Here is a 57,671-nt window from a genome sequence, read left to right as displayed (position 1 = left end):
CACGGGCTGCATTCCCACGCGGAGCGTGGGAACGATCAGGAGAGCAAAAAAATCCCCCGGTACTTTGCAGTCCGGGGGATTTTTATTGCCTGTCAGATTGCTATCGCTGGCGAGCCAGCTCCCACAGGGTTTTATGGTGTTCACCAGAATTGCGTCACACCGCAAATCCTGTGGGAGCTGGCTTGCCAGCGATTGGGGTCGACGCGGTCTGACTTAGAGCTTGGCCGCCGGCCGCCCCGGCTTCTTGGTCTGCAACAGATGTGAGAACACTGCATGCAGATCGTCCGAAGCGCTTTCCTCGTCGAGGTTGAGCTTGCTGTCGATGTGATCCATGTGATGCATCATCAAGTCCACTGCCAGCTCGCCGTTGCGCGCTTCGATGGCGTCGATCAACTGAGTGTGCTCATCGTAGGAACAGTGCGAACGGTTGCCGCTTTCATATTGGGCAATGATCAGCGAGGTCTGCGAAACCAGGCTGCGCTGGAAACTGATCAACGGCGCGTTCTTCGCCGCTTCGGCCAGTTTCAGGTGGAATTCACCCGAGAGACGGATGCCGGCACCGCGATCGCCACGGGAGAAGCTGTCGCGCTCGTCGTTGACCATCTGGCGCAGTTCGGCGATCTGCTCGGCCGTGGCGTGCTGCACCGCCAGTTCAGTGATCGCGCGTTCCACCAGACGCCGGGCGAGGAACACCTGACGCGCTTCTTCGACGCTCGGGCTGGCGACGACCGCGCCACGGTTCGGCCGCAACAGCACCACGCCTTCATGGGCCAGACGCGAGAGCGCGCGGCGAATGATGGTGCGGCTGACCCCGAAAATTTCCCCCAGCGCTTCTTCGCTCAACTTGGTGCCGGGCGCCAGGCGTTGTTCGAGGATGGCCTCGAAGATATGCGCATAGACAATATCGTCCTGGGTTCCGCTGCGGCCGGCTTTGCCTGCTCGCGGTTGTTTCTTGAGGGGTTGCAACTGTTCGTTCATGGGCACTCGAGTCGGGAAGAACGCGGCGAATTGACCGTGACTGTAATACGGCACAGTAGGTCGCTGGCAAGTATCGCGTAAAAAACAGCGCGATTGTACACAATGGAAGGTGGCAACACGACTGTACGGCTGTTTGTGGCTACGGCTGTATTGCAACGCTCCGTTACGTTTGAGTTTAGGCTTGATCGCAGAATCCGCGATCCCTGTGGGAGCGAGCTTGCTCGCGATAGCGGTTGGACATTCAACTCCAATGTCGACTGTTCCGCCGTCATCGCGAGCAAGCCCGCTCCCACAAGGGTTTCGCGTAGCAGCAAATATCTTCATTGGTACAAGGAATACCCCTGTCATGAACGAAATCACCCACACCCGACTGCGCCCGCTGGCGGACACATCGCCCTCCGCCATTGTTGCCGGGTTCATCGCGATGATGACCGGCTACACCAGTTCGCTGGTGCTGATGTTCCAGGCCGGACAGGCGGCCGGCCTGACCACCGGGCAGATTTCGTCGTGGATCTGGGCGATCTCCATCGGCATGGCGGTGTGTTCGATCGGCCTGTCGCTGCGCTATCGCACGCCAATCACGATTGCCTGGTCGACACCCGGCGCGGCGCTGCTGATCACCAGCCTCGGCGGCGTTACCTACGGCGAAGCCATCGGCGCCTACATCACCTGCGCGGTGCTGGTGACCATTTGCGGCCTGACCGGCAGCTTCGAACGGCTGGTGAAAAAGATCCCGGCCTCCCTCGCCGCCGCGCTGCTGGCGGGGATTCTGTTCAAGATCGGCAGCGAAATCTTCGTCGCCGCACAACACCGTACCGGCCTGGTGTTGGGGATGTTCTTCACTTATCTCATCGTCAAACGCCTGTCGCCACGCTATGCGGTGCTCGCCGCGCTGCTGATCGGCACCGCGCTGTCGGGCTTCATGGGGCTGCTGGACTTCAGCGGCTTTCATCTGGAAGTGGCGACACCGGTCTGGACCACGCCGCACTTTTCTCTGGCTGCGACCATCAGCATCGGCATCCCGCTGTTTGTTGTAGCCATGACCTCGCAAAACATGCCCGGCATCGCCGTGTTGCGCGCCGATGGCTACAACGTCCCGGCCTCGCCGCTGATCACCTCCACCGGCATCGCTTCTCTGTTGCTGGCGCCGTTCGGTTCCCACGGCATCAACCTGGCGGCCATCAGCGCGGCGATCTGCACCGGGCCCCATGCCCATGAGGATCGCAACAAACGCTACACCGCTGCGGTGTGGTGCGGGATTTTCTACGGGATTGCCGGGGTGTTCGGCGCCACGCTGGCGGCACTGTTCGCCGCGCTGCCCAAGGAACTGGTGCTGTCGATTGCAGCACTGGCGCTTTTCGGCTCGATCATCAACGGCTTGAGCATCGCCATGACCGAGGTGAAGGAACGGGAAGCGGCGCTGATCACCTTCATGGTCACGGCGTCGGGGCTGACGCTGTTTTCCATCGGTTCGGCGTTCTGGGGGATTGTCGCGGGGGTGCTGACCTTGCTGATCCTCAACTGGCGCAAGGCCTGAGGCCTGGTTAAAAAGCAGGCATAAAAAAACGGCGACCCTCGGGTCGCCGTTTTTTTTCAGTATCACTTGGCCGCGTTGATCGGCTTTTCCGGATACCAGACGTCCAGCAGCGGGCTGATTTCAGTGCTGGTCAGCTCGGAGCGGGTTTTCAGCCAGGCTTCCACAGCAGCGCGCTGCTCTTCGGTGACCGAGCCACGCTTCTGCAGGCAAACCAGACCGAAGTCGTCGCCGCCGACATAGCCCAGACCGTTGGCTTCCATGGCTTCTTTGATGAATGCTTCGAGGAAAGCGTCAATGGCTTCTTCGGACAGGTCTTCTTTGAAGCCCAGGTTCAGTTCGAAACCCAGCTCTTGAAATTCATCGACGCACAGTTTTTTGCGCAGACGCTGGGAACGGTTAGTCGCCATTGGAACAATCCTCTTAAGTAATTACGGCCGGCACTTTACCAGTTTAAGCCGGCGATTGCCCGCCTATCCGGGACGTGCGTGCGACCGCCTGTAAAAAAATAACGAATTGGCGCCCTTGCGAAAGGCCCAAGCTGTTGCACCTTGGGGCATAATGCCGACACTTTCATGACCACTGAGGGCCTTTTTATCCATGTCCTCGTCTTTTTTCCCCTCGGCTGTAGGGTTTTATTTCATATGATCAAATCGTTGCGTCCTCTGCTCCTGGCCGGTCTTCTTCTGCCGCTGGCCTTGCCCGTCTCCGCTGCCACCATCAACACCGCCCTGACCCCCAACGTCGAAAAAGCCCTCAAGGCCAGCAAGCTGCAGCCCACTGCCCTGTCGCTGGTGATGGTGCCGCTGGACGGCCCGGGCACGCCGACCGTGTACAACGCCGACGTGTCGGTCAACCCGGCCTCGACCATGAAACTGGTCACCACCTACGCAGCGCTGGAAATGCTCGGCCCCAATCATCAGTGGAAAACCGAGTTCTACACCGACGGCGACCTGAACGGCGGGATCCTCAACGGCAACCTCTACCTCAAGGGCGGCGGCGATCCGAAGCTGAACATGGAAAAACTCTGGCTGCTGATGCGCGACCTGCGTGCCAACGGCGTGACCCAGGTCACCGGTGATCTGGTGCTCGACCGCAGCTTCTTCGTGCAGCCGCAACTGCCGGAATTCAACGATGACGGCAACGACGAGAACAAGCCGTTCCTGGTCAAGCCGGATTCGCTGCTGGTCAACCTCAAGGCCCTGCGTTTCGTGGCCCGCAACGACAATGGCCGGGTGCTGATCTCGGTCGAACCGCCGATTGCCAGCATCAACATCGAAAACACTGTCAAAGCGCTCAACTCCAAACAATGCACCGGCGGCGTGCGCTACAACCCTGTGCCGCAGGCCGATGGCAGCGTGACCGTGACCGTGGCCGGCCAGTTGGGCGAAGGCTGCAGCTCGCAGACTTACCTGTCGCTGCTCGACCATGCGACCTACACCGCCGGCGCCGTGCGGGCGATCTGGAAAGAGTTGGGCGGCAGCATCCAGGGCAAGGATCGTCTGGCCCCGACCCCGAGCAGCGCGAAAGTGCTGGCCCGTGCGTTCTCGCCGGATCTGGCGGAAATCATCCGCGACATCAACAAATACAGTAACAACACCATGGCTCAGCAGCTGTTCCTGAGCCTGGGCCAGAAATTCCGCAACGACGCCGACGGCGATGACGCCAAAGCCGCGCAACGCGTGGTGCGTCAGTGGCTGGCGAAGAAAGGCATCACCGCGCCGCATCTGGTGATGGAGAACGGTTCCGGTCTGTCGCGTTCCGAGCGGGTCAGCGCCCGGGAAATGGCCAACATGCTGCAAGCGGCCTGGCACAGCCCATATGCTGCCGAGTACATCAGCTCGCTGCCGATCGCGGGCACTGACGGCACCATGCGCAAACGCCTGAAGACCACCGCGATGCGCGGCGAAGCTCACGTCAAGACCGGCACCCTGAACACGGTACGGGCAATCGCCGGCTTCAGCCGCGACGTCAACGGCAACACCTGGGCGGTGGTGGCGATCCTCAACGACAAGGCCCCGTTCGGCGCGTCGTCGGTGCTGGATCAGGTACTGCTGGATCTCTATAAACAGCCGCGGACGCCGCAGACTGCTTCGGTTCTGTAACCCATTAAATGATTGTTCCCACGTCGAGGCGTCGAACCGTCCGCGTGGGAATACAGCCCGTGACGCTCTGCGTCACTGGACGCGGAGCGTCCCCGGAGGCATTCCCACGCAGAGCGTGGGAACGATCAGGTGGCAGAGGGGCTCAGTTCATCTGCCGCTCGACCCGATCCCGTCCGCCCTGCTTCGCCGCATACACCCCGGAATCCGCCCGCAGCAACAGCGCGTCCGCGCCCTCACCCGGTCGCCAGCTGGCAATCCCGAAACTGGCCGTCACCACCCCCACCACGTCGATCGGTGCACTGCGCAGGCTGTGCCATAACTCCTCGGCCAGCATGTGGGCGTGATCGCCGTCGATGTCCGGGCACAACACCATGAACTCTTCGCCACCCAAGCGGCAGAACACGTCGGTACGCCGCAGCCGGTGACCGATGCGCTCGCAGACCGCCTGCAACACGCGGTCGCCCACCGCATGACCGTACTGATCGTTGATCCGCTTGAAGTGGTCGATGTCGAGCATGATCACCGACAACTCGCCTCCGCCGCGCTCGACCCGGGCCATTTCGGTGGTCAGGCGCTCCTGGAAATAGCGCCGGTTGTGAATGCCGGTCAGGGAATCGGTCACCGACAGCGCGCGCAGCTCTTCTTCCACCCGTTTCAGGTCGGAAATATCCGAAATATAGCCATGCCACAGCACCCCGCCGCCCGGCAGTTCCTCCGGCGTCGCCTCGCCGCGAACCCAGCGCAGGCCACGCTCGGGCAATTGCACACGATACTCCTCACGCCATGGGCTGAGATTGTCCGCCGAAGCACGGATCGACTTGCGCACGCGGCTGACATCCTGCGGGTGGATGCGGGTGAAGATCGCTTCGGCGTTGAGCAGCAGCACGTCCGGCTCCAGCTCATAGATCTCGCGGATACCGTCGCTGGCGTAGATCACGCTGAAGCGTCCGTCGAACTCCATTTTGAATTGATAGATCCCGCCGGGAACGTGGGCACTGAGCTTCTTCAACAGCACGTCCCGCGCGGCCAGGGCTTCATGCACGCGCTTGCGCTCGGTGATGTCGATGCAGATCGCCAGATGGCCGACCCACAGCCCTTGTTCGTCCAGCACCGGGGTGGCCAACATGTTCACCGGCAGGTGGCTGCCATCCTTGCGCACCAGCGTCCATTCCCGCGCTTCGTGCCCGCCGACTTCGCCGCCCTCCACCAGCATCGCCTGACAGGTCGGAATGGCCTTGCCATAACGGGCGCTGAGTTCCGCCGCGCGGGCCACCAGTTCCCGGGGAAAGTGCAGGTTTTCCAGGGTCATGTGGCCGACCACTTCGTTGCTGTGATAACCGAGCATCTGCTCGGCACCGGGGTTGAAAGTGTTGATCACTCCGCGCAGGTCGGTGGCGATGATTGCAACCTGGGTCGCCGCGTTGAGCACCCCGCGCAACTGACCGTGGGTGCCGCGCAGTTCCTGCTCGCGCTCATGCAGTTCCTGAGTGCGCAACTCGACCATGCGCAACGCACGCTGGCGCTGGCTGACCAGCACATAAAGCAGCGCGCTCAGCAGCAGACTGAGCAACCCGCCCAGCACCACTACGCTGCCCACCGACGAATGGTTGGCCTGCATGAACGCTTCGCTGGGCAGGATATCTACCTGATAGTCGTGATCGGCCATGCGCACCAGCCGGGTCGCCGACAGATCACTCTGCGCCGGTTCATTGGTCGATTCGAACAGCACTTCATGCTGATCAGTGGTGGACAGATCGAGGATGCGCACCGACAGATAGTCATGAAATGCATCCGGCAAGCCGTCTGCCAGCAGCTGACGCATGCTGATGACAGCCATCACGTAGCCGTATGATCTGGGCTCGCCTTCGCGTAACACAGGTGCCACCAGCAATACGCCGCGTGCGTATGCCGGCTCGATACCGACCAGATGCATCGGCTGCGACACTGCCAGACTGCGAAGCTGGTCGGCGCGCTCCAGGGTCGAGCGGCGCAACGGCTGAGCCAGCAAGTCGTAACCCAGCGGAGAACCGAGCCGGCTCTGGGTCTGGCTGTACACCACGACGACGTACTCATCGCGGGCCGAGGCCAGTTGCAGTTCGCCGCGCGCATTGAGTTCGCGCACGCTGAAGGTGCTCAGGCCCTCATCTCGCACGCGCTGCTCGAAGGCGGCACGTTCGGCACCGCTCACCCTCAAGGCAAACGAATAAGCCTGGGTGCGCAGCAATAGAGGATGGGTGTAACCGTCGAATTCGGCGCGGGACACCGATTCGGAGTTGGCGAAGAACCGGCGCAGGCCATCGAGACGCTGCTCCTGATCCTGAAAACGTTCTTCGATGCGGCTATAGCGTTCGTTGGCCAGCAGCTGAAAGCGTTGGCGCAACTGGCTGTGAAACTGATTGAGGGTGCCCCAGGCGAGCAGCCCCGTAAGAATTCCGCCGGCGAGCAATACCAGCACCCCGACCAGCCAGGCCGAGACGTCTTCGCTGATAAAACCCAATATCTTCGGGCGCACGGGGTGCAACGACATAAAAGCCACTCACTACGTCAGCATCTGCGGGAAAAACCCCATCGGCCGTGTGTGAGTTATAGCTATTAGCCACTAATTTGGCTAGCTCTGAACGGATCCAAGAGCCTTTAAAAATCAAGGCTCTGTGGATCCAATTTTGCAAAGTGTCAACGAGCCGTGATTTTCCAGGCGCGGTGGATCTTGCCGTTACGGGCGAAATCCGGGTCGATGGTGCTGGCGGTGATTTCCTCGACCGCGTAGCGCTCGGCCAGGTTGTCTTCAAGCTGGAACTTGCGGAAGTTGTTGGAGAAATACAACACCCCACCGCTCGCCAGTCGGGCCATGGCCAGGTCGATCAACTGCACCTGATCTCGCTGCACGTCGAAGATGCCTTCCATGCGCTTGGAGTTGGAGAAGGTCGGCGGATCGATGAAGATCAGGTCGTACTCTTCGCGGCAGTTTTCCAGCCACGCCATCACGTCGCCCTGCTCCAGACGGTTCTTGTCGGAGAAACCGTTGAGCGACAGGTTGCGGCGCGCCCAGTCGAGGTAGGTTTTCGACAGGTCGACACTGGTGGTGCTGCGCGCGCCGCCCTTGGCTGCGTGCACGCTGGCGGTCGCGGTGTAGCAGAACAGGTTGAGGAAGCGCTTGCCGGCGGCCTCTTTCTGGATCCGCATACGCATCGGCCGGTGATCGAGGAACAGCCCGGTGTCGAGATAGTCGGTGAGGTTGACCAGCAACTTCACGCCGCCCTCGGTCACTTCATTGAACTTGCCCTGGGCGGCCTGACGCTCGTACTGTTTGGTGCCGCTCTGACGCTCCCGGCGCTTGACCACCACGCGGCTCTTGTCGATGTTCAGCGCCTGCGGAATGGCCGCCAGGGCGTCGAACATGCGGATCGAGGCCTTTTCCGGGTCGATCGACTTCGGCGCGGCGTATTCCTGAACGTGCACCCAGTCGTGGTACAGATCGATGGCCATGGCGTATTCCGGCATGTCCGCATCGTAGACGCGGTAGCAATCGATGCCTTCACGCTTGACCCACTTGCTCATGGCCTTGAGGTTCTTTTGCAGGCGGTTGGCAAACATCTGCCCGCCTTCGCTCAGGCGCGGTTGCTCGATCACTGGCGCCGGGGCCGGCGTCGGTTTGATCGGGTTGCCGTTCTTGTTGAACTTGCGCTCCTGCGGCTCGTTCGGCGTCTGGTCGTAAGCGGCTTGCTCGCGCTCGGCCTGACGTTGTTCCGGGGTGCGGCGCTCGCCGGTGACGAACTGATCCGGCAGGACTTTGATCAACAGCAGCTTGCACGGCAACGCACCGTTCCAGAACGAATACTGCTTGTGGCTGCGGATGCCCATGCGCTTGCCCAGGTCCGGCGCGCCGGTGAACACCGCCGCTTCCCAGTTCAGGCAGGCCTGACGCAGACGCTCGCCAAGGTTCTGGTAGAGGTACAACAGGCTGGCTTCATCACCCAGACGCTCGCCGTACGGCGGGTTGCAGATGACCAAGCCTTTCTGGTTCTGGTCCGGACGCGGCTCGAAGGTCGCCACTTCGCCCTGATAGATCTTGATCCACTCGCTCAGGCCGGCGCGTTCGACGTTGTTGCGGCCCGGCTGGATCAGCCGTGGGTCGGCTTCATAACCACGAATCCACAGCGGCGGCTTGGCCAGACCGGCAGCAGCACGCTCGACGGCTTCTTCATGGAGCTTTTTCCACAGCGCCGGTACGTGACCGAGCCAGGCGGTGAAGCCCCACTGTTCGCGACGCAGGTTCGGCGCCATGTCGGCGGCGATCATGCCGGCTTCGACCAGGAACGTACCGACACCGCACATCGGGTCAGCCAGCGCGCCACCTTCGGCGGCAATGCGCGGCCAGCCGGAACGGATCAGGATCGCGGCTGCAAGGTTCTCCTTCAGCGGCGCAGCGCCCTGCTGCAAGCGGTAACCGCGCTGGTGCAGGCTGTGGCCGGAGAGGTCGAGGGACAGAATCGCTTCGCCGCGATCCAGGCGCAGGTGAATGCGCAGGTCCGGATTGAGCTTGTCGATGCTCGGGCGGTCGCCCTGCGGGGTGCGCAGTTTGTCGACGATGGCGTCCTTGACCTTCAGGGCGCCGAAGTGAGTGTTGTCGATGCCCGAACCATGACCGCTGAACTCCACGGCCAGGGTGCCGTCGGCCAGCATGTGATCCTGCCAGTCGACGTCGAGTACGCCGTGGTACAGGTCTTCAGCGTTTTTCATCGGGAAGCGCTTGAGCACCAACAGCACCCGGTTGGCCAGACGCGACCAGAGGCACAGGCGATAAGCGGTTTCCATGGTCGCCATGCCACGCACGGCGGAAGTGTGTTCGCGGGCCTCTTCAAGGCCAAGCCCGACGGCTTCCTCGATGAGCAGGCCTTCAAGGCCTTTGGGGCAAGTGAGGAAGAGTTCGAAACGGTCGGACATGGTTTTTCCAGAGCCTTTGGCTGATGAACCGGCAACGCATTGCCGATCCGGTTTTCAATCAGGCGCTTTTCTACAAGAGCGCCCGCGTGGCACGAAGGTGTGCCGTTCCATCCCCGCTGCTCGGGTTAAAAGAGCTTAGATGCCGGGACAGATAAAAAAGTTGAAGCAACAAAATGACTCAAAGCAACCCTTCGTCGAATAGTACCCCAGCGTAAACGTGGGTCATTCTCACTAAAGGATTAACCTCATCATCCAGCGCGGGGCCGATCATACCGGGGTTTGGCCAACAGACGCTGGATAAATACGCGGTTACTTATGGCCATAGCATCTTTTTCGTTACGTCCTTATGACAAAACGGTCATTCCATCGATGTGACTCATTGGTTAGAACTGGACACAGGTTGACGTCGCAACGGCGTCAACACCTTGGCTCGCCACGCCGGCAGCGAGCCGCCAACGGCAGAGTTTTTCTGCCAGACCTCAGTTGAGGTCGACGCGACAAAAACAGTCAACAAGTGAGGGAAACACCCTATGAGAAGACTTAAGCGTGATCCGTTGGAAAGAGCATTTTTGCGCGGATATCAATATGGCGTTGGTGGCAAATCCCGTGAGCTTTGCCCATTTACTCTACCGTCGGTACGTCAAGCCTGGATCAACGGCTGGCGAGAAGGACGCGGCGACAACTGGGACGGTATGACCGGCACTGCGGGAATCCACAGACTCAACGAACTTCACGCCGTCGGCTGACACAGGGCACTTATTGCGACACGACAATCTGATTTCGTAACGACCTGATCACCATGCACGTCCTTCCCGGACGGCGGGCTACGGCCCAGGGGCTCCTTCGAGGAGCCCTTTTTTATGCCTGCCTTTTAAATCCGCAAATCAGCGCTTGGCGGCGATCGCGTCCACGGACTCGCGGATCAGCGCCGGGCCCTTGTAGATGAAGCCGGAGTAGATCTGCACCAGGCTCGCGCCGGCAGCGATCTTCTCGGCCGCATGCTTGCCTTCGGTGATACCGCCCGCCGCGATGATCGGCAGCTTGCCGCCCAGCTCGGATGCCAGCACTTTCACGGTATGGGTACTCTTTTCACGCACTGGCGCGCCGGACAGACCGCCCGCCTCGTCACCATGTTCCATGCCTTCGACGCCCACGCGGCTGAGGGTGGTGTTGGTGGCGATTACCGCGTCCATCCCGGTTTCGATCAGCGCCTGGGCGACTTGCGCGGTTTCTTCGTCGGTCATGTCCGGCGCGATCTTGATCGCCAGCGGTACATGCTTGCCGTGGCGCAGGGCCAGTTCGGCGCGGCGCGTGGCCAGGTCCGCCAGCAATTGCTTGAGCGAGTCACCAAATTGCAGGCTGCGCAGGCCCGGAGTGTTCGGCGAGCTGACGTTGACCGTGACGTAACTGGCGTGGGCGTAGACCTTGTCCAGGCAGATCAGGTAGTCGTCTACAGCGCGCTCGACCGGGGTGTCGAAGTTCTTGCCGATGTTGATCCCCAGCACGCCCTTGTATTTGGCCGCCGCCACCCGCGCCAGCAGGTTATCCACACCGAGGTTGTTGAACCCCATGCGGTTGATGATCGCCTCGGCTTCCGGCAGACGGAAAATCCGTGGTTTCGGGTTGCCCGGCTGCGGGCGCGGAGTCACGGTGCCGATTTCGACAAAACCGAAACCCAGTTGCGCGAAGCCGTCGATGGCCGCGCCGTTCTTGTCCAGACCGGCCGCCAGCCCCACAGGATTTGGGAATTGCAAGCCCATGACATTCACCGGCAGCGACGCCGGGGCCTTGCACAGCAAACCGTTGAGGCCCAAACGCCCGCCCGCGCCGATCAGATCCAGCGACAGATCGTGGGAGGTTTCCGGGGAAAGTTTGAACAACAGCTGACGGGCCAGGGTGTACATGGGCGGCTATGACTCGGGCGGCGAAAAGAGGCGGCGATTATAGCCGGGCATCGCCCCACCGCGCGAGGCGCACGGGTAAATCGGTGCGCATGGCATATGCCTTGCACCTTCCTCGGCATCAGCCTGCAGGCCAATGGTGGCGTGCAAGCAAGGACAATGGCGTCGTCTCTCGGTTTTGCGCGGGCAAAGCCTGGGACGGCGTTTTTTTTGAGGGTGGCTTTCATGACTCAAACCTCCGCCGGGCCGCTGGCCTGGGTCAACGGCAGCGATGCCCCGGAAAAAAGTGCGATCAACCTGGGCTTCATGGCCCTGAGCGACTGCGCCTCGCTGGTGGTCGCCGCCACCCAGGGCTTTGCTCAGCCTTACGGGTTGACCCTGAATCTCAAACGCCAGAGTTCCTGGGCCAACCTGCGGGACAATCTGGTCAGCGGTGAACTCGATGCCGCCCACAGCCTTTACGGCCTGATCTACGCAGTGCATCTGGGCATCGGCGGCATCGCGTCGACCGACATGGCGGTGTTGATGGGTCTGAACCAGAACGGCCAGAGCCTCAACCTGTCCCACGGCTTGCAGGGCCTGGGCGTGACCGGTCCTGAAGCGCTGCACCACCATGTGCACCAAACCCGCGCAAAACTGACCTTCGCCCAGACTTTCCCGACCGGCACCCATGCCATGTGGCTGTATTACTGGCTGGCGAGCCAGGGCATTCATCCGTTGCAGGATGTCGACAGCGTGGTGGTGCCGCCGCCGCAAATGGTCGCGCACTTGCAGGCCGGACGCATTGATGGCCTCTGCGTGGGCGAACCGTGGGCGGCCAGCGCCGTGCAGCAGGATCTCGGTTTCACGCTGGCGACCAGCCAGACCATCTGGCCCGATCATCCGGAGAAAGTTCTCGGCTGCACCCGCGCCTTCGTCGAGCAATACCCCAACACCGCCCGCGCGCTGGTGATGGCGATCCTCGAAGCCAGCCGTTTCATCGAAGAAAGCCCGGAAAACCGCCGCAGCACTGCGCAGTTGCTGAGCGCCCCGGAATACCTCGACGCTCCGGTGTCCTGCATCGAACCACGCTTTCTCGGCGACTACGACGATGGCCTGGGCAATCGCTGGCAGGACCCGCACGCCCTGCGCTTTCACGGCGATGGCGCGGTGAATCTGCCGTACCTCTCGGATGGCATGTGGTTCATGACCCAGTTCCGCCGTTGGGGTTTGCTGCGCGATGACCCGGATTACCTCGCCGTCGCCCGGCAGGTGCAACAACTGGAGATCTATCGCGACGCGGCGATTGCTGTGGGCGTCGCAGCCTGGGGCAAGGACATGCGCAGCAGCCAGTTGATCGACGGCAAAATCTGGGACGGCAGCGATCCTGCCGCCTACGCCCGAAGCTTCAAGCTCCATGCGCTGAGCGACAGCGCCCCCCTTCTCGCCCAGCGCTGACAGGAGACCGCGAACATGCTGCGCATTCTGCTGATCAACGACACCGCGAAAAAAGTCGGGCGCCTGAAAGCCGCGCTGACCGAGGCCGGTTTCGAGGTGATCGACGAGTCGGGCCTGACCATCGACTTGCCGGCGCGCGTCGAAACGGTGCGTCCGGACGTGATCCTGATCGATACCGAGTCACCGAGCCGCGATGTGATGGAGCAAGTGGTGCTGGTCAGCCGCGACCAGCCCCGGCCGATCGTGATGTTCACCGACGAACATGACCCCGGCGTGATGCGTCAGGCGATCAAGTCCGGGGTCAGTGCCTACATCGTCGAGGGCATTCACGCACAACGCTTGCAGCCGATTCTCGATGTGGCCATGGCCCGCTTCGAAAGCGACCAGGCCTTGCGCGCCCAGCTTCAGGCCCGCGACCAGCAACTGGCCGAGCGCAAGCGCATCGAACTGGCCAAAGGACTGCTGATGAAAATGAAGGACTGCACCGAAGAAGAGGCCTACACCCTGATGCGCCGCCAGGCCATGAGCCGCCAGCAGAAACTGATTCAGGTGGCGGAGCAGATCATCGCGATGAGCGAGTTGCTCGGCTGAAGTTTCGTGGAGCCTCTGAAGGCCCCATCGCTGGCAAGCCAGCTCCCACAGGTTTCCTTGTCGTACACAGTGTCTGTGATTAATGCAGAACCTGTGGGAGCGGGCTTGCCCGCGATTGGCCGCAACGCGGTTTCAGACTATTGGCACAAATCTCGCTAAGTAATCCCTACAGGTAACCAACGGCGGTTGCCCCACCTACGACAAAGACGTCGCTCACCTTCTTCGCCCCTTTCGGCGATCCGGGTAGCGGCGTTTTTGCGTTTTGGCCCCATCGAACGGGGCCGGTGGTGCGGCCGTGGCGGCGCCCCACTGTGCTGGTTCTGACTCCTTCTCGAGATTCTCTACCGCTGAGGTGCGCGATGAATAAAAGCTTCTGGAAATCCGGCCACACCCCGACCCTGTTCGCGGCCTTCCTGTATTTCGACCTGAGCTTCATGGTCTGGTACCTGCTCGGCCCGCTGGCGGTGCAGATTGCTGGCGATCTGCACCTGACTACCCAGCAGCGCGGTCTTGTGGTCGCCACGCCGATTCTGGCCGGCGCGGTACTGCGTTTTGCGATGGGCATGCTCGCCGATCGCCTGTCGCCGAAAACCGCCGGGCTGATTGGCCAGGTGATCGTGATCTGTGCGCTGTTCGGTGCCTGGAAACTGGGCATCCACAGTTATGAACAGGCCCTGCTGCTCGGTTTGTTCCTCGGTATGGCCGGCGCCTCGTTCGCCGTGGCCCTGCCGCTGGCCTCGCAGTGGTATCCGCCGGAGCATCAGGGCAAGGCGATGGGCATCGCCGGTGCCGGCAACTCTGGCACCGTATTCGCGGCACTGATCGCCCCGGTGCTGGCGGCGGCGTTTGGCTGGAGCAATGTATTCGGGTTCGCCCTGATCCCGTTGATCCTGACCCTGGTGCTGTTCGCCTGGCTGGCGAAAAACGCGCCGGAGCGACCAAAAGCCAAAGCCATGGCCGACTACTTCAAGGCTTTGGGTGATCGCGACAGCTGGTGGTTCATGTTTTTCTACAGCGTCACCTTCGGCGGCTTCATCGGCCTGGCCAGCGCCCTGCCCGGCTACTTCAACGATCAATACGGCCTGAGCCCGGTGACCGCCGGTTACTACACCGCCGCCTGCGTCTTCGGCGGCAGCCTGATGCGTCCCCTCGGTGGCGCACTGGCTGACCGATTCGGTGGTATTCGCACGCTTTTGGCGATGTACACGGTCGCCGCAGTTTGTATCGCGGCGGTCGGTTTCAACCTGCCAAGTTCCTACGCGGCGCTGGCACTTTTCGTCTGCACCATGCTCGGTCTCGGCGCAGGTAATGGCGCGGTGTTCCAACTGGTGCCGCAACGTTTCCGGCGCGAAATCGGCGTGATGACCGGGCTGATCGGCATGGCCGGCGGCATCGGCGGTTTTGCCCTGGCGGCAGGCATGGGCGCGATCAAACAGAGCACCGGCAGCTATCAACTGGCGCTGTGGTTGTTCGCCAGCCTTGGCGTGCTGGCGTGGTTCGGCCTGCACGGGGTCAAACGTCGCTGGAGAACCACCTGGGGTTCGGCGGCCGTGACCGCTGCTCGGGTCTGAGGCCCGAATGGCTCTGCAACTGAGCTTCGCCGAAGCCAGCGCCACCGGCCCCCGCGCGGAAAATCAGGACGCCTTGCGCCTGGTCACGCCGGCCCCGGCGCTGGCTGCCAGCAAAGGCTTTCTGTTCGCCATTGCCGACGGCGTGAGCCAGTGCGCCGATGGCGGGCTGGCCGCACGTTCGACCTTGCAGGCGCTGGCACTGGACTATTACGCCACTCCGGAAACCTGGAGCGTGGCCCAGGCCCTCGATCGTCTGCTGCTCGCGCAAAACCGTTGGTTGCAGGCCAACGGTGGCGGTCAGCCGCTGCTCACCACGGTCAGTGTGCTGGTACTGCGCGGCCGGCGATTTACCTTGGCCCACGTAGGCGATTGCCGAGTCTATCGCTGGCACGCCGAGACCTTGCAACGGATCAGCGAGGATCACGTCTGGGATCAACCGGGCATGCAGCACGTGCTCAAGCGGGCATTGGGACTGGATCAGCATCTGGTGCTGGACTTTCTCGATGGCGAACTGCGTGACGGCGAATGTTTCGTGCTGCTCAGCGATGGCGTGTGGGCGGTGCTCGGCGATACCACCATCGCCGGAATTCTGCGCGATCAGCCGGATCTGCACAGTGCCGCGCAAACGCTGGTCAACGCTGCGCACTTGGCCGGCAGTCAGGACAATGCCAGTGCGCTGTTGGTGCGGGTTGATGCTGTTGGCGAGGCCAGTCTTGGCGATGCGCTGATTCATTTGCAGCAATGGCCGCTGCCCACGTCGTTGAAACCGGGTCAGGCATTCGAAGGCTGGCAGGTGCAAGGGATTGTCGGTCAGAGCCAGCAATCACTGCTGTATCGCGTGCTCGATGGTCAGGGCCAGGCGTGGCTTTTGAAGACGTTGCCTGCACAACTGGCAGACGATGCCCAGGCCAGTCAGGCCTTGCTGGCAGAGGAATGGTTTCTCAAACGCGTCGCCGGGCGGCACTTCCCTGAAGTCCATAGCGCCGGTCAGCGTCAGCATTTGTACTACGTGATGCGTGAATATTCAGGGACGACCCTGGCGCAGTTGTTCGCACAAAGCGGCCCGCTGCCACTGGCTCAGTGGCAGGATCTGGCCGAACGTCTGCTGCGGGCAGTCGGCCTGTTACACCGACGGCAGATTCTGCACCGCGACATCAAACCGGAAAACCTGCACCTGGGGGACGACGGCGAGTTGCGCCTGCTGGATTTCGGTCTGGCGTATTGCCCCGGTCTGTCGCAGGACGCACCATCGACCTTGCCCGGAACCCCGAGCTTCATCGCGCCAGAAGCCTTTCAAGGCGCGGCGCCCAGCACACACCAGGATCTGTATGCGGTGGGCGTGACCTTGTATTTCCTGCTCACCGGACATTTTCCCTACGGCGAGATCGAAGCCTTCCAGCGCCCGCGTTTCGGGGTGCCGGTGAGTGCCGGTCGCTATCGCCCGGATCTGCCGGAATGGCTGGCGCAGTGCCTGGAGCGCGGTGTGGCGGCCGATCCTTTGCAACGCTATGAAACCGCCGAGGAATGGCTGCTGATTCTGGAGCAAGGTGAGCGCCGCAGCCTGAATGTGCGCCCTCGCCCCTTGCTGGAGCGTGAGCCGCTGAAGGTCTGGCGGACACTGGCATTACTGGCGCTGCTGGGCAATCTGGTGCTGCTGTTCCTGCTGTTTCATGGCTGATGCGGCGCTCCATTAACGGGCGTGCCGCTTCCATTCAGTGCAAAAACCACAACGAACATCTGGCCAGTTCCAGCACTACCCCAGTAAATTCGCGGCCCGCCGCGACTTGGCACAACCACTGCATTAACGTTTTCAACTGACATAAAGCCCGACCTTCAACGACGAAGGCCAGGCTTCCCGAGAGAACGGGACAAGGACAAAGGCGTCCTCGCTAGGTAACTGGCGGGACGCCTTTTTTGTTTGCGCCATTTTTGTCGAGCAAGGCCTGACTGCCCACAAGAGGCAAGCCCGATGCTCCCGGAGAACCTGATGAAAAAACTCAAACTGGTGATGATCGGCAATGGCATGGCCGGGGTTCGTACCCTGGAAGAACTGCTCAAGCTGAGCAACGAGCTGTACGACATCACGGTCTTCGGGGCCGAACCGCACACCAACTACAACCGCATCCTGTTGTCGCCGGTATTGGCCGGCGAACAGACCTTCGAAGAAATCGTGCTCAACGACCTCGACTGGTATCTGGAAAACGGCATCAAACTGCTGCTCAACCGCAAAGTGGTGGAGATCGACCGGGTCAAACGCCGAGTGATCGCCGAGGACGGCACCGAGGCCGAATACGATCGCCTGCTGATCGCCACAGGTTCGACCCCGTTCATCCTGCCGATCCCCGGCAACACCTTGCAGGGCGTGATCGGCTACCGCGACATCGCCGACACCCAGGCGATGATCGACACTGCCAAGACCCACAAGCACGCCGTGGTGATCGGCGGCGGCCTGCTCGGTCTCGAAGCGGCCAACGGCCTGATGCTGCGCGGCATGCACGTCACCGTGGTGCACCTCGGTGAATGGCTGCTGGAGCGGCAACTGGACAAGACAAGCGGCCAACTCCTGCAAACCGCCCTCGAATCCCGCGGCCTGCACTTTCGCCTGTGCGAACAGACCCAGGCCCTGCACGACGCCGGCAATGGTCGGGTCGGCTCGGTGCAGTTCAAGAACGGCGACATCATCCCCGCCGATCTGGTGGTCATGGCCGCCGGCATCCGCCCCAACACTGAACTGGCAGAAAAGGCCGGTATCCCGTGCAACCGCGGGATTCTGGTCAACGACACCCTGCAAACCTACGACCCACGCATCTATGCGATCGGCGAATGCGCCAGCCACCGTGGCATCGCCTACGGCCTGGTGGCGCCGCTGTTTGAACAGGCCAAGGTCTGCGCCAACCACCTGGCGCAACTGGGTTTCGCCCGTTATCAGGGCTCGGTGACGTCGACCAAACTGAAGGTTACCGGCATCGATCTGTTTTCCGCTGGCGACTTCATGGGCGGCGAAGGCACCGAAACCATCACCCTCTCCGACCCGATCGGCGGGGTGTACAAAAAACTGGTGATCAAGGATGACGTGCTGGTCGGCGCCTGTCTGTACGGCGATACGGCAGATGGTGGTTGGTATTTCCGGCAGATTCGTGAGAATCACGCCATCGGCGAGATCCGCGATCACCTCATGTTCGGAGAAAACGCACTTGGCGACGTAGGACATCAGGGCCAGGACAAAGCCATGAGCATGGCCGACAACGCCGAAGTCTGCGGCTGCAACGGCGTGTGCAAGGGCACCATCGTCAAGGCGATTCAGGAACATGGCCTGTTCAGCGTCGACGAAGTGAAGAAACACACCAAGGCTGCCAGCTCCTGCGGCTCCTGCGCCGGGCTGGTCGAACAGATCCTGATCAACACCGTCGGCGGCGCGGCGGACGTCAAACCGAAAAGCGAAAAAGCCATCTGCGGTTGCAGCGATCTCAACCATGGCCAGATTCGCCAGGCCATTCGCGAGCAGCACCTGCTGACCATTGCCGGCACCATGAGCTACCTCAACTGGCGCACTCCGAACGGCTGCGCTACCTGCCGCCCGGCCCTCAACTACTACTTGATTTCCACCTGGCCCGGCGAAGCCAAGGACGATCCGCAGTCGCGCCTGATCAACGAGCGGGCCCACGCCAACATCCAGAAGGACGGTACCTATTCGGTGGTGCCACGGATGTGGGGCGGCGTGACCAACCCGTCGGAACTGCGGCGGATCGCCGACGTGGCGGACAAGTATCAGGTGCCAATGGTCAAGGTCACCGGCGGCCAGCGCATCGACTTGCTGGGGATCAAGAAACAGGATCTGCCCGGTGTGTGGAAAGACCTCGACATGCCATCCGGCCACGCCTACGGCAAATCGATCCGCACCGTGAAAACCTGCGTCGGCAGCGAGTTCTGCCGCTTCGGCACGCAGAACTCGACCCAGTTGGGCATCGACCTCGAACATGACCTGTTCAACATGTGGTCGCCGCACAAAGTGAAGTTGGCGGTCTCCGGATGCCCACGCAACTGCTCGGAAGCAGGAATCAAGGACGTAGGAATCATCGGCGTCGATTCCGGCTGGGAGATGTATATCGGTGGCAACGGCGGGATCAAGACCGAAGTCGCCGAGTTCTTCGTCAAGCTCAAGACTGCCGAGGAAGTGCGCGAATACAACGGCGCGTTCCTGCAGTTGTACCGCGAAGAAGCCTTCTACCTCGAACGCACCGTGCATTACCTGCAACGGGTCGGCATGGAGCACATCAAGAAAGCCGTACTGGAAGACCCCGAGCGCCGCAAGGCTCTGAACGAGCGCCTGCAATTCTCCCTGTCGTTCGAACAGGACCCGTGGAAAGAGCGCCTCGCGCAGCCGCAACTGAAGAAAGAATTCGACGTGATCCCCGTGAAAAACCTGGAGGTGCCGGCATGAACTGGCTCGATATCTGTGCCCTGGAAGAGATCAATGCCCTCGGTTCGCGGATCATCGCCGGGCCCAAAGGCGACATCGCGATCTTTCGCACAAGCGACGACGAAGTTTTCGCACTCGATGACCGCTGCCCGCACAAGGGCGGCCCGCTGTCCCAAGGCCTGATCTACGGCAAACGTGTCGCCTGCCCGCTGCACAACTGGCAGATCGACCTGCAATCCGGCGAAGCCCAGGTGCCGGACGTCGGCTGCGCGCACCATCACCCGGCCCGAGTGGAAAACGGCCGCGTGCAACTGGCCCTGCGGGACGCCGTCTGATGAACCGCCAGACGACCGCCTCGACCTGTTGCTATTGCGGGGTCGGCTGCGGCGTGCTGATCGAACATGACGGCGAGCGCATCCTCGGCGTCAGCGGCGATCCGGCGCATCCGGCCAACTTCGGCAAACTATGCAGTAAAGGCTCGACCCTGCACCTGACCGGCGACCTGGCGGCCCGAGCGCTGTACCCGGAATTGCGCCTGGGCAAAGGCCTGGCGCGCAGTCGCTGCGACTGGGACACCGCGCTGGATCACGCCACCAACGTATTCGCCGCAACCATCGCCGAACATGGCCCGGACAGCGTGGCGTTCTACATCTCCGGGCAATTGCTGACCGAGGATTACTACGCCTTCAACAAACTGGCGCGAGCGCTGGTCGGCACCAATAACATCGACAGTAATTCGCGGCTGTGCATGTCGTCGGCAGTGGTCGGCTACAAACGCAGCCTCGGCGCCGACGCACCGCCATGCAGCTATGAAGACCTGGAGTTGAGCGATTGCGTGGTGATCGTCGGCAGTAACATGGCCTACGCGCATCCAGTGCTTTTTCGCCGCCTCGAAGAAGCAAAATCCCGCCGCCCGCAGATGAAAGTCGTCGTCATTGATCCACGGCGCACCGACACTTGTGATTTGGCCGACCTGCATCTGGCGATTCTGCCGGGCACCGATGTCGCGTTGTTCCATGGAATTTTGCATCTGTTGTTGTGGGAAGACTGGATCGACCGCGACTTCATCAAGGCCCACACCGAAGGCCTCGCCGAGCTGAAAAGCCTGGTGCGCGATTACACCCCGGCGATGGTTTCGCAGCTGTGCGGGATCAGCGTCGAGCAGTTGCAGCAATGCGCCGAGTGGATCGGCACCGCGCCGAGTTTCCTGTCGCTGTGGTGCATGGGCCTGAACCAGTCCACCGCCGGCAGTGCGAAGAACAGCGCGCTGATCAATCTGCATCTGGCCACCGGGCAAATCGGCCGGCCGGGTGCAGGACCTTTCTCCCTGACCGGTCAGCCCAATGCCATGGGCGGGCGCGAAACCGGCAGCCTTTCCAATCTGTTACCAGGCCATCGTGAAGTCGCCAATCCAGAGCATCGCGCAGAAGTCGCGGCGTATTGGGGTGTGGATAAGCTGCCGGAAAACACCGGGCTCAGCGCCATCGAACTGTTTGAACAAGTGCGCAGCGGCAAGATCAAGGCGTTGTGGATTGCCTGCACAAATCCCGCGCAATCGATGCCGGACCAGACCGCTGTGCGCGCCGCGCTGGAGGCTTGTCCGTTCGTGGTTTTGCAGGAGGCATTCCGTACCACCGAAACCGCAGCGTTTGCCGATCTGCTGTTGCCGGCGGCCAGTTGGGGCGAGAAGGAAGGTTCGGTGACCAACTCCGAACGGCGGATTTCCCACGTCCGCCAGGCCATTGCCGCACCGGGTGAAGCACGACCGGACTGGGCGATCACCGTAGATTTCGCACAACGCCTGGAGAAGCGTCTGCGCCCGCAGCAGCCGGGGCTGTTTGCGTTCGAACAACCGGCGCAGCTGTTTGACGAGTACAAACAACTGACCCGGGGACGCGATCTGGATTTGTCCGGGATCAGCCATGGGTTGATTGATGAACTGGGGCCACAGCAATGGCCCTTCCCCGTCGGTGCTCGCCAAGGTACAGCCCGGCTGTATGGCGACGGTATCTTTCCTACAGCGAACGGGCGCGCGCAGTTCGTTGCCGATCCCTATCGCGCCGCCAAGGAACAGCGCGACGCGCGCTTTCCCCTGACCCTGATCACCGGTCGCCTGCGAGATCAATGGCACGGTATGAGCCGCACGGGTACGGCTGCGCAGTTGTTCGGCCATGTCAGCGAAGCAGTGTTGAGCCTGCATCCTGACGAATTGCGCCGTCACCGCTTGCAATCGGGGGATCTGGTGAATCTGAAAAGTCGTCGGGGCGCAGTGATTGTGGCGGTCGCCAGCGATGACAGCGTGCGTCCGGGCCAGGCGTTCCTGCCGATGCACTGGGGTGATCGTTTCCTCAAGGGCGGCGTGAACAGCCTGACCCTGCCCGCCTTCGATCCTTTGTCGAAACAGCCGGAACTCAAGCACAGCGGTGTAAGGCTGGAACCGGTGAGTTTGCCATGGCAACTGTTCGCACTGATCGAGGGCGATGTTCAACGGCATTTCGAGGCGCTTCGACCGCTCTGTGAGGCGTTTTCCTACGCAAGTCTCAGCCTTGTCGGACGTGAACGGCCTGCGCTGCTGATACGCGCAGCCAGCGCCGTGGCGCCGGAGCCGCAATTGCTGCGTGAAATCGACCAGTGCCTGGCCCTGATCGACGGGCCGGTGCTGGCTTATGACGATCCTCGTCGCGCCATCGGTAAACGGGTGCGCATCGAAAACGGGCGCATCACTGCGATCCGCCTCGCTGGCGAAACCCTCGCTCAGCACTGGTTGCAAGGCCTGTGGCTGGAAGGTCGTGCCGACGAACAACTGCGGCGCTGGCTGCTGGCGCCGATGAGTGCACCGCCGGGCAATGCCGGGGCGCAGGTTGTGGCGGACAAAACCCTGTGCAACTGCAAGAACGTCAGCCACAGCGCGGTCTGCGCCGGTATTCGTGAAGGGCTGGATCTGCAGGGTTTGAAAAATACATTGGGATGCGGCACGCAATGCGGCTCCTGCGTCCTGGAAATCAAGCGTTTGCTGACCGCCGAAGTGCGTCCGGTCGCCGTTATCTGAAGAGGAAAACACCATGAACGCGAAAGTCTGGCTGGTGGGCGCGGGCCCCGGTGATCCTGAACTGCTGACATTAAAAGCCGTACGTGCCTTGCGCGAGGCCGAGGTGGTACTGATCGACGATCTGGTCAATGAGGCGGTACTTGAGCACTGCCCTGCTGCACGGATCATCGCGGTCGGCAAACGCGGTGGCTGTCGTTCGACGCCCCAGGCGTTCATCCATCGGCTGATGCTGCGTTATGCCCGTCAGGGCAAATGCGTGGTGCGGCTCAAGGGCGGCGATCCGTGCATTTTCGGGCGTGGGGGTGAGGAAGCGCAGTGGTTGCGTGAGCGCGGGGTCGAGGTGGAGCTGGTCAATGGCATCACCGCCGGACTGGCTGGCGCGACCCAGTGTGATATTCCGCTGACGCTACGCGGCGTGGCCCGGGGCGTGACGCTGGTCACGGCCCACACCCAGGACGACAGCCAGTTGAATTGGCGGGCGCTGGCGCAAGGCGGGACGACGCTGGTGATTTACATGGGAGTGGCGAAGCTCGGCGAGATTCGCGAACAACTGCTGGCAGGCGGTATGGCGGCGAATACGCCAGTGGCGATGATCGAGAATGCCTCGTTGCCAGGGCAGCGCGAATGCCGCAGTGATCTGACAGCGATGGAAGACGATGCCCTTGGTTTCCAGCTCAAGAGCCCTGCGATTCTGGTCATAGGCGCCGTTGCAGCGGCTGCGACCCAGGTCGATTCGATTGGCTGGGCAGCCGATCGACTGGCCTGACAATTCCGGCTTCACCAAATCGCAGGCAAAGAAAAGCCCGGCATAAGCCGGGCTTTTCTCGGAGCGGCAGCTAATTACTTAGCTTGAGCTTCAACCTGCGCTTCTACGCGACGGTTAACCGCACGGCCAGCTTCAGTTTTGTTGTCAGCAACTGGGCGGGATTCGCCGTAGCCGATCGACTGAACGCGGGACGATTCAACACCGTACTGGTTGGTCAGAACTTGCTTAACGGCGTTTGCACGACGCTCGGACAGTTTCTGGTTGTAAGCGTCAGGACCGACGGAGTCAGTGTGACCTTCAACAGTAGTGGTGGTGGATGGGTACTGCTTCATGAAGTCAGCCAGGTTTTTGATGTCGCCGTAGCTGTTTGGCTTCACAACCGACTTGTCGAAGTCGAACTTGACGTCCAGCTCAACACGAACAACTTCAGCAACTGCAGGGCAGCCATCAGCGTCAACAGTTACGTTGGCTGGGGTGTCCGGGCACTTGTCAACGTTGTCGCACACGCCGTCGTTGTCGCTGTCGGAGCAGACTTCAGCTGGTGCTGGAACTGGAGCAGCAGCTGGCTTGGAGCCGCCACCGAAGTTCACACCGATACCGACGCTAGGAGCCCACTCGGTGTCGCCCTGGTCGATGTTGTACTGAGCTTCAACGCCAGCACGGGCGTAGAAGTTGTCGGTGAAGTACAGCTTGGCACCGGCGCCCAGGTTGGCGAAGGTGGAACGGTTGCGACCGTTCGAACCGTTCTGGTCGATGCTCTGGTCAGAGAAACCGGCCGAAACGTATGGACGCAGCATGTCGCCTGGGTTGTTGAAGTGGTACAGAGCGTCCAGAGCGGTGTTGGCGCCCTTGACGTTCTTGCCATCGTCGGCACGCACGTTGTGCACTTCGTCGTAGCCCAGACGCAGTTCAACGTCGTCGGTCAGGAAGTAACCGATCGAACCGCCGAACAGGTTGCCGTTGTTCTTGAAGTTACGAGCGCTGTCGAATTGTTCTTTCTTTGCGAAGCCTTCGATTTCAACTGCGCCTTGGCCTTGTGCCAGAGCGCCGAAAGAAGTGGCGGCAATCAAAGAACCAATGGCCAAGCCCAAGGTGTTTTTCAGTTTCATCCGTTAAATCCCCATCTGGTGATTGTGAAGCAGTCCCGCAAACCGGGGGACAACTCGGCGGCAAGTCTATCAGAACTTGCCTACACGTAAGAGATATTTGCGCCGAACTAAGTTTCAGCAATGCCTGCAAATTTCTCACGCAATTTATCAAGAGCGCGTTTGTAACGCATTTTTGTCGCACTCAAACCCATGTGCATGATGTCTGCGATCTCCTGGAACTCCAGCTCTGCGACAAATCGTAGCACCAGAATTTCCCGGTCAATCGGGTTCACATACACCAGCCAGCGATCCAGTCCGCCCTTCTCCTCGGGTTTCGGCGCCTTTTCTTCGGACGCTTCCTCAAGGGGGTCAAGACTCAGTGCGTCCATCAAGCGACGCTTTCGCCGTTCCTTCCGATACTGTGTGATGCATTCGTTGTAGGTGATGCTGTACAGCCATGTCTTGAACTTCGATTTCCCCTCGAAGTTCTTCAGCCCGTACAGCACCTTCAACATCACTTCCTGACAGACATCGTCTGCATCGCGATCGTTCCCAAGATATCGTGCGCACACGTTAAATAATGTCCGCTGGTAACGCCGCATCAGTTCTTCATACGCACGCGTCACGTGAAAAAGCTCGGTATGCGAGCGCGCGACCAACTCCTCATCAGAGAGCTCGCGGGGGTCGTAGCGCGTGGATAGCGTTTGGGCTTTATTCAAAACAAGTCGTGCCGACAGTCAGGTCAATGTCCACCGCAGCCAGCGACAGCTGGCATTTTGCGGCGGCATACATTAGCAGGGTTTGCCGGGTTAGCGGCTACTCACATGCTGCTCCAGCAGGATCCGATTGGAGAGAGAGACTAGCTCACCCTCATCGGTCAGCAATGTGGTCTTAACCGTGCCGATCTCTTCAATCTGGCCTTCGACCTCGCCAATACGCACTTGTTGCCCAACCTCATACAACTCACGCACATAGATTCCCGCAAGAATCTGACCGGCAATTTCCCGGCTTCCCAACCCCATGGCCAGCGCAACCGCCAGACCAACGGTAATCAATACGATCACGATCACATGGTTCAGCAGATCGGTCTTGACCTCCAGCTGACTGATCGCGACCGAAATGCTGATGATGATCACCAGGCCCTGGGCAATTCGCCCAAGGCCAGAAGCGTAGTCCAGGCCTACGCCTTCTGCCGCCCCGCGAACCAGGCCATTGGCCAGTTGCGCGAGCAGGACACCGACCAGTAACACAAGCGCCGCACCGAATACCTTCGGCAGATACAGCGCGAGCATATCAAGCGTAGCTGAAACTCGCTCAAGTCCAAGGGATTCTGCTGCCGAAACCAGAAAAATCAGCAGAACGAACCAATAGACGATTTTACCGATCAACGTGGAGATCGGCACTTGCAGCCCCGCGCGGGACATCAATTTGGTCAGGCCGGTGCCGCCCATCAGGCGATCAAGCCCCAGTTTGGCCAGCAATTTGGACAGCAAGGTGTCCAGCAGCTTGGCCACGACAAAACCCAACAGCAGCACAACCAGTGCGCCGAACAGGTTCGGAATGAAATTAGCGACTTTGGTCCACAACGCAGTCATTGCAGTGACGAGGCTCTGAGTCCAGAGATCAAGTTCCATATTCAATCAGCCTTATCAGCAGTGCGAGCGGTAGGTTTACGGAGACGGGAGACCGGCGCGACATGGGCCGAGCCGTTATTCAGGGCGATCATCAGCGCGGGCAGCCAGCGGCCCAGCAGGCTGAACAGATCGCCGGCGCCAACCTGGCGGTTGGCGGTTTTGAGTACGCGGCCCAGACAGGCATCGTCGTCGCGGCTGGACGGCGAGGCGTTGAGCATGTCGCGCAAAGACTGTTCAAACGGATCGTGCATACGCACCTCTCGTGATGTCTGTGAAAGACGCGGGCAAATTTGGTCGGGTCACATGGCGCATCGTCAGACCCAGCGCAATCGGCGGAACAACCACCATTGTCCGAACGCCAGGGCGAGCACCGTCAGGCAAGCGATCAGGAAACCATAAGGGCTGCTCGAGAACGGAATGCCGCCGACATTGATGCCCAGCAGACCGGTAATAAAACTCATCGGCAAGAAGATGCAGGTGATGATGCCGAAACGATACATCGTGCGATTCATGTGCACGCTCAAGCGCCGGTCCTCGGCCTCCAGCACAAGGCCCACGCGCTCTCGAGTCAATTCGAGCTCTTCGAGATAACGGGTCAGGCTGTTGTTCAATTCGTTCCAGTAGTCGGCATCGTCATCAACGAACCACGGCAGTTTTATCCGCGTCAGCTGTCCGAAAATATCCCGCTGCGGTGCCAGAAAACGCTTCAGTCCGGCGGCCCGGCGACGGATGTGCAAAATGGCGCCGTGCTCGGGGGTATACCGTTCGTCGGCATCCAGTTTTTCTTCCTCTTCATCGACCACTTCGGAGAGGCAAGTCACCAGATCCTGCACCTTGTTGGTGAGGAATTGCGCCAGATACAGCATCAATTCGGACGAGGTTTTCGGCCCCTTGCCCTCGCCCAGCATCACCAGCAACTCGTCAGTGGCGCGCAAGGGACGCAAGCGCAAGGAAATCACCCGCTGGGCGGAGGCAAAAATCCGCACCGACACCATGTCTTCCGGCTCGGCACCGGGGTTGAGATTGACCCCGCGCAAAAACAGCAGCAGCTCGGAATCCGGCAGCGGCAACAGGCGTGGGCGGGTGTTTTCTTCCAACAGCAGATCACAGGTGAACTCGTTAAGCCCACTGGATTTGCGCAGCCAGGTCTGGGTCTGCGGGTGACTGCGATCCCAGTGCAGCCACAGGCTTTCATGAGCCTGCAGCTGCAGATCGTCGAGATCAGTCCGGGCTATCGAACGCGCACCGCCTTTACCGTCCAGCACCAGGGCATGCACCAGCCCCCATTGCGCGTTTTCTTCCTCGAACATCCTCACCCCTGTGATTACCGCGATTTATTCAGGCATTTTCAGCGGACTTGGCGAGATGATCACGCCATTGTTGTCCGCATAGATGTACTGACCGGGATGGAAGGTCACACCCGCGAAGGTCACCGGCACATTGAGGTCGCCGAGACCGCGTTTTTCAGTCTTTTTCGGATGGCTGGCCAGGGCCTGCACGCCAAGATCGGTCTGGGCGATGACGTCCACATCACGGATGCAGCCGTAGATGACCAGCCCTTCCCAACCGTTTTTCGAGGCTTTCTCGGCGATCATGTCGCCCAGCAGTGCGCAGCGCAGCGAGCCACCGCCATCGACCACCAGCACCTTGCCGTTGCCCTTGAGCTCGGCTTGTTCCTTGACCAGCGAGTTGTCTTCGAAGCATTTGATGGTCACGATTTCGCCACCGAACGAATCACGGCCGCCGAAATTGCTGAACATCGGTTCCAGCACCTGAACCAGCTCCGGATAGGCGTCGCACAGGTCAGGCGTAAGGTAATGGTTCATCGAAAAACTCCTGTAACAAGGAAGACGATCAAGGATGTCGCACTCTTTTGAAACGAGTTCCGGCGGTCGCTGTTTACCTTAGCCCATGTCATGGTCGCTGAACGAACCTGAACACAGGCTGAAACGTAATAGCGAAACAGTCACTAAATATGACCAGAACCGTCTAATGCGTCATATCTTAGCCGCAAGCCGACGCGAACGAAATGCCCTTTTCAGGGCGCCGCGTTCAGACCGCTGCCGCCAGATCCGGCTTCTCGCCAAGCAATGGCGTGTGCTGATCTGCCAGCCAGCGCGCCACCAGCGGCCAGACCTCAGCCTGCGCCGCCTTGCTGACCAGCATCTCGACATGACCGAACTGATCGTTGAAGCCCTGCTCTCGGCCCAGATTGATGAACTGCTTGTGCTCGGAGCCAATCTGTTCGAACAGCTTCCGGCAGGCCCAGGCCGGATCCTGATGATCCCCCGCCGCGCTCACTGCCAGCACCGGCACCTGCACATCGGCAAGACCTGCCCACCAATCCTTGTCCTTGTCGCCGAAACGGCCGAACAGCCCGTACCAGCGCATGCTTTCCAGCGCCAGACCGATTGGCTCGTCCTCGGGGCCGCGCTTGAGCCGCGAGCCGGACAACTGGGCAAAACGCTTGAGAATGAAGCGCCCGCTCCATTCCACCGGCGGAATCTTCAGCGGCCAGTACGTACGGCTGACCTGGGTGCCGAAAAATGCCGCCGACGCCACCGCCGGCTCGCCGAGGTATTCGCCGCCCAGCGCGGCCGCCAGCGTGATGCCACCCAGCGAGTGGCCGATCCAGTGCGGAATCTGCCCGCTCTGCTCACGGACGAACGCGGCGATGGCCGGCAGATCGTAACGGGCATAGTCGGCGACGCGGTTGCGACGGTAGTCCTCGTTGCGCTGGGACAAGCCGTGACCGCGCATTTCCGGGATCCACACATCGAAGCCCAGTCGCGTCAGATAGGCGCCCAGGCCCAGGCCTTTTGGCGAAAACCAGAAGCGCCGGTTGGAAAAACTGCCGTGCAGCAAGATCACCGGCACGCCGCGCGACGCCGGCTCATCGGCCATGCCGAGACGGGTCACCGCGATTTCCACGGACCAGTCAGGGCTGTTGCCCGGTTTCAAACGGTAAACGTCTTCGCTCAGATCACCGCGTCGCTCGGCGCTGATCAGGGCGACAGGAAATAGGTTGCTGCTGCTTTGCATAATGCTCTTGCACAAAAAAGGGCGGCATCCGGAGAGCTCGCCCTACTTCAATCTTAAAGCCCCGACCCGGTTCAACGGGCCGGGGCTTCATTCACGGCTTATTCCGCCGCCTGGCCTTCGGCAAGGAAGAACCAGGTTTCCAGCACGGTGTCCGGGTTCAGCGACACGCTTTCGATGCCCTGCTCCATCAGCCACTTGGCCAGGTCCGGGTGGTCCGAAGGACCCTGACCGCAGATGCCGATGTACTTGCCGGCCTTGTTGCACGCGGCAATCGCGTTGGCCAGCAGCTTCTTGACCGCCGGATTACGCTCGTCGAACAGGTGCGCGATGATCCCGGAGTCACGGTCCAGACCCAGTGTCAGCTGAGTCAGGTCGTTGGAGCCGATCGAGAAACCGTCGAAGAATTCGAGGAATTCTTCCGCCAGGATCGCGTTGGACGGCAGTTCGCACATCATGATTACGCGCAGACCGTTGTCGCCGCGCTTGAGGCCATTCTCGGCCAGCAGATCCACCACCTGGCTGGCTTCGCCGAGGGTGCGGACGAACGGCACCATGATTTCGACGTTGGTCAGGCCCATCTCGTTGCGTACGCGTTTCAGCGCACGGCACTCGAGTTCGAAGCAGTCACGGAACGATTCGCTGATGTAACGCGAAGCGCCACGGAAGCCCAGCATCGGGTTTTCTTCTTCCGGCTCGTACAGTTTGCCGCCGATCAGGTTGGCGTATTCGTTGGACTTGAAGTCCGACAGACGCACGATGACCTTCTTCGGTGCGAACGCAGCGGCCAGGGTGCTGATGCCTTCAACCAGTTTCTCGACATAGAAACCGACCGGATCGTCGTAACCGGCGATGCGCTTGTCGACGCTTTCCTTGATGTCCTGCGGCAGACCGTCGTAGTTCAACAGCGCTTTGGGGTGCACGCCGATCATGCGGTTGATGATGAACTCCAGACGGGCCAGGCCCACACCGGCGTTCGGCAGCTGCGCGAAGTCAAAGGCGCGGTCCGGGTTGCCGACGTTCATCATGATCTTGAACGGCAGCTCCGGCATGGCGTCCACGGAGTTTTTCTTGATGTCGAAGCCCAGCTCGCCTTCGAAGATGTAACCGGTATCGCCTTCGGCACAGGACACGGTCACGCCCTGGCCATCCTTCAGCAGTTGGGTGGCGTTACCGCAACCCACGACCGCAGGAATTCCCAGCTCACGGGCGATGATCGCCGCGTGGCAGGTACGGCCACCACGGTTGGTGACGATGGCGCTGGCGCGCTTCATGACCGGCTCCCAGTCCGGGTCGGTCATGTCGGAGACCAGCACGTCGCCCGGCTGGACCTTGTCCATCTCGGAGACGTCCTTGATGATCCGCACCTTGCCGGCGCCGATGCGCTGGCCGATGGCACGGCCTTCCACCAGCACGGTGCCAGTTTCTTTCAGCAGGTAACGCTCCATGACGTTGGCCTGGGTGCGACTTTTCACGGTTTCCGGACGGGCCTGCACGATGTACAGCTTGCCGTCGTCACCGTCCTTGGCCCACTCGATGTCCATCGGGCAGCCATAATGCTTCTCGATGATCATCGCCTGTTTGGCCAGCTCGCTGACTTCAGCGTCCGTCAGGCAGAAGCGCGCGCGCTCGGCCTTGTCGACATCAACGGTTTTCACGGAACGACCGGCCTTGGCCTCGTCGCCGTAGATCATCTTGATGGCCTTGCTGCCCAGGTTGCGGCGCAGGATCGCCGGGCGACCGGCCTCCAGCGTGCCCTTGTGGACATAGAATTCGTCCGGGTTCACCGCACCTTGTACGACGGTTTCGCCCAGGCCGTAGGCGCCGGTGATGAACACCACGTCACGGAAGCCGGATTCGGTATCGAGGGTGAACATCACGCCGGCGGTGCCGGTTTCCGAACGCACCATGCGCTGCACGCCGGCCGACAGGGCGACCAGCTTGTGGTCGAAGCCCTGGTGCACGCGGTAGGAAATGGCGCGGTCGTTGAACAGGGAAGCGAACACTTCCTTGGCCGCGCGGATGACGTTTTCCACGCCACGGATGTTCAGGAAGGTTTCCTGCTGACCGGCGAACGAAGCGTCCGGCAAGTCTTCGGCGGTGGCGGAGGAACGCACGGCCACGGCCACGTCAGGATTACCGGCCGACAGCGCGGCGAACGCGGTGCGGATCTCGGTGTTCAGTTTTTCAGGGAATTCGGCTTCCATGATCCATTGGCGGATCTGGGCGCCGGTCTTGGCCAGGGCATTGACGTCATCGACGTCCAGCGCATCGAGGGCCTTGTGGATCTGATCGTTCAGGCCGCTCAGTTCCAGGAAGTCGCGATAGGCTTGCGCCGTGGTGGCGAAGCCGCCGGGGACCGAAACACCGGCACCGGCCAGGTTACTGATCATCTCGCCCAGGGATGCGTTCTTGCCCCCCACATGCTCAACATCGTGTTTGCCGAGCTTATCGAGGGAAACTACGTACTCTACCAAGGTGATCTCTCCACTAACTGTGTTGGAAAAGCTCAGAAACCGGCGGCTCGGGGGAGCGTTGGCCGGCTGTATGGCCTGGACCTGGAAAATAAGTGAGAATGCGGGCCAATGGCGGCCGGCAAATCGCGCCTATCATATCCAGAAATGCTCATTAGCTTAAGGCCCAAGGTGCAAATGAAACGATCTGCTTTCTTTATCTCCGATGGCACCGGTATCACCGCCGAAACCCTGGGTCAAAGCCTTCTGGCGCAGTTCGAAAACATTACCTTCAGCAAATTCACGCGACCGTACATCGACAGCGTTGAAAAAGCGCGGGCCATGGTACAACAAATCAACAAAGCCGCTGAAACCGACGGTTTCCGGCCGATCATCTTCGACACCATCGTCAACCAGGACATCCGTGAGATTCTCGCAACCTCCAATGGTTTCATGATCGACATTTTCTCGACGTTCCTCGCTCCGCTCGAACAGGAACTGACCGAGCATTCTTCCTACACCGTCGGCAAATCCCACTCCATCGGCCACAACTCCAATTACATGGAGCGGATCGAGGCGGTGAACTTCGCCCTCGACAACGACGACGGCGCCCGCACCCACTATTACGACAAGGCCGACCTGATACTAGTGGGCGTGTCGCGTTGTGGTAAGACACCGACGTGCCTGTACATGGCGATGCAATTCGGCATCCGCGCAGCCAACTATCCGCTGACCGAGGACGACATGGAGCGCCTGCAACTGCCGGCCGCCCTGCGTGCTCACCAGCACAAGCTGTTCGGCCTGACCATCGACCCGGACCGCCTTACCGCGATCCGCAACGAACGCAAGCCCAACAGCCGCTATTCGAGCTACGCCCAGTGCGAGTTCGAAGTGCGCGAAGTGGAAAACCTGTTCCGCCGCGAGAACATCCCGCACATCAACTCCACGCATTTTTCAGTGGAAGAGATTTCCGCGAAGATCCTCGTGGAAAAAGGTGTGGAGCGGCGTTTCAAATAGATTTGTAGCGCCCTTGCAGCCGCCATCGCTGGCAAGCCAGCTCCCACAGGGTTTTGTGGTGTACGCAGATTTTGCATTCACAACGAAACCCTGTGGGAGCATGGCTTGCCAGCGATGAACGATAACGCGGTCTCTCAGATAACAAACCAATCGACAAACCGGTTCACCGGCGTGGCTTCAAGCCGCGCCTGATCCTTGCACAACGCCAGAATCTCCCCGCTGCGCTGCCCGGTGAAACGGGTGGCCAGATTTGCCCTGAACTTGTCCTCCAGCAACGGAATGCCCTCGGCGCGACGCCGGCGATGGCCGATCGGGTATTCCACCACCACGTTTTCCGTGCTCGAACCGTCCTTGAAAAACACCTGCACCGCGTTGGCAATCGAGCGTTTGTCGGCCTCCAGGTATTCGCGGGTGAAGCGCGGATCTTCGACGATGACCATTTTCTCGCGCAGCACATCGATGATCGGATGGGCCTTGTGGAAATCATCTTCGTACAGCTCCGCCACCAGATTGCCGAACGCCAGCGGTACGGCGGTCATGTACTGGAGGCAGTGATCGCGGTCGGCGGCGTTGGCCAGCGGCCCGACCTTGGAAATGATGCGGATCGCCGATTCGTGGGTGGTGATCACGATCCGGTCGATTTCATGCAGACGGTTGCGCACCTGCGGGTGCAGGGTCACGGCGGCTTCGCAGGCGGTTTGCGCGTGAAACTCGGCGGGGAAGCTGATCTTGAACAGCACGTTTTCCATCACGTAACTGCCGAACGGTCGCGAGAAGCTGAAGGTGCGTTTGTCTTCGGGTTTGAGCGCCAGATCGTTGTTGGTGTGGCTGAACAGAACGTCGTAAAAGCCCCACTGTCTGGCACTCAAGACGCCGGGAATGCCCATTTCGCCGCGCATCGCGATATTCGCCAGCCGCACGCCCCGGCTCGATGCATCCCCTGCCGCCCAGGATTTACGCGAGCCGGCGTTTGGCGCATGGCGGTAAGTACGCAACGCCTGACCGTCGGCAAACGCATGGGACAACGCCGATAACAGCTGCTCACGGTTGGCGCCCATCAGCTTGGCGGTCACGGCAGTCGAGGCGACTTTCACCAGAATGACGTGGTCGAGGCCTACACGATTGAAGGAGTTTTCCAGCGCGATCACGCCTTGAATCTCGTGGGCCATGATCATGGCTTCGAGCACATCGCGCACCGTCAGCGGCGCTTCACCATTGGCCAGACGCTTTTGCGACAGGTGATCGGCCACCGCGAGAATTCCGCCGAGGTTGTCCGACGGATGCCCCCATTCGGCGGCGAGCCAGGTGTCGTTGTAATCGAGCCAGCGCACGATGCAGCCGATGTCCCACGCCGCTTTCACCGGGTCGAGGCGATAGGAGGTGCCAGGGACTCGGGCGCCGAATGGGACCACGGTGCCTTCGACGATTGGGCCAAGGTGTTTGGTGCATTCGGGGAAACGCAAGGCCAGCAGGCCGCAGCCCAGGGTGTCCATCAGGCAGTTGCGGGCGGTGTCGAGGGCTTCGGCGGATGTGATTTTGTAGCTGAGGACGTAATCGGCGATGTCCTGCAGGACATGGTCGTAGTCGGGGCGGTTGTTCAGGTCGACGTTGGCGCTCATGTTCGATTCACTCTTGAAAGTGGTTCGTTGATGGGACCTCGGTTCAGGGCTAATTTTCTTCTTATTGAAATGTGCATGGCGGTGAGAGCGAACGGGCTCGCTCTCACCGGTTGTTCATTAGAACGAGTCGCCAGGCACGCGGACGAAGCCCTCCATCAGCACGCGCGCACTGCGGCTCATGATCGCCTTCTTCACGACCCACTCACCATTTTCCAGACTAGCTTCTGCGCCAACACGCAACGTCCCGGACGGATGCCCGAACCGCACCGCATTACGCTCAACACCACCCGCCGCCAGATTCACCAACGTGCCCGAGATGGCCGCCGCCGTGCCGATCGCCACCGCCGCCGTGCCCATCATCGCGTGGTGCAGCTTGCCCATCGACAACGCCCGCACCAGCAGATCCACATCCCCGGCGCCAATGGCTTTGCCGCTGGACGCGACGTAATCCGCAGGCTTGGCGACAAATGCAACCTTCGGTGTGTGCTGACGCTTGGCCGCTTCATCCAGACTGGAAATCAGCCCCATACGCAAAGCACCGTAGGCACGAATGGTCTCAAACATCTGCAACGCTTTCGGATCGCTGTTGATCGCGCTTTGCAATTCAGTACCGGTGTAACCGATGTCTTCGGCGTTGACGAAGATCGTCGGAATACCCGCGTTGATCATCGTGGCTTTGAACGTACCGACACCCGGCACTTCCAGCTCATCGATCAGGTTGCCGGTGGGGAACATCGAGCCACCACCACCCTCTTCTTCCGCCGCCGGGTCCATGAATTCGACCTGTACTTCGGCGGCCGGAAAGGTCACGCCGTCGAGTTCGAAATCACCGGTTTCCTGGACTTCGCCGTTGGTGATTGGCACATGGGCAATGATGGTTTTGCCGATGTTGGCCTGCCACACGCGAACCACCGCCACACCGTTGTGCGGAATGCGACTGGCGTCCACCAGACCGTTGCTGATGGCAAACGAGCCGACCGCCGCCGACAGGTTGCCGCAGTTGCCGCTCCAGTCCACAAACGGCTTGTCGATCGACACCTGACCGAACAGGTAATCGACGTCGTGATCGGCCTTGATGCTTTTCGACAGGATCACGGTTTTGCTGGTGCTCGAGGTGGCGCCGCCCATGCCGTCGATCTGCTTGTCGTACGGATCGGGGCTGCCGATGACCCGCAGCAACAGCGCATCGCGGGCCGGGCCGGGAATCTGCGCGGCTTCGGGCAGGTCCTTGAGGCTGAAAAACACGCCTTTGCTGGTGCCGCCACGCATGTAGGTGGCGGGGATTTTTATTTGCGGTGCGTGAGCCATGGTGCTCCTTAACGAAGACATGGGACTTGAAGTCCCATGCCCACATCAGTTGATTTAAACGGCAACCGCCGACTCTTCAAGGAAGTCCTGAGCGAAGCGCTGCAACACGCCGCCAGCCTCGTAGATCGACACTTCTTCGGCGGTGTCGAGGCGGCAGGTCACCGGCACGTCGACGCGTTCGCCGTTCTTGCGATGGATCACCAGCGTCAGGTCGGCGCGCGGCGTGCGCTCACCGATCACGTCGTAGGTTTCGCTGCCGTCGATGCCCAGAGTCTTGCGGTCAGTGCCCGGTTTGAATTCCAGTGGCAACACGCCCATGCCCACCAGGTTGGTGCGGTGAATGCGCTCGAAACCTTCGGCGGCAATCGCTTCCACACCCGCCAGACGCACGCCTTTGGCCGCCCAGTCGCGGGACGAACCCTGGCCGTAGTCGGCGCCGGCGATGATGATCAGCGGCTGCTTGCGCTCCATGTAGGTTTCGATGGCTTCCCACATGCGCATCACTTTGCCCTCCGGCTCGACACGGGCCAGCGAGCCCTGCTTAACCTTGCCGTTTTCCACGACCATTTCGTTGAACAGTTTCGGGTTGGCGAAGGTCGCGCGCTGTGCGGTCAAGTGGTCGCCCCGGTGGGTCGCGTAAGAGTTGAAGTCCTCTTCCGGCAGGCCCATTTTCGCCAGGTACTCACCGGCAGCGCTGTCGAGCATGATCGCGTTCGACGGCGACAGATGATCGGTGGTGATGTTGTCCGGCAGCACCGCCAGCGGGCGCATGCCTTTGAGCGGACGCGCCCCGGCCAACGCGCCTTCCCAATACGGCGGACGGCGGATGTAGGTGCTCATTTCGCGCCACTCGTACAGCGGCGTGACTTTCGGGCCGGTGTCTTCATGGATGGCGAACATCGGGATGTAGACCTGACGGAACTGCTCAGGCTTGACCGAAGATTTCACCACCGCGTCGATTTCTTCGTCGCTCGGCCAGATGTCTTTCAGGCGGATTTCCTTGCCGTCGACCACGCTCAGCACATCTTTCTCGATATCGAAACGAATGGTGCCGGCGATCGCGTAGGCCACCACCAGCGGCGGCGAAGCGAGGAACGCCTGCTTGGCGTACGGGTGAATCCGGCCGTCGAAGTTGCGGTTGCCGGACAGCACAGCAGTGGCGTACAGGTCGCGGTCGATGATCTCTTGCTGAATCACCGGATCCAGCGCGCCGGACATGCCGTTGCAGGTGGTGCAGGCGAAGGCGACGACGCCGAAACCGAGCTGCTCCAGCTCCGTGGTCAGCCCCGCTTCATCGAGGTACAGCGCCACGGTTTTCGAGCCCGGCGCCAGCGATGACTTGACCCACGGCTTGCGGGTCAGGCCGAGCTTGTTGGCGTTGCGCGCCAGCAGGCCGGCGGCAATCACGTTGCGCGGGTTGCTGGTGTTGGTGCAACTGGTGATGGCGGCGATGATCACCGCGCCGTCAGGCATTTGCCCCGGCACTTCTTCCCACTGACCGGCGATGCCTTTGGCCGCCAGATCCGACACCGCCACGCGAGCGTGCGGGTTGCTCGGGCCGGCCATGTTGCGCACCACCGAAGACAGATCGAAGGTCAGGCCGCGCTCGTACTGCGCGCCTATCAGGCTGTCAGCCCACAGGCCGATCTGCTTGGCGTATTGCTCGACCAGTTGCACTTGCTGGTCTTCGCGACCGGTGAGTTTCAGGTAATCGATGGTCTGCTGGTCGATGTAGAACATCGCCGCCGTGGCGCCGTATTCCGGAGCCATGTTGGAGATGGTCGCGCGGTCGCCGAGGGTCAGCGCGGAAGCGCCTTCGCCGAAGAACTCCAGCCACGCGCCGACCACTTTCTGTTTGCGCAGGTATTCGGTCAGCGCCAGCACCATGTCGGTGGCGGTGATGCCCGGTTGCAGCTTGCCGGTCAGTTCGACGCCAACGCTTTCCGGCAGGCGCATCCACGAGGCGCGGCCGAGCATCACGCTCTCGGCTTCCAGACCACCGACGCCGATGGCGATCACGCCCAGCGCATCAACGTGCGGGGTGTGGCTGTCGGTGCCGACGCAGGTGTCCGGGAACGCCACACCGTCGCGCACCTGGATCACCGGCGACATTTTCTCCAGGTTGATCTGGTGCATGATGCCGTTGCCCGGCGGGATCACGTCGACGTTCTTGAAGGCCTTCTTGGTCCAGTTGATGAAGTGGAAGCGGTCTTCGTTGCGCCGGTCTTCGATGGCGCGGTTCTTCTCGAAGGCCTGCTTGTCAAAACCACCCGCCTCCACCGCCAGCGAGTGGTCGACGATCAGTTGCGTCGGCACCACCGGGTTGACCTGCGCCGGGTCGCCGCCCTGTTGGGCAATCGCGTCGCGCAGGCCGGCCAGGTCCACCAGCGCGGTCTGGCCGAGAATGTCGTGGCACACCACGCGGGCCGGGAACCACGGGAAGTCGAGGTCGCGTTTACGCTCGATCAGCTGTTTCAGGGAATCGGTGAGCGTGGCCGGGTCGCAGCGACGCACGAGGTTTTCCGCCAGCACGCGAGAGGTGTACGGCAGGGTGTCGTAGCTGCCGGGCTGGATCCCATCGACCGCCGCGCGGACGTCGAAAAAGTCCAGCGGCGTGCCGGGCAGGTTCTTGCGAAATTCTGTGTTCATCGGTCAGGACTCGGTCACGGTGATAACAAAAAGGTGGGGCCTGACACCGATACTGAAATCACACCTAAACCTGTGGGAGCTGGCTTGCCAGCGATGACTGAGTCACATCCAACATCGATGCTGACTGAACCACCGCTATCGCTGGCAAGCCAGCTCCCACAGGGCCCTCGGTGAACCTCTGGATCAGTGTTTAGCCATCACCATTCAGCGACGTTCGATTGGCACGAACTTGCGCTGTTGAACGCCGGTGTACTCGGCGCTTGGACGGATGATGCGGTTGTTGGCGCGCTGTTCGAACACGTGCGCTGCCCAGCCGGTCAGGCGCGAGCAGACGAAGATCGGGGTGAACAGCTTGGTCGGGATGCCCATGAAGTGATACGCCGAGGCATGGTAGAAATCGGCGTTGGGGAACAGTTTCTTCTGTTCCCACATGGTCTTGTCGATGGCCTCCGAAACCGCGAACAACACCTTGTCGCCCACTTCGTCGGCGAGTTTTTTCGACCAGCCCTTGATCACCTCGTTGCGCGGATCGCTGTCCTTATAGATCGCATGGCCGAAGCCCATGATCTTGTCCTTGCGCTCCAGCATGCCGAGGGTGCCCTTGACCGCCTCTTCCGGCGACGAGAAGCGCTCGATCATTTCCATCGCCGCTTCGTTGGCGCCGCCGTGCAGCGGGCCGCGCAGCGAGCCGATGGCTGCCGTGACGCAGGAATACAGGTCGGACAGAGTCGAAGCACACACCCGAGCAGTGAAGGTCGAGGCGTTGAATTCGTGCTCGGCGTAGAGGATCAGCGACACGTTCATCACTTTGACGTGCAGCTCGCTCGGCTTCTTGTCGTGCAGCAGGTGCAGAAAGTGGCCGCCGATGGACTGCTCGTCCGTCACGCAATTGATGCGCTTGCCGTCGTGGCTGAAGCGATACCAATAGCACATGATCGCCGGGAAAGCGGCCAGCAGGCGGTCGGTCTTGTCGCGTTGTTCGGAGAAGTCTTTCTCCGGCTCGATGTTGCCCAGGAACGAGCAACCGGTGCGCATCACGTCCATCGGGTGGGCGTCGGCGGGGATGCGTTCCAGCACTTCTTTCAGCGCTTGCGGCAGGTCGCGCAGCTTGCTCAGCTTGCCTTGATAGTCGGCGAGTTGCGCCTTGGTCGGCAGCTCCCCGTAGAGCAGCAGGTACGCCACTTCTTCGAATTGTGCGTCGGCTGCCAGTTCGCGCACGTCGTAACCGCGATAGGTCAGCCCGGCACCGGCCTGGCCCACGGTGGACAGTGCGGTTTGCCCGGCGACCTGGCCCCGGAGCCCGGCGCCACTGAGTACTTTTGCTTCGGCCATTGTTGTCTCCAATCTTGAATTTATTAGGGAGTACGGTTGCGGCTTACTTCTTAGCCGCAAACAACGCGTCGAGCTTCTGCTCGAAAGTGTGGTAATCGATGCGATCGTAAAGCTCCATGCGAGTCTGCATGGTGTCGATGACATTCTGCTGAGTGCCGTCGCGACGGATCGCGGTGTAGACGTTTTCCGCAGCCTTGTTCATCGCGCGGAACGCCGACAGCGGGTACAGCACCAGCGAAACGTCGGCGCCGGCCAGTTGCTCGGTGGTGTACAGCGGCGTCGAGCCGAATTCGGTGATGTTGGCCAGAATCGGCGCTTTCACGCGGCTGGCGAACAGTTTGTACATCTCAAGCTCAGTGATGGCTTCCGGGAAGATCATGTCGGCGCCGGCCTCGATGCACGCGGCGGCGCGATCCAGTGCCGATTCCAGACCTTCAACGGCCAGCGCATCGGTGCGGGCCATGATCACGAAGCTGTCGTCGGTGCGGGCATCGACGGCGGCCTTGATGCGATCGACCATTTCCTGCTGGGTCACGATTTCTTTGTTCGGACGGTGGCCGCAGCGCTTGGCGCCGACCTGGTCTTCGATGTGAATCGCCGCCGCGCCGAACTTGATCATCGACTTGACGGTGCGGGCCACGTTGAACGCCGACGCGCCGAAACCGGTGTCCACGTCCACCAGCAGCGGCAAGTCGCAGACGTCGGTGATGCGGCGCACGTCGGTCAGCACGTCATCCAGGCCGGTGATGCCCAGGTCCGGCACGCCGAGGGAGCCGGCAGCCACCCCGCCACCCGACAGGTAGATCGCCTTGAAACCGGCGCGCTTGGCCAGCAGCGCGTGGTTGGCGTTGATCGCGCCGACCACTTGCAGCGGATGTTCGCTGGCGACCGCATCGCGGAAACGCTGGCCTGGAGTGCTCTTGCTGGAACTCATGACTCACCTCGTTCAGTGGCTGTCTTATTGTCGGCGCCGTCCTGGTAGTGACGGGCGATGTTGCGTTTCGAGGCGCCGATGTGACGGCGCATCAACAATTCCGCGAGCTCGCCGTCACGGTCGGCGATGGCATCGAGAATCCGGTGGTGTTCGGCAAAGGCCTGGCGCGGGCGGTTGGGCGTGGTGGAAAACTGGATGCGGTACATGCGCACCAGTTGATAGAGCTCGCCACAGAGCATTTGCGTGAGGGTGCGGTTGCCGCTGCCCTGGATGATCCGGTAATGAAAGTCGAAATCGCCTTCCTGCTGGTAGTAGCCGACGCCGGCCTGAAACGCCGCATCGCGCTCATGGGTTTCCAGCACCCGGCGCAGTTCGTCGATTTCATCGACGCTCATGCGCTCGGCCGCCAGACGGCAAGCCATACCTTCGAGGGATTCGCGGATTTCGTAGAGTTCGAGCAATTCGGCGTGGCTCAGCGACACCACCCGCGCACCGACGTGCGGTACACGCACCAGCAGGCGCTGGCCTTCCAGACGATGGATCGCCTCGCGCAGCGGCCCGCGGCTGATGCCGTAGGTGCGCGCCAGTTCCGGCTCGGAGATCTTGCTGCCCGGGGCGATCTCACCTTTGACGATGGCCGCCTGAATGCGCCGGAAGACGTTTTCCGAGAGCGTCTCGGAATCGTCACCGCTGATCACCGGGGGATCGAGTTGATCCAGCATATTGTCGACACCTTCAAATCCAATGCGGCAAAAAGTAGCGAATCAGCCCGCATCAGTCAAAGGATAAATCTAGATTGTCGACAATTGTCTAATAAGCCTGCGTATCAACCCCAAGGGTTATAGACCGGTCCCGGCGCTGGCGCCATAAAACCACCGTGCTAGAATGCCGCCCGCATTTGCGAGTCATTTGCACGGCTTGTCATAAAAAGCTGATAGGCACACGAAGGCGCATGGGCAGACAGGATTTCCTGATGCCATGGCCCTGAACCGAGAACGGAACGCTGCTCGCCAGGATTTATGAGACTCAAGCCCTTCCCCACATTCTTTGCACTGTTTTGCCTGCCCGGCCTCGCCGCGGCGGGGGAAAAGACCGTGTACGGCCTCAACGAATACGCTGCGCTCGACGGGATCAACCTGGAAGTGGCGGCGAAACTCGACACCGGGGCGAAAACCGCCTCCCTGAGCGCCCGCGACATCAAACGCTTCAAACGCAACGGCGAGTCCTGGGTACGTTTCTACCTGGCCATCGACGCCGCGCATTCGCACCCGATCGAACGGCCGCTGGCCCGGGTCAGCAAGATCAAGCGCCGCGCCGGCGACTACGATCCGGAAGAAGGCAAGAAGTACACCGCCCGCCCGGTGATCGAGCTGGACATCTGCATGGGTTCGGCAATGCGCAGCATCGAAGTGAACCTGACCGACCGTAGTGCGTTCCAATACCCGCTTTTGATCGGCTCCGAGGCGCTGAAACGCTTCGATGCGCTGGTCGATCCCAGTCTTAAATACGCTGCCGGCAAACCCGCCTGCGCCATCGCCGCTCATACCGCCGAGTAATTTCCATGCGTTCTCTAACCTTCCACCTGAAAGTCCTGATCACCATCCTGGTGTTGCTGGGCGTTTCGGTTACGGCCTATCAGATTTTCGTGCTCGGCATCCCGGTGACCGAAGACGCCACCGACGACCTGTGGAACATCGACGCCAAGGTCGAGTTCGTCGCCAGCACCAAGGATCCGGTGAAGATCCAGATGTTCGTGCCGCCCCTGAGCCGCGATTACGTCAGCCTCAATGAAAGCTTCATCTCCAACAACTATGGCGTGGCGGTGAACCGTGTCGACGGCAACCGCAAGGTCACCTGGTCCGCACGCCGGGCCAAGGGCAACCAGACGCTTTATTACCGTCTGGTGCTGACCAAGCGTTACACCGCCGAAAAAACCAAGGTCAAAGGCCCGACGTTCCGCGACAGCATGGCCATCGAAGGCCCGGAAAAGATCGCCGCCGAAGCCCTGCTCGCTCCGATCCGCCAGCACTCGGCGGACGTCGAGACCTTCATTGGCGAGGCGATCAAACGCGTCAACAACGTCAACGACGACAACGTGAAACTGCTGCTGGCCGGCGATCCGTCGACGCCGCACAAAGCCAAAATCGTCGAACTGCTGCTGTCCATCGCCCACGTACCGGTGGAAAAAGTCCACACCATCCGTCTCGTCGCCGATCAGCCGCAAACCCCGGAACTGTGGCTGCGCAGCTTCAATGGCACCGACTGGCTGTACTTCAACCCGGAAACCGGCGAACAAGGCCTGCCGACCGATCGCCTGCTGTGGTGGAGCGGTGATGAAAACCTGATCACCGTCGACGGCGGCAAGAAAGCCAACGTGACCTTCAGCCTGAACAACAGCGAGATGAACGCAATTCGTCTGGCCAAGCTGACCGACGAGAATACCGACGCCAACTTCCTCGAATATTCGCTGTACGGCCTGCCACTGCAAACCCAGCAGACCTTCATGATCATGGTGATGATCCCGATCGGCGTGCTGGTGATCCTGATCCTGCGCAACCTGATCGGCCTGCAGACTCTCGGCACGTTCACACCGGTGCTGATCGCTCTGGCCTTCCGCGAAACGCAACTGGGCTTCGGCATCCTGCTGTTTACCGTGATCACCGCGCTCGGGTTATCGCTGCGCTCGTATCTGGAACACTTGAAGCTGCAAATGCTGCCGCGCCTGTCGGTGGTGCTGACGTTCGTGGTGGTGCTGATTGCGGCGATCAGTCTGTTCAGTCACAAGCTCGGTCTTGAGCGTGGCCTGTCGGTGGCGCTGTTCCCGATGGTGATTCTGACCATGACCATCGAACGCCTGTCGATCACCTGGGAAGAACGCGGTGCAAGCCATGCCATGAAAGTGGCGATCGGCACGCTGTTCGCGGCGTCCCTGGCGCACCTGATCATGACCGTTCCGGAGCTGGTGTACTTCGTGTTCACCTTCCCGGCGATCCTGCTGATTCTGGTGGGCTTCATGCTGGCCATGGGTCGCTATCGCGGCTACCGCCTGACTGAACTGGTGCGTTTCAAGGCTTTCCTGAAGAAGGCTGACGCCTGATGTTCGGTTTCTGGAAGACCTGGAAGGCCCTGGAAGCCCGGGGCATCATGGGCATCAATCGGCGTAACGCCGACTACGTGCTCAAGTACAACAAGCGCAGCCTGTACCCGATCGTCGATGACAAGATCATCACCAAGGAACGCGCGATCAAGGCCGGCATTCACGTGCCGGAACTGTATGGCGTGATTTCCACGGAGAAAGAAATCGACAAGCTCGGCGAGATCATCGGCGGGCGCAGCGACTTCGTGATCAAGCCGGCCCAGGGTGCCGGCGGTGACGGCATCATCGTCATCGCCGACCGTTTCGAAGGCCGCTATCGCACGGTATCGGGCAAGATCCTCAGCCACGAAGAGCTGGAGCATCATATTTCCAGCATCCTCACCGGCCTGTATTCGCTGGGCGGCCACCGTGATCGGGCGCTGATCGAGTATCGGGTGACCCCGGACCAGATCTTCAAGAGCATCAGCTACGAAGGCGTGCCGGACATCCGCATCATCGTGCTGATGGGGTACCCGGTGATGGCGATGCTGCGGCTGCCGACCCGTCAGTCCGGCGGCAAGGCCAACCTGCACCAGGGCGCCATCGGCGTCGGGGTCGACCTGGCCACCGGCCTGACCCTGCGCGGCACCTGGCTGAACAACATCATCGCCAAACACCCGGACACCACCAACGCGGTGGACGGTGTGCAATTGCCCTACTGGGACGGATTCATGAAGCTTGCCGCCGGTTGCTATGAGCTGTGCGGCCTGGGTTACATCGGCGTGGATATGGTGCTGGACCAGGAAAAAGGCCCGCTGATTCTGGAGCTGAATGCGCGGCCGGGGCTGAATATCCAGATTGCCAACGATTGCGGACTGACGTTGCGTACCCATGCGGTGGAAGCGCATCTGGAAGAGCTCAAGGCGCGAGGGGTGACGGAGTCGGTTGAAGAGCGGGTGGCGTTTGCTCAGGAGTTGTTTGGGCATATTCCGGCAGTTGAGGGCTGACTTCTCTTTCATGATCGTTCCCACGCTCCGCGTGGTAACGCCGCCATGGACGCTCTGCGTCCACTGTGACGCTGAGCGTCACGGGATGCATTCCCACGCGGAGCATGGGAACGATCAAGTCGCGTGGTTCTGCCGCCAATCTGCCAATCCCCGACACCCCCTCTAGGAGCAATTCCCGGAGGGGACTACAATCCCCACCCCGCCTCGATGGCCGATCTGCCCCGCCCATGTTGACCTGTTCCGTACACCCGCTGCCCTACCGCGCCAACCCCGCCGACTATTTCGCGGCCGTCCGCCATGCGCCCGGCGCCGTGCTGCTCGACAGTGGCCGGCCGAGTGCCGACCGTGGCCGTTATGACTTGCTCAGCGCCTGGCCGCTGGAACAACTGGCGGTGTTGCCGGACGAACGCGGGGAAGATTTCCTGCAACGCCTACGGACCAATCTGACCCGCTTGGGCGACGCGCAACTGCCCGACGACTACGAATTGCCCTTCGCTGGTGGCCTGATCGGTTACCTGAGTTACGACTTCGGCCGGCATCTGGAAAACCTGCCGAGTCAGGCCCTGGATGACCTGCAATTGCCCGATGCGCGTTTTGGACTGTACGACTGGGCCTTGATCAGCGATCACCAATCGGCCACCAGCCAGCTGGTGTTCCACCCGTCGGTCAGCGCCAGCGAGAAACAGCGGCTGATCGATGTATTCAGCCAACCAGTGGGCACGGAACTGACCCCGTTCAAGCTGAACAGCCCGATGGCGGCTGATCTCTCAGCCGACGAGTACCGTCAGGCGTTCGAACGCATCCAGCATTACATTCAGGCCGGCGACTGCTATCAGGTCAATTTCGCCCAGCGTTTCCGCGCGCCGTGCCAGGGCGATCCATGGCTGGCCTACTGCAAACTGCGTGAGGCCTGCCCGACGCCGTTTTCCGGGTTCCAGAGCCTGCCCGACGGCAACGCAGTGCTGAGCCTGTCGCCCGAGCGTTTCGTCAAAGTCAGCCAGCGCCAAGTGGAAACCCGCCCGATCAAGGGCACCCGCCCCCGTGGCGCGACCCCGGCCGAAGACGCAGCGAACGCCGCCGAATTGCTGGCCAGCCCCAAGGATCGCGCGGAAAACCTGATGATCGTCGACCTGCTGCGCAATGATCTGGGCCGCACCTGCCGTATCGGCTCGGTGCGAGTGCCAGAGCTGTTCAGCCTGGAAAGCTATCCGAACGTGCATCACCTGGTCAGCAGCGTGACCGGTGAGCTGGCGCAGGATCGCGACGCCCTGGACCTGATTGCCGGCAGCTTCCCCGGCGGCTCGATCACTGGCGCGCCGAAGATCCGCGCGATGCAAATCATCGACGAACTTGAACCGACCCGACGCGGTTTGTATTGCGGTTCGTTGCTGTATCTGGATGTGCGCGGCGAGATGGACAGCTCCATCGCGATCCGCAGTCTGTTGGTGAAGGATGGGCAGGTGTGTTGCTGGGGCGGTGGCGGGATCGTCGCCGATTCTGACTGGGAAGCGGAGTATCAGGAATCGATCACCAAGGTCAGAGTCCTGCTCGAAACCCTGCAGAACCTCTGACGTTTGTTGATCGTTCCCACGCTCTGCGTGGGAATGCAGCCCGGGACGCTCTGCGTCCCAAAGCGGACGCAGAGCGTCCATTGAGGCATTCCCACGCAGAGCATGGGAACGATCAAGGAATGTGATTACAGGGACAGGTCGCGGTTCGAGGCTTTGAGGAATTCCTGCTTCAACTCGGCAAACGTATGCACCGCCGGAAACTGCGGAAACTCGCGAATCACGTTATCCGGCGCATGGAACAGAATCCCCGCATCCGCCTCGCCCAGCATGCTGGTGTCGTTGTAGGAATCCCCCGCCGCAATCACCCGGTAATACAAACTCTTGAAGGCCAGAACCGACTGCCGCTTCGGATCTTTCTGACGCAACTGGTAGCTCGTCACCCGCCCGCTGTCATCGGTAATCAGTCGGTGGCAGAGCAAGGTCGGAAAGCCCAGCTGACGCATCAGCGGCTGGGAAAACTCGTAGAAGGTGTCCGACAGAATCACCACCTGGAAACGCTCGCGCAGCCAGTTGACGAACTCCACCGCGCCGTCCAGCGGCTTGAGCGTGGCGATCACTTCCTGAATGTCCGAAAGCTTCAGGCCATGCTCATCGAGGATGCGCAGGCGCTGTTTCATCAGCACGTCGTAGTCGGGAATGTCCCGGGTGGTGGCCTTGAGCGATTCGATTCCGGTTTTTTCGGCGAAGGCGATCCAGATTTCCGGTACCAGCACCCCTTCAAGATCAAGACAGGCAATTTCCACAGGACACTCCATTTGTAATGTTTATTGAGCCGAGCGAGCCCGAACTCTAGCGGCTCGACCTGGAGCGCGCAACGCAGAGGCTGCCCCGGCGCGCGTTGCTTTTTGTTACCATCGCGCCATATAGAGCGCCCAGCGCCACCGACCTGTAGGAAGCCGCCCTGATGAGCCCAACGTTCGACGTCGTGGAACTCGCCACGACCTATGCCAACAAATCCGCGCAGGACATCCTCAAACTCGCGTTCGCCGAGTTCGGCGATGACCTGTGGATATCTTTCAGCGGCGCCGAGGATGTGGTGCTGGTGGACATGGCCTGGAAGCTGAACAAGAACGTCAAGGTGTTCAGTCTCGACACCGGCCGCCTGCATCCGGAAACCTACCGTTTCATCGATCAGGTGCGCGAGCACTACAAGATCGATATCGAACTGGTCTCGCCGGACTACACGAAACTTGAACCGTTCGTGAAGGAAAAAGGCCTGTTCAGTTTCTACAAGGACGGTCACGGCGAATGCTGCGGGATCCGCAAGATCGAGCCGCTGCGCCGCAAACTGTCCGGCGTCAAAGCCTGGGCCACCGGCCAGCGTCGCGACCAGAGCCCTGGCACCCGCAGCGCCGTGGCGGTGATGGAAATCGATACAGCGTTCTCCACCCCGGAGCGCACCCTGTACAAGTTCAACCCGCTGGCGCAGATGACCAGCGAGGAAATCTGGGGCTACATCCGCATGCTGGAGCTGCCGTACAACAGCCTGCACGAGCGCGGCTTTATCAGCATCGGCTGCGAACCGTGCACTCGTCCTGTCCTGCCGAACCAGCACGAACGTGAAGGTCGCTGGTGGTGGGAAGAAGCGACCCAAAAAGAATGCGGGTTGCATGCCGGGAACATCATCAGCAAGGCATAAGCATCCCTGTTGCCCTGTGGGAGCAAGTCAGCTCCCACAGTGTTCACCACCCGTTTTGAAAAATGTGTACACACGAATGTCACCATCGGTGCCATTTATGTGTGCACTTTTCGTTTCTGCGCCCTGAAAAGTTACATCAAGCTCCAAAAACACTCCCTCCTCGCGCCCGCCGAAATCCCTCCCGAAAAATAAATACCTGTTCGAACGGTCAATTTATATCGCCCGTATTTCAACGACTTGGCTCGCCTCAATAACTTTTCGAAATCAGCGATGGTTTTCATAGATCGCCGACTGGCACAGATCTGGCTTTAGTGCATACATGTTTTGTATACAAAACCGCAAAACATGAACCCACACTTTCGATCCGCAAGCCTGAAGCGCCCTATCCCGTACAGGCTGCAGATGCCCCGTAACCAGTGATGTTTTCACCGCCGCGACGAAGATCTGCCGAGCCCGAACGCTCATGCACAGTCATCGCGGCCCGAACATCAGGAGCCTGCCGGAATGCGTACGAGTCTCTCCAATAACAACATCGCGCTGAATCTGCCCGCCTCTTCCCCCCTCGACCACAGCGTGCCCGGTGACGGCATCGCCGAACCGCTGCAACTGAGCCCGCGTCTGCACAACAGTGACCTCGCGCCGACCAAGGTCGAAGGGCGGCGCTGGGGCAAATACAGCATCTTTGCCCTGTGGACCAACGATGTGCACAACATCGCCAACTACTCGTTTGCCATCGGTCTGTACGCCCTGGGCCTGGGCGGCTGGCAGATCCTGCTGTCGCTGGGGATCGGCGCGGCGCTGGTGTACTTCTTCATGAACCTGTCCGGTTACATGGGGCAGAAAACCGGCGTGCCGTTTCCGGTGATCAGCCGGATCAGTTTCGGCATTCACGGGGCGCAGATTCCTGCATTGATCCGGGCGGTGATCGCCATCGCCTGGTTCGGCATTCAGACGTACCTGGCATCGGTGGTGTTTCGCGTGTTGCTCACGGCGATCCATCCCGGTTTCGCCGACTACGACCACAACTCGATCCTCGGCCTGTCGAGCCTGGGCTGGGTGTGTTTCGTGGCGATCTGGTTCGTGCAACTGGCGATTCTGGCCTACGGCATGGAAATGGTCCGCCGCTACGAAGCCTTCGCCGGGCCGGTGATTCTGCTGACCGTCGCCTGCCTCGCCGCGTGGATGTACACCCAAGCCAACGCGACCATCGCCTGGTCAATCCGCGAACCGCTGACCGGCGGCGAGATGTGGCGCAACATCTTTGCCGGCGGCGCCTTGTGGCTGGCGATCTACGGGACGCTGATCCTCAACTTCTGCGACTTCGCCCGCTCTTCGCCGTGCCGCAAGACAATCAAGGTCGGAAACTTCTGGGGTCTGCCAGTCAATATTCTGGTGTTCGCCGGGATCACTGTCCTGCTGTGCGGTGCGCAATTTCAGATCAACGGCCGGATCATCGAAAGCCCGACCGAGATCATCGCCTCGATCCCCAACACGTTCTTTCTGGTGCTCGGCTGCCTGGCGTTCCTGATCGTCACCGTGGCGGTGAACATCATGGCCAACTTCGTCGCCCCGGCCTTCGTGCTCAGCAATCTGGCGCCGAAATACCTGACCTTCCGCCGCGCCGGGCTGATCAGCGCGACCATCGCCGTGCTGATCCTGCCGTGGAATCTCTACAACAGCCCGCTGGTGATCGTGTACTTCCTGTCCGGCCTCGGCGCCCTGCTCGGCCCGTTGTACGGCGTGATCATGGTCGACTACTGGCTGATCCGCAAAGGCCGGATCCACGTGCCGCAGTTGTACAGCGAACACCCTGACGGTGCGTATTACTACAGTCGCGGGGTCAACCTGCGGGCGGTGGCGGCGTTCATTCCGGCCGCTTTGATCGCCATCGTTCTGGCACTGGTGCCGGGCTTCCACAGCGTTTCGCCCTTCTCCTGGCTGATCGGTGCCGGCATTGCCGGAATGCTCTACCTGATCATCGCCAAACGCCAGCCGCACTACGCCGACGTCGACGGTGAAGCCATCGCCGTCGACAACCTCAGCCACTGAATCTTTTGGCGGCCCTTCGCGGGGCCGCAGAACCAACCGTAATAAGGACTTCCCATGCGCATTCTCGTGGTCAACGTCAACACCACCGAATCCATCACCCAGGCCATCGCCCGTTCGGCGCAGTCTGTCGCCTCCCCCGGCACGGAAATCGTCGGGCTGACGCCGCATTTCGGCGCCGATTCAGTCGAGGGCAATTTCGAAAGTTACCTGGCTGCCATCGCCGTGATGGACCGGGTGATGTCCTACGACCAGCCGTTCGACGCGGTGATTCAGGCCGGCTACGGCGAACACGGTCGCGAAGGTTTGCAGGAATTGCTTAACGTGCCGGTGGTGGACATCACCGACGCGGCCGCCAGCACCGCGATGTTTCTCGGCCACGCCTATTCGGTGGTTACCACGTTGGATCGCACCGTGCCGTTGATCGAGGATCGGCTGAAACTGTCCGGCCTGTGGGATCGCTGCGCCTCGGTGCGCGCCAGTGGCCTGGCGGTGCTGGAGCTGGAACACGAGCCGCAACGGGCGCTGGAAGCGATCGTGCATCAGGCGGAACTGGCGGTCACTCAGGATAAAGCCGAAGTGATTTGCCTCGGTTGCGGCGGCATGGCCGGGCTCGACGAGAAGATTCGCCAGCGCACCGGCGTGCCGGTGGTGGATGGCGTCACAGCGGCCGTGACCATCGCCGAATCGCTGGTGAGACTGGGCCTGTCGACCTCCAAGGTGCGCACGTACGCGACGCCACGGCCAAAAACCATCATCGGCTGGCCAGCACGTTTTGCGCGTTAAAGCGCTCGGCGAGGTCCAGGATTGAAAACTGTTCGATGACGAAATCGACGAACGCCCGGGTCTTGCCCGGCAGCAGTTTGTGTTCGGCGTAATAAATCGAGATGTTGCCGTCGTCGACGTACCAGTCCGGCAGGACCCGCTGCAACGTCCCCGCCTCAAGATAGCCGACGGCGAACGGCATGCTCACCAGCGCAATCCCCAACCCCTGCGCCGCCGTGGCGCAGGCGGCTTCGGAATCACTCATGGTCATTCGTGCCTTGAGGGTCAGCGGGCTGTGTTGCCGGGTGCGATGCGTCAACTGCCAGGAGCGCACACGCCCGGTCTGCGGTGAGCGGATCAGGATGCCGTCGTGCAGCTTGAGCTCGTCCGGCTCGCTGATCGGCGCGTATCGATCCAGATAATCCTTGGAAGCCACCAACACCCGATGCGCCGGTGTCAGCCTGCGCGCCACCACGCCTTGGGGCAGCTCGAAGCCCCCCCCAATCGCTGCGTCGAACCCTTGGCCGATCAGATCGACCTGGCGGTTATCGAAATGCCAGTCCGGGTTGATCGCCGGAAATCTTTTCAGGAACTCCCCCAGCAACGGCACGATGTACAAGCGGCCGAACACCGTGCCCATGCTGACTTTCAGCGTACCCGCCGGTTGACCGCCGGCACTGGCCAGATTGTTCACCGCGTTCTGGATGGTGGTCAGGCTGCCGCTGACCTCACTCAGAAACAATTGCCCCGCTTCCGTCAGGGTCAATCGTCGGGTGCTACGCTGGAACAGCCTCACGCCGAGGCGCGCTTCCAGTTTCGCCACGCTTTTGCCCACGGCGGCCGGCGTCAGGCTCAGGCGTCGCGCGGCCTCGGCAAAGCTGCCGACTTCGGCGCTGCGCACGAAGCATTCGATACTGCTGAAGGTTTCCATGACCGCCACTCTAAACTTTTGGTTTACACAGACTATAGCAACCACGGTCTACTCGCCCGGTAGCGAGGGGCAGATACTCGACACCACACCAAGGCAGCCTGCCTTGAAACTTCTGGAGATCGAACATGACCACTCAACACCTCAGCGGTAAAGTCGCTCTGATTCAAGGCGGCTCTCGCGGCATCGGTGCCGCCATCGTCAAACGCCTGGCCGCTGAAGGCGCCGCGGTTGCCTTTACCTACGTCAGCTCGGCCGCCAAGGCTGAAGAACTGCAAAACAGCATCACCGCTACCGGCGGCAAAGCTCTGGCGATCAAGGCTGACAGCGCCGACGCCGGTGCCATCCGCAACGCAGTGAACGCCACTGTCGAAGCCTTTGGCCGCCTCGACATCCTGGTCAACAACGCCGGCGTGCTGGCCGTCGCGCCGCTGGAAGACTTCAAACTGGAAGACTTCGACCAGACCCTGGCAATCAACGTGCGCAGCGTGTTCATCGCCAGCCAGGAAGCCGCCAGACACATGGGTGAAGGCTCGCGCATCATCAACATCGGCAGCACCAACGCCGACCGCATGCCCTTCGCCGGTGGTGGCGTGTATGCGATGAGCAAATCCGCACTGGTCGGCCTGACCAAAGGCCTGGCCCGAGACCTCGGCCCACGCGGCATCACCATCAACAACGTGCAACCCGGCCCGGTCGATACCGACATGAACCCGGCCCACGGCGAGTTCGCCGACAGCCTGATTCCGCTGATGGCCGTCGGCCGTTATGGCACGGCCGAGGAAATCGCCAGCTTCGTCGCCTACCTCGCAAGCCCGGAGGCCGGTTATATCACCGGGGCCAGCCTGACCATCGACGGTGGTTTCGGCGCCTGATTGATCGGATAGTCGATAACGAAAAACGCCGCCCCTCCTTTGACAGAGGGGCGGCGTTTTTTTTGTTCGCGATTTGATCAAGCCCAGTCGAGCGCCGGCAACCCGCAAGCACTCGGCGTGAACGCTTTCAACGTACGAAGAATCCCGTCGGCGTGTGCGTATTTTTCATCGGCCATGGCGGCATCGGGGATGGCGATGGCAGTCATGCCGGCTGCTTTCGCGGCTGTCACACCGAACGGCGAATCTTCGAACACCAGGCAATCTTCCGGCGCAACACCGAGTCGGCGAGCAGCGGTGAGGAAGATGTCCGGCGCCGGTTTGGCCGCACCGACCTCCGGGTCGTCAGCGGTGACGATGAAGTCGAACAGTGCAAACCAGTCGCCGTGCAAGGTGGTTTTCTGCCCGAACGACTGACGGGACGAACTGGTGCCGACGGCAATCGGAATCTTGTGCGCCTTGAGGTGGCGGATCAGTTCCTCGGCGCCCGGCATCGCTTGCGCGGTGGGAAAACGCTCGCGCATCAGCGGCTCGCGGATCACCAGAAATTCTTCGGCGGTGATCGGCAGGTCCAGCGCCTCGACCACATAACGGGCCAGATCGCCGGCGCCACGGCCGATGATGTTCTGCTTGATGCTCCAGTCGAACGTGCGCCCGTAACGCTCGGCAATCAGCGAGGTAACCTCGGTGTAGATGCCCTCGGTGTCCAGCAGCAAACCGTCCATGTCGAAAATCACGGCCTTGATCGGGCCAAACGCCTTCAGCGGTGCATTCATCATCGGATCCGTTATCAAAGACATCCCGCGCGACGTGGATAGCGCCGCTGCTCGGATCTGATTAAAGGGTTCAGCAGCATAACGAGCGCGGCCAAGGTTGAGCAACGGGCAATGTCGGTTGTCCGCCGAACGCCCTCCTCCACATTTAGAGAATCGCCCTACAGACATCGCCTACTCGGCTGACTTCTTTCCTGTTTGATCCCCCGCAAAGTTTCGCGCCATTCCCCTGATGCGCGCGAGTGACTGCGAATGCTTCCACCTGACCAACTCCTGAAACTGAACAACAGCATTGGTTTGCTGGTGGTCGCTGCGCTGCCCCCTGATCAGCCCGACGTCGAAAAACTGTTTCAGGAGTTTCGCCTCTGCCTCAACAACTATGACGCCTGGGCCGAGCAGTTCTGGACGGGCACCGCGTTGGATGTCGAACAGGTGTTCCAGGTCGGCAACGATGTCCGGCTCAGTGCACCGGTTGCCAGCCGCAAGCCCATCAGTTCCTCTGTCGCCATGTGTTCCGCCAGCGGCTCCCTGACACTGGTGCACATGTTCGAAGCCGCGCGGTTTGTGCCGATCGGTGATACGCCGGTGATTCTTGAACCGGTCATTTCCGATGTCGACGGTGTTTTGGGTTTCGGCGAACCGCTGCATTACACCATCGGCCCCAGCGGCATTCTCAAGGTCGACGATTGCGACCGGGGCCAGCGTTATCGCATCACCTTCTTTCCCGATGTTTCCACCGCGCATGTCCAGACGTTGTACGCCTCGTATCAGGGTCTTCTTGATGGTCTGGAAGGCTGGCTGCGTGAGGAATGGAAAGGGTTTCAACCGCAGTGGACGGAGTTTTCCAGCGCCGGTTTCACCGAGCGTTACGGGCAGTTGCAACGGGCTGACTGGCACGGTTTTGAAACTGCCCTGAATGGTGTCTGGGATGACGTGAAGCAACTGTTCGCGTTGCTCGCCGATTTGCAGGCCAACAGCGAAAAGCTTGTGCAGTATCTGTCCAGCGCTGAACTGGATGCCTTGCTTGAGGCGTCCTCCGAGGCCATCGCCAATGGTCTGCTGATGCTCAGCGATGAGCCGTTGCTGTTCATTTATCTGGCGGCCTTTACCAGTTGGCTGAAGATGCTGCCGCCGCAGTATCTGGCCGAGGTGGTGGCCGAGGTTCGCGCTGAGCTGCTGGTCAGTTTTCTGCTGATGTGTGTGTCGGGTGGCATGGGCGTGCCGCTGCGGTTAAGCACCCAGGTATTGGGCAAGATCAAGTCGCCGCGTGCGCGGGAATGGCTGGCGGCTTCGGCGTTGCGGCTGGCGGAGATGACCTCGGCGCCTGACCTGACCCGACATGCGAGCGCTTTGAAACCGTTGATGGTCAATGCAGGTCCGGCACCGTTGCGGCCGACACCGGCTATTCCGCTTGAAGTTCGCACGGTGGATGCGCTGGTGCTGACGGTACCCAATCCGGCGGCCATTGCCCGTGACAAGTCCCACGGCATGACGCGAATGGAACGGCATGAGCCTCGCGATGAGGCTTCGGATCAGGCGAAAAATCCCAACGGTGACAGCGCCGATTGTGCATCCCGAACCTGCACCAACGGGTGTCCGGTGTCGATGGTCACCGGCGAAGAGCTGCTGACGCTGACCGATGGCGTGCTCGACGGGCTGCTGCCGTTTGAGTTCAGCCGCTTGTATCGCACCAGTGCGGTCGAGATCGATGTCGGGCTGGGGTTTGGCTGGAGTCACTCGCTGGCGCATCGGCTGGAGGTCGATGGCGCTGCGGTGGTCTGGGTTGACCACGAGAACCGGCGCACGCGGTTTCCGTTGCCGAGTGTCGAGCGGCCGGAAATCCACAACAGCTTGTCGCGGGCGGCGATCTTTCTGGGGGATGAGCCGCAGGAGCTGATTGTTGCGCTGGCGGGTGAGGCGGCGCGGTTTTATCACTTTCGGGCTGGGCGTCTGACGGCGGTCAGCGATGCCTACGGTAACCGGTTGCGTATTACGCGGGATCGCCTGGATCGCATTGAGCGCCTCGACAACGGCGCTGGTCGTTCCTTGTTGCTGCGCTATGAGCGGGCGCATCTGGTCGCGGTCGATTATCAGGTTTTTCGGGAGTCTGCCTGGCGCACCGAGCAGACCCTCGCCCGTTATCGGTACGACGCCCGTCATCGATTGATCGAGGCGACCAATGCGGTCGGCGAAAGCGAGCGTTACGACTACGACGACCAGCACGTCATCCTGCAACGGCAACTGGCCGGCGGCGCGAGCTTCTTCTGGGCGTGGGAGCGCGCCGGCAAGGCGGCGCGTTGCGTGCGGCACTGGGCCTCGTTTTCGCAGATGGATACGCGTTACGTCTGGGATGACGCCGGCCGTGTCACGGTGCATTACGTCGATGGCACTGAAGAAACTTACGTCCACGACGACACCGCGCGGATGGTGCGTCAGGTTGCCGCCGACGGTGGTGAGCAGCTCAAGGCCTATGACGCGCAAGGCCGGCTGGTCGCCGAGCAGGATGCGCTGGGGGCGGTCACCGAATACCGCTACGACGATGCCGGACGGCTGATCGCGCTGATTCCGCCGGACGATGCGCCGACGTCCTACGAGTACCGCAATGGTTTCCTGCACAGTCGTTCACGTGGCGATGCGGTGTGGACGTACCGGCGCAATGCCCAGGGTGACATCACCGAGGCGGTCGATCCGGATGGCCATGTCACCCACTACCACCGCGATGCACAGGGGCGGTTGCTGTCGATCCGTTATCCGGATTCGGGTCGGCATGTGTTCGTGTGGAACGACCTGGGCCAATTGGTCGAAGAAAGTCTGCCGGACGGTGGGGTTCGCAAGTTTTCCTACGATGCGTTGGGGCGGCGGACGACGGTTCAAGACGAACATGGCGCGGTCACCCGTCACGCCTGGGACGCCGTTGGCCGGCTGATCCAGACCACCTCGCCGAATGGCGCCACCCGCGCCTGGTCCTACAGCGCCTACGGCCAGATCACCGCCGAGCGCGATGAACTGGGGCGCATCACCCGCTACGAATATGACGATGACCTGCATTTGGTCAGCCGGCGGATCAACCCCGACGGCACGCAACTCCGGTACCGCTACGACCATGCGCAGCTGTTGCTCACGGAAATCGAGAACGAGTCCGGCGAAAAGTACCGGCTGGACTACACGCCCACCGGACTGATCCGACAGGAAACCGGCTTCGATGGCCGGCGTACCGCTTACGCCTACGACCGCAACGGCCACCTGCTGGAAAAGACCGAGTTCGGCGACGACGGCTCGACGCTGGTCACCGGCTATCAACGTGATGCTGCTGGGCGATTGCTGCTCAAGACCCTGCCGGACGGGGTCGAGGTCAGCTACCGGTATGACCGTTTAGGCCGTTTGGTCGGCGTGGATGACGGCCAGGATCACCCGCTGGCCTTCGAATATGACCTGCAGGACCGGCTGGTGCGCGAGCATCAGGGCTGGGGCACCCTGCGTTACACCTACGACGCCTGCGGCCAGCTCAGCCGGATGCGCCTGCCGGACAACAGCAAGCTCGATTATCACTACGCCAAGGGCGGCGCGCTGACCGCGATTGACCTCAACGGCGCCTTGCTCACCCGTCACGTCTACCAGAACGGCCGCGAACAGCAGCGCCAGCAAGGCCTGCTGCTCAGCGAATATGCCTACGATGAACAGGGCCGCTTACGCGCCCACGCCGTAGGCCATCAACGCAGTGCGCTGTACCGTCGCGACTTTGCCTACAGCGCCAACGGCAACCTCGAACACATCGCCGACACCCGCCACGGCCAGCGCAGCTACACCTACGACGCCCTCGACCGGCTGATCCGCGTGCGCCACACCCGCGACGATGTGCCGGAAACCTTCGCCCACGACCCGGCCGGCAACCTGCTGATGCAGGATCGCCCCGGCCCGACGCAGATCAAAGGCAATCGCCTGCAAATGCAGGGCGACCGGCACTACGACTACGACGCCTTCGGCAACCTGATCCGCGAACGCCGTGGCCGTGCGCAAACCCTCGTCACCGAATACCGCTACGACAGCCAGCACCGCCTGATCGGCCTCACCCGCCCCGACGGCACCAGCGCCACCTACCAATACGACGCCTTCGGCCGGCGCATCCGCAAAACCGTCAACGGCCAGACCACCGAGTTCTTCTGGCAAGGCGACCACCTGATCGCCGAAAGCAGCCAGGAACAGCACCGCAGTTTCATCTACGAACCCGGCACCTTCCGCCCATTGGCCATGCTCGACGGCAAAGGCCCGAAACGCGCCTGCCCGTTCTACTACCAACTCGACCACCTCGGCACCCCGCAGGAGTTGACCGACTACAGCGGCGAGATCGTCTGGTCAGCCAAATACAGCGCCTACGGCAAGGTCACCTCGCTGGAGCTCGCGACCGAGGACTACTTGAACCAGCCACTACGGTTTCAGGGGCAGTACTTCGATGAGGAAAGCGGGCTGCATTACAACCGGCACCGGTACTACGACCCGGACGTGGGGCGGTACCTGACGCCGGATCCGGTGAAGCTGGCGGGTGGACTGAACCAGTACCAGTACGTGCCGAATCCGACGGGGTGGGTGGATCCGTTGGGGTTGAGCTCCAATTGTCCGCCGCCGAA

At 61.2% G+C, this 57,671-nt stretch carries 43 protein-coding genes; 21 read left to right on the top strand and 22 right to left on the bottom strand.

What is annotated here, in order from left to right; all coding sequences use genetic code 11:
• Nucleotides 1–213 precede the first annotated feature (213 nt).
• Nucleotides 214–978: a GntR family transcriptional regulator gene (locus ACTJK7_RS02635; protein WP_064378756.1), complete on the bottom strand. Its 765-nt coding sequence runs from the start codon at nucleotides 976–978 to the stop codon at nucleotides 214–216.
• Between the two features lie 346 nt (nucleotides 979–1,324).
• On the opposite strand from ACTJK7_RS02635, the gene ACTJK7_RS02630 reads away from it, so the two are divergent.
• The gene (locus tag ACTJK7_RS02630) at nucleotides 1,325–2,515 is read left to right on the top strand and encodes a benzoate/H(+) symporter BenE family transporter (protein WP_108560520.1); all 1,191 of its coding nucleotides are present in this window, start codon (nucleotides 1,325–1,327) and stop codon (nucleotides 2,513–2,515) included.
• Nucleotides 2,516–2,577: 62 nt separating this feature from the next.
• Here the strand turns inward: ACTJK7_RS02630 and ACTJK7_RS02625 are convergent, their stop codons facing one another.
• The gene (locus ACTJK7_RS02625; protein WP_039770011.1) at nucleotides 2,578–2,922 is read right to left on the bottom strand and encodes a YggL family protein; all 345 of its coding nucleotides are present in this window, start codon (nucleotides 2,920–2,922) and stop codon (nucleotides 2,578–2,580) included.
• Nucleotides 2,923–3,156: 234 nt separating this feature from the next.
• Between ACTJK7_RS02625 and dacB the strand changes: the two genes are divergently transcribed.
• Nucleotides 3,157–4,617 (top strand): D-alanyl-D-alanine carboxypeptidase/D-alanyl-D-alanine endopeptidase, encoded by a 1,461-nt coding sequence (gene dacB, locus ACTJK7_RS02620; protein WP_039770010.1) that lies wholly within the window; start codon nucleotides 3,157–3,159, stop codon nucleotides 4,615–4,617.
• Nucleotides 4,618–4,759: 142 nt separating this feature from the next.
• Here dacB and ACTJK7_RS02615 read toward each other — a convergent pair whose 3' ends face one another.
• The gene (locus tag ACTJK7_RS02615; protein ID WP_064378755.1) at nucleotides 4,760–7,144 is read right to left on the bottom strand and encodes a sensor domain-containing diguanylate cyclase; all 2,385 of its coding nucleotides are present in this window, start codon (nucleotides 7,142–7,144) and stop codon (nucleotides 4,760–4,762) included.
• Between the two features lie 146 nt (nucleotides 7,145–7,290).
• Nucleotides 7,291–9,561 (bottom strand): bifunctional 23S rRNA (guanine(2069)-N(7))-methyltransferase RlmK/23S rRNA (guanine(2445)-N(2))-methyltransferase RlmL, encoded by a 2,271-nt coding sequence (rlmKL, locus tag ACTJK7_RS02610; RefSeq protein WP_011333260.1) that lies wholly within the window; start codon nucleotides 9,559–9,561, stop codon nucleotides 7,291–7,293.
• A gap of 530 nt (nucleotides 9,562–10,091) precedes the next feature.
• Here rlmKL and rmf point away from each other — a divergent pair.
• The gene (gene rmf / locus ACTJK7_RS02605; RefSeq protein ID WP_003223300.1) at nucleotides 10,092–10,307 is read left to right on the top strand and encodes a ribosome modulation factor; all 216 of its coding nucleotides are present in this window, start codon (nucleotides 10,092–10,094) and stop codon (nucleotides 10,305–10,307) included.
• A gap of 138 nt (nucleotides 10,308–10,445) precedes the next feature.
• Here rmf and ACTJK7_RS02600 read toward each other — a convergent pair whose 3' ends face one another.
• On the bottom strand, nucleotides 10,446–11,465 hold the full coding sequence (locus ACTJK7_RS02600) for a quinone-dependent dihydroorotate dehydrogenase (protein WP_011333259.1): 1,020 nt from the start codon (nucleotides 11,463–11,465) through the stop codon (nucleotides 10,446–10,448).
• 222 nt (nucleotides 11,466–11,687) lie between these two features.
• On the opposite strand from ACTJK7_RS02600, the gene ACTJK7_RS02595 reads away from it, so the two are divergent.
• The 8 genes from ACTJK7_RS02595 (at nucleotide 11,688) to cobA (ending at nucleotide 23,296) form a co-directional block, all read left to right on the top strand.
• Nucleotides 11,688–12,899, top strand: a complete 1,212-nt coding sequence (locus ACTJK7_RS02595; protein ID WP_323151094.1) for a CmpA/NrtA family ABC transporter substrate-binding protein — start codon at nucleotides 11,688–11,690, stop codon at nucleotides 12,897–12,899.
• A 15-nt stretch (nucleotides 12,900–12,914) separates the two neighbouring features.
• The gene (locus tag ACTJK7_RS02590) at nucleotides 12,915–13,490 is read left to right on the top strand and encodes an ANTAR domain-containing response regulator (protein ID WP_108560514.1); all 576 of its coding nucleotides are present in this window, start codon (nucleotides 12,915–12,917) and stop codon (nucleotides 13,488–13,490) included.
• 359 nt (nucleotides 13,491–13,849) lie between these two features.
• Nucleotides 13,850–15,061, top strand: coding sequence for a nitrate/nitrite transporter (locus ACTJK7_RS02585; protein WP_064378752.1), 1,212 nt, complete (start codon nucleotides 13,850–13,852; stop codon nucleotides 15,059–15,061).
• Between the two features lie 7 nt (nucleotides 15,062–15,068).
• The gene (locus tag ACTJK7_RS02580; protein ID WP_323151093.1) at nucleotides 15,069–16,739 is read left to right on the top strand and encodes a bifunctional protein-serine/threonine kinase/phosphatase; all 1,671 of its coding nucleotides are present in this window, start codon (nucleotides 15,069–15,071) and stop codon (nucleotides 16,737–16,739) included.
• A gap of 309 nt (nucleotides 16,740–17,048) precedes the next feature.
• Nucleotides 17,049–19,502, top strand: coding sequence for a nitrite reductase large subunit NirB (nirB, locus tag ACTJK7_RS02575; RefSeq protein ID WP_064384028.1), 2,454 nt, complete (start codon nucleotides 17,049–17,051; stop codon nucleotides 19,500–19,502).
• On the top strand, nucleotides 19,499–19,816 hold the full coding sequence (gene nirD, locus ACTJK7_RS02570) for a nitrite reductase small subunit NirD (protein WP_108560508.1): 318 nt from the start codon (nucleotides 19,499–19,501) through the stop codon (nucleotides 19,814–19,816). Before nirB ends, nirD begins: the two co-directional genes overlap by 4 nt.
• Entirely contained in the window at nucleotides 19,816–22,530 is a 2,715-nt protein-coding gene (locus ACTJK7_RS02565) for a nitrate reductase (RefSeq protein ID WP_108560505.1), read from the top strand. The genes nirD and ACTJK7_RS02565 overlap by 1 nt, the downstream gene beginning before the upstream one ends.
• 13 nt (nucleotides 22,531–22,543) lie before the next feature.
• Nucleotides 22,544–23,296: a uroporphyrinogen-III C-methyltransferase gene (gene cobA, locus ACTJK7_RS02560; protein ID WP_108560503.1), complete on the top strand. Its 753-nt coding sequence runs from the start codon at nucleotides 22,544–22,546 to the stop codon at nucleotides 23,294–23,296.
• Between the two features lie 74 nt (nucleotides 23,297–23,370).
• On the opposite strand, the gene ACTJK7_RS02555 is transcribed toward cobA, so the two are convergent.
• The 8 genes from ACTJK7_RS02555 to ppsA form a co-directional block, all read right to left on the bottom strand.
• Nucleotides 23,371–24,405 carry an OmpA family protein gene (locus ACTJK7_RS02555; RefSeq protein ID WP_011333252.1) on the bottom strand — a complete coding sequence of 345 codons (1,035 nt, stop codon included), beginning with the start codon at nucleotides 24,403–24,405 and terminating at the stop codon, nucleotides 23,371–23,373.
• Between the two features lie 107 nt (nucleotides 24,406–24,512).
• Entirely contained in the window at nucleotides 24,513–25,103 is a 591-nt protein-coding gene (gene sigX / locus ACTJK7_RS02550) for an RNA polymerase sigma factor SigX (protein ID WP_011333251.1), read from the bottom strand.
• Nucleotides 25,104–25,193: 90 nt separating this feature from the next.
• Nucleotides 25,194–26,018, bottom strand: coding sequence for a mechanosensitive ion channel family protein (locus ACTJK7_RS02545; RefSeq protein WP_108560500.1), 825 nt, complete (start codon nucleotides 26,016–26,018; stop codon nucleotides 25,194–25,196).
• Between the two features lie 2 nt (nucleotides 26,019–26,020).
• Complete coding sequence (locus ACTJK7_RS02540) at nucleotides 26,021–26,269, bottom strand: hypothetical protein (RefSeq protein ID WP_007951986.1); 249 nt, start codon at nucleotides 26,267–26,269, stop codon at nucleotides 26,021–26,023.
• A 63-nt stretch (nucleotides 26,270–26,332) separates the two neighbouring features.
• A complete protein-coding gene (locus ACTJK7_RS02535) occupies nucleotides 26,333–27,328 on the bottom strand; it encodes a zinc transporter ZntB (RefSeq protein ID WP_011333249.1) in 996 nt (331 codons plus the stop codon).
• A 24-nt stretch (nucleotides 27,329–27,352) separates the two neighbouring features.
• The gene (rraA, locus tag ACTJK7_RS02530; protein ID WP_064594678.1) at nucleotides 27,353–27,844 is read right to left on the bottom strand and encodes a ribonuclease E activity regulator RraA; all 492 of its coding nucleotides are present in this window, start codon (nucleotides 27,842–27,844) and stop codon (nucleotides 27,353–27,355) included.
• 226 nt (nucleotides 27,845–28,070) lie between these two features.
• A complete protein-coding gene (locus ACTJK7_RS02525) occupies nucleotides 28,071–29,060 on the bottom strand; it encodes an alpha/beta fold hydrolase (RefSeq protein ID WP_011333247.1) in 990 nt (329 codons plus the stop codon).
• Nucleotides 29,061–29,158: 98 nt separating this feature from the next.
• Nucleotides 29,159–31,534 (bottom strand): phosphoenolpyruvate synthase, encoded by a 2,376-nt coding sequence (gene ppsA, locus ACTJK7_RS02520; RefSeq protein ID WP_103386412.1) that lies wholly within the window; start codon nucleotides 31,532–31,534, stop codon nucleotides 29,159–29,161.
• 174 nt (nucleotides 31,535–31,708) lie between these two features.
• Here ppsA and ppsR point away from each other — a divergent pair, with 174 nt between their 5' ends.
• Nucleotides 31,709–32,527, top strand: a complete 819-nt coding sequence (ppsR, locus tag ACTJK7_RS02515) for a posphoenolpyruvate synthetase regulatory kinase/phosphorylase PpsR (RefSeq protein ID WP_011333245.1) — start codon at nucleotides 31,709–31,711, stop codon at nucleotides 32,525–32,527.
• A gap of 134 nt (nucleotides 32,528–32,661) precedes the next feature.
• On the opposite strand, the gene prpD is transcribed toward ppsR, so the two are convergent.
• The 6 genes from prpD to ACTJK7_RS02485 all read right to left on the bottom strand — a co-directional run bounded on the left by prpD (nucleotide 32,662) and on the right by ACTJK7_RS02485 (nucleotide 41,088).
• A complete protein-coding gene (gene prpD, locus ACTJK7_RS02510; RefSeq protein WP_108560494.1) occupies nucleotides 32,662–34,146 on the bottom strand; it encodes a 2-methylcitrate dehydratase in 1,485 nt (494 codons plus the stop codon).
• A gap of 117 nt (nucleotides 34,147–34,263) precedes the next feature.
• A complete protein-coding gene (gene prpF / locus ACTJK7_RS02505; RefSeq protein WP_064594670.1) occupies nucleotides 34,264–35,454 on the bottom strand; it encodes a 2-methylaconitate cis-trans isomerase PrpF in 1,191 nt (396 codons plus the stop codon).
• A 54-nt stretch (nucleotides 35,455–35,508) separates the two neighbouring features.
• Nucleotides 35,509–38,103, bottom strand: a complete 2,595-nt coding sequence (gene acnD / locus ACTJK7_RS02500) for a Fe/S-dependent 2-methylisocitrate dehydratase AcnD (RefSeq protein ID WP_440780229.1) — start codon at nucleotides 38,101–38,103, stop codon at nucleotides 35,509–35,511.
• Nucleotides 38,104–38,307: 204 nt separating this feature from the next.
• Entirely contained in the window at nucleotides 38,308–39,435 is a 1,128-nt protein-coding gene (prpC, locus tag ACTJK7_RS02495) for a bifunctional 2-methylcitrate synthase/citrate synthase (protein WP_108560489.1), read from the bottom strand.
• Between the two features lie 43 nt (nucleotides 39,436–39,478).
• Nucleotides 39,479–40,369 carry a methylisocitrate lyase gene (prpB, locus tag ACTJK7_RS02490; protein ID WP_064378741.1) on the bottom strand — a complete coding sequence of 297 codons (891 nt, stop codon included), beginning with the start codon at nucleotides 40,367–40,369 and terminating at the stop codon, nucleotides 39,479–39,481.
• Complete coding sequence (locus ACTJK7_RS02485; RefSeq protein ID WP_323151101.1) at nucleotides 40,366–41,088, bottom strand: GntR family transcriptional regulator; 723 nt, start codon at nucleotides 41,086–41,088, stop codon at nucleotides 40,366–40,368. The genes prpB and ACTJK7_RS02485 overlap by 4 nt, the downstream gene beginning before the upstream one ends.
• Before the next feature lie 300 nt (nucleotides 41,089–41,388).
• Between ACTJK7_RS02485 and rloA the strand changes: the two genes are divergently transcribed.
• The 4 genes from rloA to pabB all read left to right on the top strand — a co-directional run bounded on the left by rloA (nucleotide 41,389) and on the right by pabB (nucleotide 46,023).
• Complete coding sequence (rloA, locus tag ACTJK7_RS02480; RefSeq protein WP_011333239.1) at nucleotides 41,389–41,925, top strand: retropepsin-like aspartic peptidase RloA; 537 nt, start codon at nucleotides 41,389–41,391, stop codon at nucleotides 41,923–41,925.
• A 5-nt stretch (nucleotides 41,926–41,930) separates the two neighbouring features.
• Entirely contained in the window at nucleotides 41,931–43,466 is a 1,536-nt protein-coding gene (rloB, locus tag ACTJK7_RS02475; protein ID WP_039769978.1) for an osmotic stress tolerance membrane protein RloB, read from the top strand.
• Complete coding sequence (locus tag ACTJK7_RS02470; RefSeq protein ID WP_108560483.1) at nucleotides 43,466–44,452, top strand: alpha-L-glutamate ligase-like protein; 987 nt, start codon at nucleotides 43,466–43,468, stop codon at nucleotides 44,450–44,452. Before rloB ends, ACTJK7_RS02470 begins: the two co-directional genes overlap by 1 nt.
• 227 nt (nucleotides 44,453–44,679) lie before the next feature.
• Nucleotides 44,680–46,023 (top strand): aminodeoxychorismate synthase component I, encoded by a 1,344-nt coding sequence (gene pabB / locus ACTJK7_RS02465; RefSeq protein WP_440780228.1) that lies wholly within the window; start codon nucleotides 44,680–44,682, stop codon nucleotides 46,021–46,023.
• A gap of 125 nt (nucleotides 46,024–46,148) precedes the next feature.
• Here pabB and thrH read toward each other — a convergent pair whose 3' ends face one another.
• A complete protein-coding gene (thrH, locus tag ACTJK7_RS02460) occupies nucleotides 46,149–46,766 on the bottom strand; it encodes a bifunctional phosphoserine phosphatase/homoserine phosphotransferase ThrH (protein ID WP_011333236.1) in 618 nt (205 codons plus the stop codon).
• Nucleotides 46,767–46,927: 161 nt separating this feature from the next.
• On the opposite strand from thrH, the gene ACTJK7_RS02455 reads away from it, so the two are divergent.
• From ACTJK7_RS02455 to ACTJK7_RS02445, 3 genes are all read left to right on the top strand, one after another.
• Nucleotides 46,928–47,662, top strand: coding sequence for a phosphoadenylyl-sulfate reductase (locus ACTJK7_RS02455; protein ID WP_007960132.1), 735 nt, complete (start codon nucleotides 46,928–46,930; stop codon nucleotides 47,660–47,662).
• A 504-nt stretch (nucleotides 47,663–48,166) separates the two neighbouring features.
• Nucleotides 48,167–49,711 carry an NCS1 family nucleobase:cation symporter-1 gene (locus ACTJK7_RS02450; protein WP_085655255.1) on the top strand — a complete coding sequence of 515 codons (1,545 nt, stop codon included), beginning with the start codon at nucleotides 48,167–48,169 and terminating at the stop codon, nucleotides 49,709–49,711.
• Nucleotides 49,712–49,765: 54 nt separating this feature from the next.
• Entirely contained in the window at nucleotides 49,766–50,494 is a 729-nt protein-coding gene (locus ACTJK7_RS02445; protein WP_085655256.1) for an aspartate/glutamate racemase family protein, read from the top strand.
• Here ACTJK7_RS02445 and ACTJK7_RS02440 read toward each other — a convergent pair.
• Nucleotides 50,463–51,404: a LysR family transcriptional regulator gene (locus ACTJK7_RS02440; RefSeq protein WP_085655257.1), complete on the bottom strand. Its 942-nt coding sequence runs from the start codon at nucleotides 51,402–51,404 to the stop codon at nucleotides 50,463–50,465. The genes ACTJK7_RS02445 and ACTJK7_RS02440 overlap by 32 nt on opposite strands.
• A 125-nt stretch (nucleotides 51,405–51,529) precedes the next feature.
• Here ACTJK7_RS02440 and ACTJK7_RS02435 point away from each other — a divergent pair, with 125 nt between their 5' ends.
• Nucleotides 51,530–52,276 carry a 3-oxoacyl-ACP reductase family protein gene (locus tag ACTJK7_RS02435; protein ID WP_085655258.1) on the top strand — a complete coding sequence of 249 codons (747 nt, stop codon included), beginning with the start codon at nucleotides 51,530–51,532 and terminating at the stop codon, nucleotides 52,274–52,276.
• A gap of 77 nt (nucleotides 52,277–52,353) precedes the next feature.
• Here the strand turns inward: ACTJK7_RS02435 and ACTJK7_RS02430 are convergent, their stop codons facing one another.
• Entirely contained in the window at nucleotides 52,354–53,049 is a 696-nt protein-coding gene (locus ACTJK7_RS02430) for an HAD-IA family hydrolase (protein ID WP_085655259.1), read from the bottom strand.
• 249 nt (nucleotides 53,050–53,298) lie between these two features.
• Between ACTJK7_RS02430 and ACTJK7_RS02425 the strand changes: the two genes are divergently transcribed.
• Nucleotides 53,299–57,671: RHS repeat-associated core domain-containing protein (locus tag ACTJK7_RS02425; RefSeq protein WP_440819222.1), on the top strand; the 4,373-nt coding region annotated here is incomplete at its 3' end.

This window comes from Pseudomonas sp. 22085, assembly GCF_052045815.1.
Classification (GTDB): Bacteria; Pseudomonadota; Gammaproteobacteria; order Pseudomonadales; family Pseudomonadaceae; genus Aquipseudomonas; species Aquipseudomonas glycinae.
This window is presented reverse-complemented; position numbering and strand designations above follow the sequence as displayed.

Excerpts from the sequence above, each read along its gene's own strand:
- ACTJK7_RS02455 (WP_007960132.1), top strand. The coding sequence starts at position 46,928 with ATGAGCCCAACGTTCGACGTCGTGGAACTCGCCACGACCTATGCCAAC.
- ACTJK7_RS02470 (WP_108560483.1), top strand. The coding sequence starts at position 43,466 with ATGTTCGGTTTCTGGAAGACCTGGAAGGCCCTGGAAGCCCGGGGCATC.
- rloA (WP_011333239.1), top strand. The coding sequence starts at position 41,389 with ATGAGACTCAAGCCCTTCCCCACATTCTTTGCACTGTTTTGCCTGCCC.
- ACTJK7_RS02540 (WP_007951986.1), bottom strand. The coding sequence starts at position 26,269 with ATGCACGATCCGTTTGAACAGTCTTTGCGCGACATGCTCAACGCCTCG.
- rlmKL (WP_011333260.1), bottom strand. The coding sequence starts at position 9,561 with ATGTCCGACCGTTTCGAACTCTTCCTCACTTGCCCCAAAGGCCTTGAA.
- ppsR (WP_011333245.1), top strand. The coding sequence starts at position 31,709 with ATGAAACGATCTGCTTTCTTTATCTCCGATGGCACCGGTATCACCGCC.
- ACTJK7_RS02595 (WP_323151094.1), top strand. The coding sequence starts at position 11,688 with ATGACTCAAACCTCCGCCGGGCCGCTGGCCTGGGTCAACGGCAGCGAT.
- rmf (WP_003223300.1), top strand. The coding sequence starts at position 10,092 with ATGAGAAGACTTAAGCGTGATCCGTTGGAAAGAGCATTTTTGCGCGGA.
- ACTJK7_RS02590 (WP_108560514.1), top strand. The coding sequence starts at position 12,915 with ATGCTGCGCATTCTGCTGATCAACGACACCGCGAAAAAAGTCGGGCGC.
- ACTJK7_RS02430 (WP_085655259.1), bottom strand. The coding sequence starts at position 53,049 with ATGAATGCACCGCTGAAGGCGTTTGGCCCGATCAAGGCCGTGATTTTC.
- dacB (WP_039770010.1), top strand. The coding sequence starts at position 3,157 with ATGATCAAATCGTTGCGTCCTCTGCTCCTGGCCGGTCTTCTTCTGCCG.
- pabB (WP_440780228.1), top strand. The coding sequence starts at position 44,680 with ATGTTGACCTGTTCCGTACACCCGCTGCCCTACCGCGCCAACCCCGCC.
- ACTJK7_RS02535 (WP_011333249.1), bottom strand. The coding sequence starts at position 27,328 with ATGTTCGAGGAAGAAAACGCGCAATGGGGGCTGGTGCATGCCCTGGTG.
- ACTJK7_RS02525 (WP_011333247.1), bottom strand. The coding sequence starts at position 29,060 with ATGCAAAGCAGCAGCAACCTATTTCCTGTCGCCCTGATCAGCGCCGAG.
- prpC (WP_108560489.1), bottom strand. The coding sequence starts at position 39,435 with ATGGCCGAAGCAAAAGTACTCAGTGGCGCCGGGCTCCGGGGCCAGGTC.
- nirB (WP_064384028.1), top strand. The coding sequence starts at position 17,049 with ATGAAAAAACTCAAACTGGTGATGATCGGCAATGGCATGGCCGGGGTT.
- ACTJK7_RS02445 (WP_085655256.1), top strand. The coding sequence starts at position 49,766 with ATGCGCATTCTCGTGGTCAACGTCAACACCACCGAATCCATCACCCAG.
- rraA (WP_064594678.1), bottom strand. The coding sequence starts at position 27,844 with ATGAACCATTACCTTACGCCTGACCTGTGCGACGCCTATCCGGAGCTG.
- acnD (WP_440780229.1), bottom strand. The coding sequence starts at position 38,103 with ATGAACACAGAATTTCGCAAGAACCTGCCCGGCACGCCGCTGGACTTT.
- prpB (WP_064378741.1), bottom strand. The coding sequence starts at position 40,369 with ATGAGTTCCAGCAAGAGCACTCCAGGCCAGCGTTTCCGCGATGCGGTC.
- ACTJK7_RS02625 (WP_039770011.1), bottom strand. The coding sequence starts at position 2,922 with ATGGCGACTAACCGTTCCCAGCGTCTGCGCAAAAAACTGTGCGTCGAT.
- rloB (WP_039769978.1), top strand. The coding sequence starts at position 41,931 with ATGCGTTCTCTAACCTTCCACCTGAAAGTCCTGATCACCATCCTGGTG.
- ACTJK7_RS02440 (WP_085655257.1), bottom strand. The coding sequence starts at position 51,404 with ATGGAAACCTTCAGCAGTATCGAATGCTTCGTGCGCAGCGCCGAAGTC.
- ACTJK7_RS02555 (WP_011333252.1), bottom strand. The coding sequence starts at position 24,405 with ATGAAACTGAAAAACACCTTGGGCTTGGCCATTGGTTCTTTGATTGCC.
- ACTJK7_RS02545 (WP_108560500.1), bottom strand. The coding sequence starts at position 26,018 with ATGGAACTTGATCTCTGGACTCAGAGCCTCGTCACTGCAATGACTGCG.
- ACTJK7_RS02450 (WP_085655255.1), top strand. The coding sequence starts at position 48,167 with ATGCGTACGAGTCTCTCCAATAACAACATCGCGCTGAATCTGCCCGCC.
- ACTJK7_RS02615 (WP_064378755.1), bottom strand. The coding sequence starts at position 7,144 with ATGTCGTTGCACCCCGTGCGCCCGAAGATATTGGGTTTTATCAGCGAA.
- ACTJK7_RS02580 (WP_323151093.1), top strand. The coding sequence starts at position 15,069 with ATGGCTCTGCAACTGAGCTTCGCCGAAGCCAGCGCCACCGGCCCCCGC.
- prpF (WP_064594670.1), bottom strand. The coding sequence starts at position 35,454 with ATGGCTCACGCACCGCAAATAAAAATCCCCGCCACCTACATGCGTGGC.
- ACTJK7_RS02635 (WP_064378756.1), bottom strand. The coding sequence starts at position 978 with ATGAACGAACAGTTGCAACCCCTCAAGAAACAACCGCGAGCAGGCAAA.
- cobA (WP_108560503.1), top strand. The coding sequence starts at position 22,544 with ATGAACGCGAAAGTCTGGCTGGTGGGCGCGGGCCCCGGTGATCCTGAA.
- ACTJK7_RS02565 (WP_108560505.1), top strand. The coding sequence starts at position 19,816 with ATGAACCGCCAGACGACCGCCTCGACCTGTTGCTATTGCGGGGTCGGC.
- ACTJK7_RS02630 (WP_108560520.1), top strand. The coding sequence starts at position 1,325 with ATGAACGAAATCACCCACACCCGACTGCGCCCGCTGGCGGACACATCG.
- nirD (WP_108560508.1), top strand. The coding sequence starts at position 19,499 with ATGAACTGGCTCGATATCTGTGCCCTGGAAGAGATCAATGCCCTCGGT.
- ACTJK7_RS02585 (WP_064378752.1), top strand. The coding sequence starts at position 13,850 with ATGAATAAAAGCTTCTGGAAATCCGGCCACACCCCGACCCTGTTCGCG.
- prpD (WP_108560494.1), bottom strand. The coding sequence starts at position 34,146 with ATGAGCGCCAACGTCGACCTGAACAACCGCCCCGACTACGACCATGTC.
- ACTJK7_RS02435 (WP_085655258.1), top strand. The coding sequence starts at position 51,530 with ATGACCACTCAACACCTCAGCGGTAAAGTCGCTCTGATTCAAGGCGGC.
- ACTJK7_RS02600 (WP_011333259.1), bottom strand. The coding sequence starts at position 11,465 with ATGTACACCCTGGCCCGTCAGCTGTTGTTCAAACTTTCCCCGGAAACC.